Consider the following 52,338-nt stretch of genomic DNA (forward strand, 5'->3'; position numbering starts at 1 on the left):
TTCATGGCTCGTATCACGATGGGTTACCCGGCGCGATCGGCAGAGCTCGCTATGCTCGAACACCACAGCGCCGCATCACCTCTTGATGAGATCATGCCGGTGACCGACGCTCAGACAATCCGAGCCATCATCTCGACCGTACGTGGGGTACATGTTTCCACTGCGATTGCCGAGTACGTCCTCGATATCATCAGCGCCACTCGATCGCACCAGAGCATTCGGTTAGGTGCGTCTCCCCGCGCAACCCTCCACTTGGTTCGCGCTTGCCGGGCCCGCGCTGCCATGAGCGGACGCGATTACGTCATTCCCGATGACGTCCAAGCTCTGGCTGTCCCTATCCTGGCTCACCGACTGATCTTTTCGGGACGCAGTGGAGTCCCCAGTCACGAGACTGCTCACGCGGCTGAATCGGTCATCGAGTCGATTCTGCGCCAGACTCCCCTGCCTGAGCGGGGCCGATGAGCACCGCCGCAACGTCCAGCGTTACTGTCCGCCGGGGACTACTCACGTCACGAGGACGCGCGGTCGGGATCGTCGGGATCATGCTTGTGACCATCGGCCTCAGCATCGATCAGCGCAGCCTGGCGAGAATCGGGATTCTCCTCGTTTTATTGCCGTTACTAGCCATGGTTGTCGTGGCATGGCTACGACCACGCGTACACATCACTCGGGATCCCGTCGCCATCCGGATGCCGTTGGGCAGTCAGACCTGTGACGTGGTCACGGTGGAGCGTCGTGGCGGACTCCCGCTCGGAGCAGCCCAGTTCACCGACACCATCCCATCGTCGCTAGGCCAACCACAATGGTCGGCTGCCACTATCCAGACTCCACTCATACCTACGACCCGTGGTCGATTCGCCATCGGCCCAGTCGTCATGCGCACCGTCGACCCATTTGGTATGGCCTGTCGTCATTCCAATCTCGGTCATGTTGCCGAGGTGGTCGTCACGCCGCGAATCGTCGATCTTGGCGCATCCGACGAGCTCGGCAGCCCGGGATTCGACACCCGGCTCTCGGCCACCGACGCTGGACGACGTGGTGCCGACGACGCCATGGTGCGAGATTGGCACACCGGAGACTCGGTACGACGCATTCACTGGCGCTCCACCGCTCACCGCGGTGAACTCATGGTCCGACGCGAAGAACAGGCGTGGAATCCATCCGTCGTCATGGTGTTGGATTCTCGGGCTCAGCGTCATGCCGGTACTGGCCCCGACGCGTCCTTCGAGTGGGCAGTTAGCGCAGTGGCATCTATCGCGACACGTCTGACGTCCGCCGGGTATACCACCCAGGTGTGTGATTCCGCTGGCCTACTCGAGGGCGATCTTCTTGACTCCCTCATCGACGAGCCACTTCGCCCCGAGACCACGCTTACGAAAGCCGTGAAATCATGCCAAGGTATCGACGGCCCCGCTATCGCCATCCTCGGCCGGTTAGAGACGGCGGATATTGATCCGCTGATGGACTTACGACGAGATCGGGTCGCTGGTCTCGCCCTAGTCTTGGATCCCGACACGTTCACAGCTCGACGGTTTCGCGGCCCCCTTAAGCAGGCCGACGAGCACACGCATGCCGTCGCGCAACTAGCTGACGCTGGATGGACGGTTGTTCCCGTCAAATCCCATACCGCGATTGATTCGGCATGGCAAAACTTGCTACAGACCGCAAGGATGGCAACTCTATGACACGCCCTCATCGCGCCACTCAGTCGCCATCCCAACAGCCCGGTTCTCTCGACGTGGCTAAGGACTCATCTGCGCACGTCACGATTCACATCGCGGTAGCGCTGGCCATGATCTTGGCTGTCTTCTCGATCGCAAGGCTCACCACCGACCCGTTCTACTGGATCGGTCCGGCTGCCATCGCTGTGTTCCTTGAGACCATCGGCCTGGTGTGTCGGCGCCATCACTGGGATCACGCCGAGGTACAGGGCATACAAGCCATCCTCGTCGTCATTGTCGCTGCTGCAGCGGGAGGCGTCAGCGCATCGGGTTCCCCCGGCATGTTCCCCATAAATGTCTTGCATCTATACCGTGACACCATCACCGTGATCCAGACGACCACCGGGCCTCTACCCCCGTCAATCGGAGTGATCTGGCTGGCAACAACCGTTGTCGGCATTCTGACCGTCCTGACAGACCTACTGACCATTACCCTCGAGAGGCCCGGATGGTCTCTCGCTCCGCTGCTAGCTATCCATCTAGTCGCTGTGCTCGCCGCCACAGACGGCACCCCCTGGTGGAGCTTCGCCCTGATCGCGGCTGGCTGGCTCATCATCCTCACCGTCGATCATGCGCTTAGCGGAGGTGGCCCACTGGCGTGGTTAACGGCAGCCATACTCACCGTTATTGTCATCGCGCTGGCAACAATCCTGGCCACAATCGCGCCTGTCTGGGGCCATATTGATCTATCTCGCCCTGGGGCCAACCCATCGGCCCCAGTCCGGATGAGTGATCCCACGATTGATTTGCGTCGAAATCTCCACAACACGTCGACCGCATCCATCATCAGCTACACCACTAACGCCCCAGACGGTGAATACCTACGCACGACGTCTCTGCCGAAGATGACTGACCGAGGATGGGGCCTCATCCCAGTCGACCTGCAACGGACCGCCCCTGGGACGGTACCGGGATTATCCGGCCCGTCGCGCAGTCACACCGTCGACGTCAGCATCACCAAATTCTCTTCACAATATTTGCCTGCTCCGTATGGGCCAATTGCTGCCGACGTCGACCAAACCTGGGCGTGGGATCCGCAGAGTCTCACAATTGTCTCGACCTCCGCCGATCACAACCGTGCGACAACTGATATGCAGTACACCATCTCAGTTCAAGCGCCCGATCCTGATCCGGCCACCTTCGATAACGCCATAGTCGGCACCCCAGATAACGCGGTATACACCGAGGCACCTGCCACAATTCCATCTGACATTAGAGAATTAACTCACCGAATTACCGAAGGAAAATCGGCTCCGGTAGCCAAGGCCATCGCGATCCAGAATTGGCTTCGCGACAGTGCTCGATTCCGCTACGACATCAATGCCCCCGAAGGCGACGGCTACCAGGTGCTGGAAAACTTCCTGCTGCGCACCCGCCGTGGTTATTGCATCCACTTCGCGGCATCAATGGCACTTATGGCACGACTTGAGGGGATTCCATCACGAGTCTCTGTCGGCTTCCTTCCCGGCACCCGCGACGGAAACACCTGGAAAGTCAGCGCCCGCCAGATGCACGCTTGGCCCGAACTGTACTTCCAAGACTACGGCTGGGTCCGGTTTGAGCCGACAGCTGCAGTGGCACCAGCACCAGCCTGGACCACCAAAGGAACCGCCACTCATTCTACCTCCCCCACCCCCGAGTCATCGCCAACGTCTTCGGCACCGACCCCCGCGTCAGCTTCGCCTGAACCGTCACGTGCTCAAACCCCGACGCCCACCACTCGCCCAGTGCCTATTGACAACGCCAGTCATGACAACTCCATCTGGGCACCTCTCGTTGCAGTCCTCGCCATTCTCGTCGTTCTCACGCTGCCCATGCTCATTCGCATCCTCATCGCACGACGCCGAATGACTAGCGGCTCGATTGCCGGCATGTGGCGGGAAGTCCACGACCTGTGGATCGACCACGGTCTGGCCTGGCCCGATGGCACCCCGCGTCATCTGGCCGATGCCCTGGCCACCGACATGGATCCGACGACCGCCGCTGCCATTACGAAACTCGCCTTGGGCGAAGAGCGCGACCGCTGGTCAGGTAGGGATGGTTCCTACGACACCATGATCGACGACCTACATACAGTCAGGGAATGGCTGGCACACGCACATACCCCCCGACCGCACTGGTTAGCGAGGTGGATGCCAACATCGCTTATCAAGAGATGAGGCCTCATCGCGACTGACGTCGACGCCAACGCTCCTCCATCCGAGCCGTAAAAGACTCAGGATTGAGCTCGCGCTGCCTCACCCCGTTACGACGCAGCATCGCGCCCTCACCAGGCATCGACAGCAATACCCCCACCGCGACGACCATAATGGCGAACCCGACAACGCCAAGAACTCCGCTGTGAAGGACTGCCCCACCAATGACACCGGCCAGGCCCAGCAGCACCATCACCGATCCGATGAGAATCTGACGGCGCCGGGCCCGGCGATGACGCAGGCGCCGCTGCTCCAACGCGTTGTCACCGGTGTGAGAACGACGAGTCGCAGAAGCACGACGGGAGAAGGATCGGGCAAAGTCGGGATCGTCGGCAGACAGCGCCTCCTCAAGCTCGGCGAGCCGCCGCTGCTCCTCAGCTGACAAGGGCATCTCGAACTCCTACCTGACCTGCGTCGGAGTTCGCGACAATGAACTCCGTTGTACGTCAATAAGTCTACGTCCTCAGTTCTCGCTACAGGCAAGCAGACGGTCCCTCGTCATGCCATACTTCGAGGCATGACCACGCTTCGACGTACACCATTGGCGGCAGTACACGAAAGCCTCGGAGCATCGTTCACCGATTTCGCGGGCTGGAATATGCCCGTGCGGTACTCCTCCGATCTGGCTGAACACCACGCCGTCCGCAACAATGCCGGCATCTTCGACCTATCCCACATGGGCGAGATCAGGATCTCTGGCCCTGATGCTGGGGCTGCCCTCGATTACGCATTGGCCGGCAAACTTTCCGCTGTAGCGGAAGGTCGCGCGAAGTATTCCCTCCTACTTACCGACGAAGGAGGCGTCGTTGATGACCTCGTGACGTACCACCTGCCCGACGGTGATTACCTCGTCGTTGCCAATGCTGCCAATGCCGAGACTGATTTGGCGGAATTCACCAGGCGCTGCGCGCAGTTCGACGTCACCGTCACCGATGAATCCGCTCAGACCGCCCTCGTTGCTGTACAAGGCCCCAAAGCTGTCGAGATCGTGTTGGCAGCCCTCCACAAGGGCGATACCACCCTCGACATCGACGAGGTCCGCGACGTCAAGTACTACCGCTGCCTTACCGGAGAACTGAATGGTTTCCCCGTGCTCGTCGCTCGCACCGGATACACCGGCGAAGACGGCTACGAGCTGTATGTGCCGGCCGAGGCTGCCGAGGACCTGTGGCAGCTCCTCACGGTCGCAGGTGGCGACAACCTCACGCCGTGCGGCCTTGCCTGCCGCGACACCCTGCGTCTGGAAGCAGGAATGCCCCTGTACGGAAACGAGTTGGGAACCGACATCCATCCTTCTCAGGCTGGGCTTGGACGAGTTGTCAACTTCAAGAAAGAAGGCGACTTCGTCGGACGATCCGCCCTCGAGAATCGCGATGGCACCACCGATCGGGTGCTCGTCGGACTGGCCGGTCAGGGACGCCGGGCTGGACGTGCGGGGTATTCCGTCCTCAACAAGGGCACAACCGTCGGAGCTATCACCTCCGGCATCCTCTCCCCAACTCTGGGCCATCCCATCGCTATGGCCTTCGTTGATCCCGACGTCGCCGAGATTGGCACATCTCTTAGTGTTGATGTGCGAGGCAAAGCCCTCGACGTCACCGTGGTTGAATTGCCCTTCTACAAGCGAGCCTGACCCCAATCCCCACCCCAGACATCTAGGAGCAGACATGGAACTGTCCGATCTCAAGTACTCCACCGAACATGAGTGGGTCGCTATTGACGGCGACACCGTAACCGTAGGCATCACTGACTACGCCGCAGAAGCTCTGGGAGACGTCGTTTTCGTCGACGTCCCCGAAGCCGGCAGCGAAGTGTCCGCAGGATCGGCTATCGGCGAGGTGGAATCGACGAAGTCGGTCTCCGACCTTTTCAGCCCTGTAACGGGCACTGTATCTGAGGTCAACGAGGCGATTGGCGAGTCCCCCGAACTGGTCAACTCTGATCCGTTCGGACAAGGATGGTTGTTCAAAGTCTCCGGCGGTCAGCTGGCTGACGACCTCATGGACCGTGACGCCTATCTCAAGCTCACCGCTGAGTGATGACAATGACTGACCATACTGAGGATCGGCGCGGCCTCAAGGGGCCGCGCCCCTTTTCGAGCCGCCACGTCGGATCCATCGACAAGGACCTGCAATACATCGCCCACACCGTCGGGGTTACAGATTTTGAGCAGATCATTCACGATGCCATCCCGGCCTCTGTCCTTAACACCGATGGCTCCTCTGTTGGCACCCCGAGCCTACCGCCCGCCGTCGACGAGGCGACCGCCCGCGCTGAACTGGTTGAGATCGCTTCGGGTAACCGTGTTACCCGCGCCCTCATCGGTCGTGGCTATTACGGCACGCTGACCCCACCAGTGATTCGTCGCAACATCCTGGAAAACCCCTCCTGGTACACCGCATATACCCCGTACCAGCCTGAGATTTCCCAGGGTCGTCTGGAGATGCTGACGATCTACCAGCAACTCATTACTGACCTCACCGGCCTTGCCCTGGCGAACTCGTCCCTCCTCGACGAGGCCACCGCGGCGTCCGAGGGAATGCTGCTGGCCCGCCGTGCCACCCGGAAAGTGAAGTCCAACCGTTTCGTAGTGCACACTCACCTCTTTGACCAAGTACGCGATGTCGTACTGGGCCATGCTGAGGCGGCCGGCATCGAGGTAGTCGAGGCTGACCTTCGCGACCCGGCGTCGTGGCGCCCTGAGGTTGATGCGGGGTGCTTCGGCATCCTCGCTCCCTACCCGGACAGCACCGGGGCATTGTGGAACCCCTCTGAGGTGTTCGATGCGGTTCACGAAGCAGGCGGTATCGCCATCGCACAGTGCGACCTGTTGGCACTCACCTTGATGACGCCTCCCGGTGAACTCGGTGCCGACGTCGCCGTCGGCTCATCGCAACGCTTCGGAGTCCCCATGGGCAACGGCGGGCCGCACGCAGCGTACATGTCGGTTCGCAGCGGTTTAGAGCGCCAAATTCCGGGACGGCTCGTCGGCGTATCGACTGACGCCGATGGTAACCCCGCGTACCGACTGGCATTGCAGACCCGCGAGCAGCACATCCGCCGTGACAAGGCAACAAGCAATATCTGCACCGCTCAGGTTCTTCTCGCTGTGGTCGCCGCCGCCTATGCCGTGTGGCACGGACCTGAGGGGTTAACTCAGATCGCCACCCAGATCACCGATCGGGCCCATCAGCTTGCCGACGGTCTGCGCGCAGGGGGTCTTCACGTCACCGATCAGCCGTTCTTCGATACCATCCACATCAGTGCGCGTGGTGCAGCGAAAGAGTTGTGGAACCGAGCCCGGGAGGGCGGGTACACCCTCGATCTCGTTGACGACGATACTGTGCAAATATCGGTTGACGAAACCGTCACCGATGACGAGCTACACGAGCTCACCCAACTTTTGGGCGGAGATATCGACACGGTGGACGGCACGCCCGTTAACGCCTGGCCAGAGGATTTGCGGCGCACGTCATCTTTCATGACGCATCCAGTCTTCTCTAGCTACCACACTGAGACCGCCATGATGCGCTACCTGAAGCGCTTAGCAGACCGCGACTATGGCTTGGACCGCGGCATGATTCCGCTCGGTTCATGCACTATGAAGCTCAATGCTGCCGCCGAGATGGAAGCCATGACCTGGCCGGCATTTTCGCAGATGCATCCTTTCGCCCCCGTTGAGGATCAGGCCGGTAGTTTGCGCCTCATCCGTGACCTTGAGATCTGGCTAGCAGAGCTCACTGGCTACGACACTGTCTCCCTACAGCCCAATGCGGGCTCCCAAGGCGAGTACACGGGTCTAGCAGCCATCCGCAGCTACCATATTTCTCGCGGCGATACCGAACGCAATGTGTGCCTGGTACCGGCCTCCGCACATGGCACGAATGCCGCATCGGCCGCGTTGGCAGGGCTCAAGGTCGTCGTCGTCAAATCCAATGATGACGGCACAATCGACCGCGACGATCTGGCCGCCAAGATTGCTGCGAACGAGGGGCGTATAGCAGCGATCATGATTACGTACCCGTCAACTCACGGTGTCTATGAAGACGGCGTGCGACAGGTTTGTGACATGGTTCACGACGCAGGCGGACAGGTCTATATCGACGGAGCAAACTTCAATGCCCTTGTCGGATGGGGACAGTTCGGCCACATCGGCGGTGACGTTAGCCACCTCAACCTGCACAAGACTTTCGCCATCCCGCACGGAGGTGGAGGTCCTGGTGTCGGTCCCGTCGCGGCCAAAGCCCACCTAGCGCCATTCCTGCCTGGTCATCCGCTCAATCCGCGCAATGGTCATCCGCTCAATAACGGTGGGACTGTGACTCATGATGGACATGCCGTCTCCGCTGCGCCATTCGGGTCGGTGTCGGTGCTGCCGATCTCCTGGGCATACCTGCGTCTGATGGGTCTCGAGGGACTGCAATTCGCGACTGAGGTGGCTGTTCTCAACGCCAACTACATCGCTCATCGCCTGCACGACGCAATCCCGATCCTCTACACCGGACAGAATGGCTATGTGGCCCATGAGTGCATTCTCGATCTGCGGCCTCTGACTGCCCAGACGGGGATCACTGTCGATGACGTCGCTAAACGACTCATCGACTACGGGTTCCACGCACCGACCATGAGCTTCCCGGTAGCCGGAACCCTCATGGTCGAGCCCACGGAATCGGAAGACCTCGCTGAGCTAGACCGCTTCTGCGACGCCATGTTGGCGATCGTCGACGAGGCAAGGATGGTGCAGTCGGGCCATTGGCCGGCGGACGACAACCCGCTGGTTAATGCCCCGCATCCGGCAGCGCGTTTGGTAGCCGACGAGTGGAATCATCCGTATTCCCGCGAATTAGGCTGCTACCCCGGAATGCGTCTGGGTGTCCAGCGCGATCAGGAACGTGGTTTGGACGTCAATGTCGTCACCCGCATCCAAGCCAAGTACTGGCCGCCGGTGGGTCGCGTCGACAACACCTATGGCGATCGCCATCTGGTGTGCACGTGCCCTCCTCCGGAGGCATTTGAAGACTGATGCACAGCTGGCCGGGTCCAATTCAGATTGGACCCGGCCAGTTCGGTGTCGTACGCAGATCTACGCGTATGCGTGCCGCCCTGCTGTCGTGCTATGCCGCCCGAGCCCCAGAACAAGGGCTCGGGTGAACTGCTCAGCGGCGTCGGCATCATGCATAGTGATGGCGTCAAGGATGTCGCGGTGCTGCATAAGGTTTGTCCCATCATCACTCGTGAGAGTGCGGCCACCGTATTGCTCAGCGAGGTAACTCAGCAGCATTGGAACGTGGGCGACGTAGAGCGGATTGCGAGTGGCGGCCAACAGACTCCGGTGAAAAGCGTGGTCATGATTGGCGAAGCCTGCGGGGTCATTGTTTCGGATCGCCTCAGTCATACCGGAAACAGCATCCTGTAATCCTCTGAGATCTGCGCCGTCAGCCCGTTCAGCCGCCAGCCGAGCAGCGGTGGGCTCGATGGCTATCCGCAGTTCATTGGTCCAGCTCATCTCCTGTTCACGCTTGTTGCCAGACATGTGCCAATGCACCACCTTGGGCGACAACACATCCCACTCACCAGCAGGCAAGACTGTCACGCCGACGTGCCGCCGAGAACGCACCAGATTTAAAGATTCGAGGATCTTGACTGCTTCACGACACACTGAGCGGGACGCCGCAGATTCCTGCTCAATGTCTTCTAGACGCAATACGTCACCGGCTTGCAGGTCACCATCAACAATGCGGGCACCAAGACGACTGGCCACCGATGAAGCGAGGAATTCCTGAGGCATGAGAGGAACGATAACGCATAACAACGGATACGACCCGGCATTGTTAGGGAATACTCACTAAAGTGCATCGTCAGTACCGGGTAACAGTACTTTTATCAGCACTAATAGCCACCCACCGGCACTAAGTGATGTGCGTCACACTGGCTCACTTGACGCCATTTTGGTTGGATGAGGAACTCATAGCCTGATGCGCCTCAGTGACGATTTGTCTCATGGCGGCAGCCGCAGCGTCAGCATCGTGACCAGCCACCGCATCGGCAACACTGCGATGGAATCCGATTGCCTCCTGTTTAGGTTCAAAGGGCATGAGGTGGGTACGCCCCTCCAGGACAGCAGAAACGATCTTGACATGGGATGCCACCAACGGGTTATGGGAGGCATGGAGCAGGACGGTATGAAAGTTGATGTCCCAGCGTAGATACTCATCAAGGTCACGGTCAGCAGCAGCCGCGATCATTCCGGTCACGGCAAGGGCCAGCGTGGTCGTCTGATGCCGAGTTGCTCGCTGAGCTGCGAGTTCAGCGGCCAACGGCTCAACCGCTGACCTCAGCTCACTAATCCAAGCGATCACTTCATCACGTCTGGGCCCAGACAAGAACCATTCAATGACTGCCGGGGAGCTGACATCCCACTCTGATTCCTCAGTAACGACAATGCCGATTCGACGCCGTGCCCTGACGATGTGGAGAGCTTCCAGAAGCTTGACAGCCTCCCTCGTGACCGACCGGGAGACGCCAAACTCTGAATCAAGTTCCTCAAGCCTCATAACGGTTCCAGGGGGAAGGGCGCCGCTCACGATTCGCGCACCGAGAACGTGGGAGACCGTGGTGGCCATAGAGGCATCCAACATGCCCTCAGCCTAGCGAGAGCGTCGCCTCGAACCTTGTGAAGGCCTCCGTGGCACGACACCACCCCTGAAGATATGAGTTCAAGCGTTCACTTTCTGTACAAGTCTGATTCCAACAGGTACGCTGAGGCACGTCAGCGAAGACCGCGATTCTGGGAGACCACCATGAGCGTGACCCATCCACCCCGCCGCGTGCCACCGATCGTCGTCATGGGGGTAGCGGGCGCTGGGAAGACGGATATCGGCTCCATGCTTGCCGATCACCTCAGCGTGGACTTCATCGACGGAGACGACCTTCACCCGCACGCAAATATCGTCAAGATGGCGTCCGGTCATCCCCTCGACGACGAGGACCGCCAACCGTGGCTCGCTAATATCGGCACGTGGCTCGCCGATCGTGCTGATAGCGGAGCCGTCGTCGCGTGTTCTGCTCTCAAGCGCATCTATCGCGATCAGCTGCGCATGGCCTGCCCAAATCTTGCCTTCGTCCACCTCGCCGGTAACCGCACGATTGTCACACAACGCATCAAGGCTCGTACCGGTCACTTCATGCCGGCCAGCCTCATCGACTCCCAATACGCCACTCTCGAACCGCTGACCGCTGACGAAGTCGGCATCACCCTCAACTTCGACGCCTCTCGCGAGGAACTCGTCACCATGGCAGCTGCCTGGTTGGCCGACATCAACTGAACACTGGACTCAAGGAGGAGTCAATGCCCGTCGTCCTCGAAACGCCTGCCGGTACTGGCCAGTTGATCGTCGCTGCCATTATCGGTTTCGCCACCATTGTCACCCTGATCACCAGGGCCAAACTCCACCCTTTCCTCTCCTTGACGATCGGGGCCTTGGTCGTCGGGGCGATCTCGACGATGTCACTGTCCGAGATACTGACGGCCTACTCTCAGGGAGTCGGGTCGACAGTCGCCTCCGTCGGGGTCCTCATCGCCCTGGGCGCCATCATCGGCAAGTTGCTAGCAGATTCCGGTGGCGCCGACGAAATCGTCGACACCCTGGTCTCCAAGGCTTCCCCCGCCACTTTGCCATGGGCGATGGCCCTTATCGGTGCCGTCATCGGGTTACCAATGTTTTTCGAGATTGGTCTCGTCCTGCTCGTGCCGGTCATCCTACTGGTGACCCGCCGTTCCAAGCTGCCTCTCATGAGGGTTGCCATCCCGGCATTGGCCGGCCTATCCGCGATGCACGCCCTCGTTCCACCGCATCCGGGCCCACTAGCCGCTATCGGGCTCCTCAAGGCCGACCTGGGCATCACCTTAGGGCTCGGTGTCCTCATCGCCATACCAACCGTCGTCGTTGCTGGTCCACTGTTCTCACGGTTTGCAGCCCGATGGGTGCCTGTCGATGCCCCTGACCTTTTCCTCAACTCCGACGAGAATGGCCGTTCTGGTATCGCGCCTAGCCACCCAAAGTTTTCCGTGGCGTTGTTGACTGTCTTGCTGCCCGTCGTTCTCATGATGGGAAAAGCTCTAGCCGATATCTTCGCCGCCAAGGGCACAGCCGTCCGCAACTTCGTAGATTTCCTCGGCGAGCCGATGTTCGCCCTGCTTCTGACGACCCTGATAGCAATCTTCACACTGGGTCGCACATCCGGAATGGATACAAACGCCATAAGCGACAGCGTGGGTGCATCACTGCCCCCAATCGCCGGGATCCTGCTCATCGTCGCCGCTGGCGGCGGATTTAAACAGATCCTCGTCGACACTGGTATTGCCAAGCTACTTGCCAGCGGTATTACCCAGTCTTCGATTTCCCCGCTGCTCATGGCCTGGCTAGTCGCTGTCGTCATCCGATTGGCGACCGGCTCAGCGACGGTAGCAACTGTGACCGCGGCAGGAATCTTAGAGCCAGTAGCAACGACCTTGCCACCCACCCATGCTGCGCTGCTGGTACTGGCGATCGGTTGTGGTTCGGTGTTCTTCTCGCATGTCAATGACGCCGGTTTCTGGCTCATCAAGGAGTATTTCGGCATATCAGTAGGAGACAACATCAAGAGCTGGTCTCTCATGGAGACAGTACTGTCGGTGTGCGGATTGCTCCTGGTACTGCTGGTCTCCGTAATCGTCTAACGTCACAGCTTTCGCGGCGATGGCCGATTCCCTCGATAGGGAACCGGCCATCGCATCAGCGTTAAGACCTCACTGTTCGTGGTGCTCGCCCGAATCAACCTGAGCCTGGTCGGCCACCGCGTCAATCGTGGTCGAACCGTGGCGGACTTCGACCTTGCGGGGCTTAGCCGTCTCAGCAACGGGGATCGTCAGGGTCAGCACACCGTCGGTGTACTCAGCGCTGATGCGATCTGTCGCCAGACCATGGCCGAGGGTGAGCTGACGGGCAAACGTACCTACAGCGCGCTCGCGGGACAGCCACTGCACCTCGTTAGCGATCTTGGCGGCACGCTCGGCGCGAATCGTCAAGGTGCGATCGTCAACGTCGATATCGATTGATGCTGGATCAACACCGGGCAGATCCACCGCGACGATGTAGTCGTCACCATCACGGTAAAGATCCATGGGCACCGCCACAGCCGCTGGCGTCCTGGTGACGTCTGACAGCAACCGGTCCATTTCACGGAAGGGATCAAAAGTACGAGCCATGTCAACACTCCTACAGGTTCAGCACGCGTCGACTCTGTTTGAGTCGGTATGACTCAAGTTTAACCATGAGTGACCCAGACTCAACAACAGAGTTGAGCGTATTTCGCTCAAGGCTCACATATCCTGGACTCCGTTGTGCCGACGGTTCACGTACTTCCCATTCGTGAGAAAGGGCACAGCAATATCGCAGAACTCGTCGCCCCTGGTGATATGAAGGCGATGTCCGCCATCGATCGTGACCATCCGGGCATCAGGCAGGTCATGTACCACGTCACGCAGCCGGTCTTGACGCAGGTACGACGACTTCCCACCTCCGATAACAAGGACAGGCATGGTTATTCGAGACAGCCCGTCCCACCACTGGGGGTTGGGTCTCAATAATTCGCGGCTGACCTTCCACACCATGTTCGGGTCAAACTTGCGTCGTCCAGCAAGCGCCGCAACCTCCATAAAGATGACGTCGGCATATCTCCTCATCGGCGGCGGATCTCGACGCGCTCGACGCGGTACAGGCATGTCCTCTAGGAGGAGGCGCTCACAGCGATCTGGCTGACGCTGCGCCACAATCGACGAGACGAGGGCACCAAGGGAGTGACCTACTAGGGCGCACGTGTCAATCTTCAAAGCATCCATTTGCTTAAGAACATCCGTCGCAAAGGCTTCCAGTGAATAGTCGGTCCCAACTCCTCTGCGGGTGCTCATCGGCCCGTGCCCAAGCAAAGAGAGCTGATGGACGACGACGCCTTCAACATTGAATGCCAAGACCAATCCGCCCCATGTCGTTGGCGAGCTGGTAATTCCGTGGACAGCGACAACAGGAAGATCCGTGTTCACCTCTGGCACGATACCGTCGGTCGTTGATTCGATCGGATCATCGCAGCAGACATCACGAGGAGGCACAGATGGGAGTTGTTCACATCGTCGGAGACGAACTCGTCGCTCTCGCAGCCGCGTTACGGTTGGCACGGGTGGGGCATAAGGTCACCATCATCTCCTCGTCTCCACGGTGGCACAAGAACGCCGACCATCCCCTCGCCGCCGAGCTCGGCGCTACCCTCGAACTCCCGTCCGCATGGCGTGACCTTTTCGCTAAGTCAGGCCGTGCGATGGACGCCGAGTTGGCAGGTCTGGGACTCAATCTTGTGACCGAGCCGGACCGCCACATCAGTTCAGGCACGACAGCTATCTCCTTGCCTACAGAACGAGGCGCACAAATCCGCACCGTTCGGAACTGCTACGGAGATGACACCGCGCAAAAGTGGCGCAACGTCCTCAACCATGCTGACGATGTGTGGCAAGCCCGTCGCCGTCACGGAGTCGAACATGAAGTCACCTCACGACCCAACCCGCTCCCTACACCGATTCACCTCGATCTTCCTTCCCCGTTGGCCGAGCTATCCGGCAACGAAACGAGACTGGCCGTTACCCGGGTCTTTGGCTGCTGGAACCTCGTCGGCCCTGACGGCCCCACCGATCTCCAACCCCTACTGACCCTTCTAGATCAGCGACTGTCCCGACGCGGCGTCATCGTCGATCCCTCACCAGACGATTGCCCGGACGCCATCATCGACACAACCGCACCGGCTCCCCGACGCACCCGGTGGCATCGCCCAGCTCGACCATGGAATTCGCCGACTATCACTGTCAGCACCTCAGCCGAGCCGCCCGCGCATCATGGTATGGACCACCGGCTGGACTGGACGCCCGAGGGACTTGTCGAAACGTGGACCTGGTGGGATGGCACCTGGACCCACCACATCTGTCACAACCACACTCGCCCGGTCCCGAACCCGAACCTAGGCACTGAGTGGTCGAGCTGGCGGGACCGTCCCCCTATGGTCTGGCACCGAAACGGATCGACGCCAGTGCTGGTGGCCTCGCCGGCATCGCACGGTGGCCCAGAGCCCTGGGCTCGGCTACTAACCGGGGCATTGGCTACGTACCTGACCCACGAAAAGCTCACCGGTGACAACATCCGCCCAAGCAATAAAGCTATCGGTGCAGCGGGCCGTCCCAGAAGACGTCACAGTTCCACTGATGGGGTCTCGGCGCGTAGACTTGAGCGCTAGTCGCGAGGCACCGCGCCTGGAGACAGACATCTTGTGAAGGACGATTTTGACCGCACACGATAGTTCGACAACCGCCGACCCGCGCGTTGTGGAATCCGAGATTGCCAAGGAGCAGGCCCACGTTGACAGGGTTCGCGCGCAGCTAGAGATCGACGAGAGCAAGGCCCGCATGCTGGCCAAGGCGGGTCAAGACATGTACCGCTCCGACCGCACCAGCTGGGTTCGCGAAGAAGACGGCACCGCAATGTTTGAGCGCGACGCCTTCTCCTATAACGCGGCAAAAAGATTAGCGATACTCGATGCTGAACATGAGGGTCTCGTCTTCGGCCGACTCGATCTCACCGACGCCGAGGTGCGCCACATTGGACGCATCGGGGTGCGCGATGCCGACTACGAGCCCCTCGTCATCGACTGGCGCGCCCGTGCAGCCGAGCCGTTTTACCGAGCCACGCCGTCAGATCCCATGGGGGTCGTTCGTCGTCGCGTCTTACGCTGCCGTGATGACAAGGTCCTCGGCATTGAGGACGACCTGTTAGATTCCACATCGCACGCGGATTTGCCGATCATCGGTGAGGGAGCTCTCATGGCGGCACTCTCCCGAGCCCGCGACACTCGCATGCACTCCATCGTCTCAACAATCCAGGCTGAGCAGGATGAGGCTATCCGCGCTCCCTACCAGGGCGTGACGACGATTATGGGCGGCCCCGGCACCGGCAAGACGGTCGTTGCCCTACACCGAGCAGCGTTCCTGCTCTACTCTCATCGAACTCGACTCGAAAATGGTGGTGTGCTCGTCATCGGACCGTCATCGGTCTTCATGAACTACATCGAGCGGGTGCTACCCAGCCTCGGCGAGGACTCCGTAACGCTACGGTCTGTCGGCCAGGTACCCTCCGATATTCTGCACTTCTCTTCTGACCGCCTCGATGAACCACGCACTGCCAACATTAAAGGCAGCCTCGAGATGGTTAATGTTCTCGCCCGGTTGGTTAATCTGCCGCTGTCAGCAGACCCGCACTCCATGCAGCTACGAGTGACGGTCAAGGGCGAAGTCCTTACCCTCGATGCCTCGGCTCTCGCGGCTACGCGTCAGCGCATCCTCAAGCGCAATCGCTACAACGACGGTCGCGAAGCTGTCGAAAGCTCGCTACGCGATCAGTTGTGGGCAAAAGTTCCCGCAGACATCCTCGCTGCTCACGACCTCAGCAGGAGCGACTTCGATGAGTTGGTGTCGTCCCAGGCTTCCTGGCGGATGCTCCTCAACGCATGGTGGCCCACGTTATCGGCTCCCGACGTCTTAGCTCGGTTGGCCGATCCTGCCGTCGCCGAAGCGGTGGCCCCTGAGTTGGACGAGCAGACGCGTCAACTCCTCGTCAGTTCTATCCCAACCGAGGCGGATCGGCGCGGGCGTCGCAATTGGTCGATAGCCGATATGGCTTTGCTCGACGAGTTAGCCGCTTTGCTCGGCCCGGTTCCCCCTGAGCCCGACGCTGAGGCCCCAGTCTTCCTTGAGGGAGGTGACGCTGAAGAACTCGTCAGCCTTGGCGATCGTCTCCACGATTCACGCCAGATCGACGAGGATGAGCCCCGCGACACCTTCGCTCACGTTCTCGTCGACGAAGCCCAGGACATCTCCCCTATGCAGTGGCGGATGATTGGACGGCGGGGCCGACAGGCGTCCTGGACGATCGTCGGAGATCCTGCGCAGTCAGCCTTCCCTCACCCCGATCAAACCAGGGCGGCCTTGGACGAACTGGTCGGTCATTCCCCGTCGCGCACATTCACCTTGACCAAGAATTACCGCTCCCCTGCCGAGGTTTTCGACCTCGCCGCCGATGTCGTCGTCACCGTCCAACCCGACGCCGACCTCCCGCAGGCGGTGCGCTCAGTTGGGGTGCATCCCACCGCCATCCGCACTGACGACCTGTGGGCACAAGTACGCACGCAGCTGGACGAGATGCTCGAATCCGTAGACGGCACCATCGGTCTCATCTGCCCAGCTGGCCTGGTCGAGAAGGCGCGCGAGCTTGCTGACGATCCGCGCATCATCACAGTGACGACAATGCAGGCTAAGGGCCTGGAATATGACGGCGCAGTAGTCGTCGATCCCGAGCAAATCGTGTCCGAAACCGGGAATCCTGCCGGGGGCGTCCGAGTGCTCTACGTTGCTCTGACTCGCCCAACCCAGCGGCTAGCAGTCGTCGGCCTCAGGCAGCAGAACTTGCCTGGGCCCCGTGGGGCAAACCAGCCAGGTCGGGACGCCGCTGCGCCAGCATGGTCCGAAGCTCTGTGGTCGCACGAGACCTATTGAGGGTGAAGTAGTGCAGGCCAGGAGCGCCGGCGTCAAGGAGTTCACAGCACATGTCGACAGCGGCCGCCAAACCAATACGCCGGACCGCAGCCTTGTCGTCCTTAACCTCCTCGATCTGAGCTACCAGCTCAGCGGGGACATCAGTCCCGGATAGCTCGGCAAACCGACGGATCTGTCCATAGGACGTGATCGGCATAATTCCCGGAATAATGGGAATGTCACAACCCATGTCGCGCACCTTCGCCACCAGACGCTGGTAGTGGGAGGGGAAGAAGAATAACTGTGTGATCGCGAAAGAGGCTCCGGCTTCGGCCTTATTCACCAAGATGCGAGCGTCAACGTCAATGTCGCGAGCCTCAGGGTGGCCGTCTGGGAAAGCCCCCACGCCGACACACGCGTCTGGATGAATCCGCTTGACGAGGCGGACAAGCTCTGTCGCATTGGGCAACCCATCGGGATGCGGCTCCCAGGGCTGCCTTGCGCCGCCGGGCATGTCACCGCGGATAGCCAGTATGTGGTCGACCCCAGACTCGGCGTAATCAGCGACCATCTGTTCCAGATCGGCCACCGATTGCGAAACGCAGGTGAGGTGACCAACAGTGCGCAAACCAGTCGACACCATGTGCTGCGTACACCTCAAGGTACGATCGCGCCGCGAACCGTTGGCTCCATATGTCACTGAGATAAAGTCCGGCGCCATCGGTACGAGGGCATCCGTGGCGCTCCACAGCCGATACACATCGTCCTCGCTGCGTGGTGGCATGAACTCAAAGGAGTGCAAGGGGCGCTCCCCCGAGGCCAACAGGTCGGCAATGGTCGGCTTCTGGGACTGCATATGCGACAGGCTAGGCGGCACGCCCAGTAGCTGGGCGACATGTCCAGGGTGCGGACTCGTTTCTGGTCGTCACGCGCCTCTATGCTGGCGCTATGTATCCCTTTGACCCGTCCTCTCCAGTCAACGCTGACTTTCGTGATGCCGTGAGTGCGAGGATCTCTTCGTTCCTCGACGACGAGCAACGGGTCATTGACACGATCGGCGCTGAGCTGTCCCCCATTGTCGACGCTGCTCGCGACTACACCGGCGGTGGCAAGCGGTTGCGCCCCGCGTTCTGCTATTGGGGTTATGTCGCTGCAACGGATCAACCCGCTGAGCCCACTGGCCTATTACAGGCGGCAGCCAGCCTCGAGTTTCTTCACGTCTCCGCATTGATCCACGACGACCTCATGGACCATTCTGACACTCGGCGTGGGCTTGCCTCCGCACATCGTCGTTTCGAAGCGGCCCACGCCGCCGCTCACGGAGACGGATCTGCTGAGCAATTCGGATTCGACATTGCGATCCTGCTCGGCGATCTGCTTCTCATGTGGTCATCGCAGATGTTCACGTCAGCCCCGCTAGCGGCTAGCGCATTAACGGCGGCCACTCCCCTGCTCGACGCCGTGCGCACCGAAGTCACCTGTGGCCAGGTCCTCGACGTCACCTCGCAGTCAGGGATGGCGGGGTCCGATTCCGAATCCGCTCTCGACCTTGCCGGCCGGGTCGTGGAGTACAAGTGCGCCTCCTATACGGTTGTGCGTCCCTGCCAGATTGGCGTGGCCTTGGCTGGCGGATCTAGCAGTCTGCAGCAGACGATGGCGAGCTTCGGGTCACCTATCGGGCGGGCCTTCCAGTACCGCGACGATCTTCTGGGGGTCTTCGGTGACGCCGAGCTGACTGGCAAGCCTGCTGGCGACGATTTGAGGGAAGGTAAGCAAACTGTGCTCGTCGCTCATGCCCTCAAGCGAGCCGATCCACGCGACGCTGCCCGCTTGAGATCTCTGCTGGGACGCCCCGACCTTGACGACGACGACGTCGCCACCGCCCGCCACATCATCGAGATAAGCGGGGCTCGAGAAGCTGTCGAGTCGACAATTGAGCACTGCCATGATCGCGCCGTCGCAGCCCTCGATGACGCCGAGATGACCGATGCCGGTCGGGTTGCCTTGCGGGAGCTGGCTCGCCAATGCGTCGAGCGTCATTTTTGATACCAGCACCCAGAAGGCAGCGCATACGATGAGCCACAATCCTGGGTTCTGGCAGCGGCAACTGTGTGCTCGTGATACCTCGCGGTATTACTGGGCACAGAACACCTCATGATTACGATAGATAGCAATTCAGACCGACCATTAAAGCGAAGCAGAGCTGCAACGGGTTAGCATAAGGACTCGCCGGTTCATCTTCCGATGCCTTCTCAACGACTACGCATACACTTCGAAGTGGGCCGCACATCCCCTCTTCCCCGACCGTGCGTAAGGCGTAATCGTGAGCATGACCATGAGTACTGATCCGCTAGTGGGTCACATCCTCGAGGGTCGTTACGAAATCGTCTCGAAGATCGCTCGTGGCGGGATGGCGACCGTCTACCGAGCCCAAGATCTATGCCTTCCTCGCATCGTCGCGGTCAAAGTGATGCACGAAGGGCTCGACGCAGAGCTTGCTGAGCGATTCGATTCTGAAGCGAAAGCGGCTGCACGGCTCATCAATCCCCATGTGGTGTCGGTTTTCGATCAGGGAATGGACGGGGACCGTCCCTTCATCGTGATGGAGTACGTGCCAGGGTGCACGCTGCGTCACATCATCACCCAGGAGGCGCCGCTGACCCCGGTTCGCGCCTTAGATCTCCTCGAGCCAGTCGTCTCCGCTCTAGCCAGCGCCCACGAAGACGGCCTGGTGCATCGTGACGTCAAACCCGAAAACGTCCTCATTTCTGACCGCGGCCACATCAAGGTAGCTGATTTTGGCCTAGCCCGGGCGGTTGGCAATCACACGATGTCAGCAACGTCGGGCCAGCTCATTGGAACGGTGTCTTACATTCCGCCTGAACGGGTAACGCGCGGTAGCTCCGACGAGCGTTCAGACATCTACTCGGCCGGCATCGTGCTTTTTGAGATGCTCACCGGGCATAAGCCACATACTGGCGACTCCCCTATCCAGGTGGCGTGGGCACACGTCAACAAAGATGTCCCGGCACCATCGCACTACCTGGCCCATGGCACCCGGGCTGAACGCGATATCGCATGGCTCATCCCGGGATACCTCGACGGCTTGGTACGTGCCTGCACCTCCCGGGACCCTGCAAAGCGCCCAGAAAATGGGAGGGCTCTCCTCGATCTCCTTCGCCGTGTCCGCCACGCGCTCACCACTGGCCAGATGGATGATCCAGCTCTGAGAGCCCTTCAGACCACAGCGCCCCAGCCTGACGTTGTCATCACCAACCCGGTAACCTCTGCGCCAGGAGGCTCGACTGACCGGTCGACCCGTAGACGCAGCGAGCCGGTACGACCTGGTACAGCATCAATACCGCCGTGGTCTCGCACGCCAGTATCACCACATACGCCGGTCTCAAGCCCGGACGCTCCACTGTCTCCTATGGACCGCCAGCGCATACCGGCGCGGCCTACCAGCCATTCTCGGCCACGTTCTCAGTCCGCAACCAGCCGTACCCCACGAGCAATATCGCGTTCCAGGCTGGCCCAAGACGCCGTTCATCGTCGTCGCCGTGGTGTTATCGCAGCTTTATTCATCGTGGTGGTAGCCGTGTTATGCGCCTACCTCGTCTTCCACTTCACCTCGTCCCGGTACTCCGCGAGCGAGCTGCACAGCACAAATGTCGTCACGACGCGTGCCGTCCAGATGCATCCTGGTGACACAGGATTAGCCGAACGGCCATCCGTTCACGGTGAATCATCCGGCATGCACACTGTCTCACAACATATTTGACGCTCATCGGGGTTGCAAAGCGAAGATTCTCCCGCGTAACATCTGATTCGTGGTTGGTTTTCGTTCTTCGCGTCTTGCTGTGCCTGCTCTTCTTCTCATGGCTGCTTTGTGGGGATCGACCCTCGTCGTCATGAAGGGGACCTATGCCCACATGAGTCCCGAAAACTTGCTGGCCTGCCGCTTCGCCATGGCAGCCGCCGCATTTGGAATCCTCTTCCCGAAAGCCTGGCGCACCGATATGCGCACGATGGTCAAGGGAATGATCCTCGGCGTACTCTTCGCCGCTGGTCAGATCCTCCAAGCCGTTGGGCTGGGAACAACTCAGGCCGCCATGAATGGGTTTATCGCCAGCCTGTATGTCGTTTTCACCCCGTTGTTGGCCGCAGTGATCTTTCGCAAGAAAGTCTCCAACGCCGTCTGGGGAGCAGTGGCGCTAGCGACTGTTGGAATGGGTGTGCTCGCTCTTGATCCCTCGACCCTCGGTAGCGGATTCGGTATTGGTCAGCTCCTGACTCTGGCCTCCGCCCTTGCCTACGCTGGCCACATCGTTGCCACTGGACGCTTCGCCAACCCGTCCAACGTCGCATCCCTCGGGCTGTACCAGACCATCACCGTCGCCATTGTCTGCACCGTTGCAGCTCTACCTGGTGGCCTGAGCGCCCCAACCCATATGGAAGATTGGCTTGCTCTAGCCTACTTGGCCATCATCTGCGGCACCTTAACGACTTTCATGCAAAGCTGGGGTCAAGCTCGGGTGGAATCGACCCGGGCCGCCGTCATCATGTGCACTGAACCGCTGTGGGGTGCCATCTTCGCAATTGGCTTCGGTGGTGAGACCCTCACTGGGCGTATCACTATCGGCGGTCTCGCCATCCTAGCGGCGATGGCCTTAGTCGTCCGCCCGCCTCGCCGCCGCCGCGGTACACCGCAGCACCATGCCGAGCCCCCTATAACCCAGGTTGATCCGGCCTGGGCTCCAAGGTTCGGCATGGATCGCATGCTCTGATCCCCGTCAGTCCTGCGGCACTTGCCACGGCTGGCCGTCACGCAAGTCATGGAACGTCGTCGGCACCATCTCCTGATGCCGATCAAAGGACAGTTGCCAGCCTCGTTCGTTAACAAGCCCCTCATGGATGAGAAAGCCATGACGGGCCCCCACTGACCTCGCGAAGTCGATGGTTTCCTTCATGGCAGCCCAAGGAGCGTGAGCAGGGCATGCCAGCACGTCGACGCCGCGCGGGGCCTCATCTATCTCGTCACCGGGGTGGTACAGAATCGTCCCAAGCCCCTCCCCGATGAGGAACCCGACATTGCCGATCGATTCCAGGTCCCGGTGAATGACGGCATGACGTCCTCCCACCGCCTCAATTCTCACCTCACCGATCTGCAGCACATCGCCCGGAGCAATGGGGTCGGCGTCGAGACTCGGAACGCTACGGCACGCCCCCTCTTCAGCTCGCACCACCGCGCCCGAATTCGCGTCAACCAAGGCACCGATGTGCTCCGGGTCGACGTGATCGGGATGGCGATGGGTAACAAGGATTGCGTCCAGATCGGTCAGTCCGTGCCAGGATTGGCTGAAATTACCGGGATCGACGAGGACCCGCTGGCCGGCTGCTTCAACAAGGATGCAGGAGTGTCCTAGATGCGTAATTCTCATACCCTCAGTCTCGCGTCGCTATGACATGGCGGCAACCAGTTCGTCACATTCTCACATGAACTCGTCGCTGACTGACAAGGGCGTTGGAGGGGACGTCCGATCACAGGTCGATACCGCGGAATTTCTCAAGTGGACTGACGGCGTTGCGCTTGATGCGACCATCGGCCAACCTCTCAGCGATCATGAAGGCCAATTCCAAGGACTGGTTGCGGTTCAGCCGTGGATCGCACGCGGTTTCATAGCGGTGTGCCAGGTCTGCCTCAGCTAGCTGGTCGATACCGCCCAAGCACTCGGTGACGTCATCGCCGGTCAATTCGATGTGTACACCACCAGGCCAGGTGCCCAATTCCTCATGAACGTCGAAAAACCCGTTGACCTCGTCACATATATCAGCAAATGACCGCGTCTTGTAGCCATTTTCTGCCTCGAAGGTGTTGCCATGCATGGGATCGCAGCTCCACACCACCTTACGTCCGGTGGCCTCTACTGCCTCGATGACTCTCGGTAAGTTGGTGCGCACAGCTTTACTGCCCATCCGGGTAATGAAGGTCAGGCGACCAGGCTCGTGATCGGGATCCAAGACATCAGCAATAGCGACAGCATCCTCCCCGGTTGTCGTCGGGCCGAGTTTCACTCCTAACGGATTGCGCACGTGCCGCAGAAACTCGACATGGGCACCATTGATTTGACGGGTCCGCTCACCAATCCATAGCAAGTGTCCCGAGCAGTCGTAGGGCAGCTGGGAGCGGGAGTCGATCCGCGTCATAGCGTGCTCGTAGTCGAGTAGCAGAGCTTCATGGCTAGCGTAAAAATCGACTGTGGAGAGCTGATCGTCGTCGATTCCGCAGGCCATCATGAACGCCAGTGCCCGCTCGATCTCCGACGCTAGTGCCTCGTAGCGAGCCTCCACGTTGGAGTTACGCACAAAGTCAGCATTCCATGCGTGTATGCCGCGCAGATCTGCGAAACCGCCCGTAGCAAATGCTCGCACCAAGTTGAGGGTCGCTGCCGAAGCGTTGTACACCCCGACCAAACGCTGGGGATCGTGCTCCCGGGCTTGCGCAGTGAACTCGAATCCGTTGACGGCGTCGCCTCGATAACTGGGCAACGTGATGCCGTGACGGGTTTCGGTATCGTTGGACCTCGGTTTACCGTACTGGCCCGCGATTCGGCCCACCTTAACCACCGGAAGCTGACCCGCGTACGTCATAACGACGGCCATCGACAGCAAGACACGCAATTTGCCTTTAATGTTGGCCGCATTTACTCCCGCGAAGGTCTCGGCACAATCACCACCCTGCAACAAAAACGCCTTGCGATGAGCCACTGCCGCAAGATGGTTACGAAGATCGTCGCATTCTCCGGCGAAGACCAGCGGGGGCAACGAACGCAGGTGGCTGATGACCGCAGCGGTAGCCTGAGGATCGGGGTAGGTCGGCTGTTGGACCCGTGGCAGGGCGTTGAGGACCTCAAGACTGGGAACGCTCTGGGACATGGCCGGCAGTCTACTTCCCGTTGCAACGTTCACCACGCCCGTTTCATCCTGTGACGAAACTAACCTTCCCCAGCACGACCGTCGTGCGGGCTCACTCACCTGGGTGGAGATCGCGCTCGGCAAGCCGATCAGCCAGGGACGCTCGCCGAGCCTGAAGTTGAGCGGCACGACGGGCACGCTCTTCTTCCCGAGCGAACTCCTCGGCGTCGCGAGCGTTCTCTTGCTGCGAACGCGTCTGGGCAACCTGACGACGCATCTTGCGTTCGTGACGCCGTTTTCGCATCCGCGACAGCCACGCGATAGGACGAAGGCGGCGATCTACCTGCGCCACCGGATAATCCTGATACGGCAGACCGGTGAGCGCGCATAAGGCCAGTGCCACATCATCAGCTGCAGCCCGCAGAACAGCGTGGGAGTGAGGCGTCGATTCATGACGCGACACGTCAACTGGTGCTCCCATGTGGAGCTGTCCAGCAACGACGTGACCGGGCACCACGAGAACATGCCCATCGAGAGCGAGTCTCGCCACCTCAACGTCGAGCCGATGTACCTGACTCGCCCAACTGTGCGCCCCTTCTGGAGCCATAAGGACCACGGCGCCGCGAGATAGGTGACGTAAAGCCTCCGAGTGCACCTGCGTTCTTTTGGCCTCGGGCATGACGAACACTTTCCTGACAAGTCCCGACAGGCAGTGTTGGGCAGTGGCGAGATCGCCGCGCCGATGCATATGGATAGCCACAATGACTGGCTGAGCAGGCAGAGGTGGACCCGTCACCTCGCCACGGGATCGACGCAACACAGTCACGACACTAAGCCTTCGTCACGCGAGGCGGTGGTACCGGCTTGCCGCCAGGCCTAGGTTTGACAAATGCCGAGACATCTTTGCCCTTGAGATTGCCATGCTTAACCCGGAATCCGTAAACGTCGACGTAGTTTTGGCCGGTGAGGTCGCTAATAGCGCCCATGACCTCATCAGTAACCCATCGTAAAACGGCCGTTTCCTCACTACGGTCTGCCAGCACATCGAAATGCATCGGCTTTCCGAAGACGAGGGTCGGATGATCAAGAAGCGGGATGCCCAGTACTTTGCGTCGCACCGTCGTGCCGCTGATACCGACTGGAACCACAGGCGCGCCAGACCCCAAAGCCAACCTGGCGACGCCGGTTTTGCCTTTATACAGACGGCCATCGTGGGAACGGGTGCCTTCGGGAAAGATTCCGACGAGCCCACCCTCGGCAAGTCGGCGTTCTACTGGGCCCATGGCATTGACGCTGGTGCGGCCACCAGAACGGTCCAGCGGCACCTGCTCGACTGCGCGCAAGAACCACGCGACGACCTTCGACAAAAAACCCTTATCTCCTGCAAAGAGCTCTTTCTTTGCCGGGTAGGTGAGCTTTCTGTCAATCATGGACGCCACGATGATGGGGTCCAGAGCCGAAATGTGGTTGCATGCCAGGATCACCCCGCCTTCGGCGGGAATGTTGTCTCCACCGATGACGCGGGGGTGCCACAGGGCTCGCACTCCTGGTCCGAAGAGCGCATACTTGAAGAACTCGTACCACATAGGGCCTCCTCGGCGACCAAGCCTAGCGGCACCTAGACGCTGACGGGCGGAGGGATGATGGAACACGACGGCAACGATGTTGATGCCGCCTTTGAAGCGCTCATCGCTCGTGAATTCGGAGAGGTCGTCACCGCCCCCGGTCGTCCCCGCCCCCACGATCAACCAGTCCGACGAGCACCTGCTCATATTCCGGACGAATCGCCCAGTAACGTCGATGAGGTGGACGAGCCGCTATCGGCAGAACCAACAACCCCTCCCAGCCCGGCGACGAGAGTGGGATTAGTCCTGATGACGATCTGCATCGTAACCGTTCTGCTGTCCATGGGCGGAATCAATGTGCCCCAGACCGCACTCATACTGGCCATCACGTCTGGAGGAGCAGGGCTGAGCCTGCTCATCTGGCGGGCCGCCACTCGGCGCGACCGCGACGATGAGGGCCCGTGGGGAAACCACTCACGCTTGTAGCGAGTCACTTATCGCGAACAACGGGGCCAGCGAGCGTTTCGCTAAGGCTTTGGCGCAGGGTACGGCGCTGTCTGCGGATCGCGGTACGACGGCGTGGCCAGAATCCGCGAGCCATGCCCGGCGGTTCATTGATAGAGTGACGCGCTAAATCCGCAGCACCGATGAGACCGGCGTCGTTACCGAAATGCGCCTTCTGAATATCGGCCATCGGACGGAAGCCTCGACCGGTGAGCGTACGAGCATAGACAGTGCGTGCGGGCTCGAGTAGAAGGTCGCCGGCTGCGCTCACTCCCCCACCAATGACAAAAAGGTCCGGGTCCAAGGCGGCTGCGAGGTTCGCCATTCCGCGGCCAAGCCACATGCCAATATCTGCGATGAGTTCAATAGCGAGACGGTCACCGTCAACTGCTGCACGTGTAACGTCAGGACCAACGAGGTTATTAGGATCACGATCAGCGATATAGGCCAACAGGTCCTGAGCGCCAGGAGCTTCCTCGGCAAGCAAGGCGCGGGCGTCTCTGACAAGGGAGTTGCCGGAGGCGTACTGTTCCCAACAACCACGATTACCACACGGGCACCAATGACCGTCGGGGACCACCGTCATGTGTCCAAATTCGCCAGCCATGCCGTATCGGCCCCGGAACATCCGCCCATTGATGACTAACGCACCACCAATACCGGTGCCCAGGGTAAGACACACCATGACCCGTGACCCTTGCCCGGCCCCAAACCGGAATTCAGCCCACGCAGCCGCATTAGCGTCATTATCGACGAGCACTGGCACAGTAATCCGCTCAGAGAGACGATCACGCAGTGGCTCATTGCGCCACGCCAGGTGGGGCGAAAAGCGCACCAGGGCTTGTTCGGTGTCAATCCAACCAGCAGCCCCAATACCGACAGCACAGATGGGGAGGTTATGGGCCAGTTCCCGGACCGACTCCACGATAGCGTCCTCCACAGCCTCGGGGCTGCGTGAGGGAGTTCGACGCTGAATACGCCGAAGAATCTGGCCACTTTCATCGACGACGCCGGCGGCAACCTTTGTACCGCCGATGTCTATACCAACGCTAAGCAAGGAAGATCAGCCGAACCGACGAGCACCCTGGAACGCGCCATGCTGCGAGAGCACGGAGATCTTGATGCCAGTACGCGGATTGGACGCATGAACGTACTTGCCGCCACCGATGTACATACCAACATGGGTAATGCCCGGGTAGAAGAAGACCAGATCGCCTGGCTGCAAGTCGGACACCGACACGGGGGTACCGGCGGCATACTGGGCAGCCGCAGTGCGTGGAAGACTGACCCCAGCCTTACCCCACGCGACCATCATGAGACCCGAGCAATCGTAACCGTTCGGGCCGGTACCGCCCCATACGTAGGACTTACCAACTTGCGCGAGCGCAAAACTGAGAGCGCTCTGTGCGCGTGAAGACCCCCCCTGGGAAGAGGGGGAAGGAATCAATGCTTGACCTTGTCCCGCATTCGGCTGACCAGCAGAGCGTCCGCCAGATCGCGACACAGTGTCTCCAGCGCTAGCCAAGGCTTCAGCAGCTTGCCGACGCTCGAGTTCAGCCTTTTGCTGAGCGGTCAAACGGTCGAGGACACTCTTCGCTTCCTGTTCCTTCTTCTTAGCGTCGGCCAGAAGTTTGGCCTTGTGATCGCGCTGGGCCTGGATCGTCGCGTGATCCGCCTCGATCTGGGACTTCGTGGATTTCAGGCGCGCCTGTTCGGCCTGGAAATCCTGGAGCTGTGACGTGGTGCGCTCGCTGACGTTCTGGACGGTCGCCAGCCCAGATAGCAGTCGTCCAGGGTCTCCGCTGGTGACGAGCCGCGTGGTCGTCGAGACGCCACCACCACTCTGGTAGTCACTCAGCGCAACGCGACCAAGGGCCTTGCGCATAGCGGAAACCTTTTCCGACTGGGCTTTGAGGTCCTTTTGGGAACGCTCAAGATCCTTCTGAGCCTTGTCGAGAACGTCTTGAGCTTCGGTGTAACTCTCCTGCATCTTCGCAGTCTGTTCATCGAGTTGAGCCAAACGAGCCTTCGCCTGGTTAATTGGATCAGGAGCCGCCTGAGCTCCAGGGTCAACCGACGCGACCGTCCCAAGGAGGATCGCCCCGGTGATGGCAGCAACTGCGACGCTACGTCCGCGTCGAGAAGCCCTACCGCTCACCTGAGAACCTCCATACCTGTGCTCCACTGTCTACCCTTCACCATCACCTGACTGCGCCTCGCCGCGCCATCACGCGGTGTGGGCCAAGTCATACATCCAGCTGTGATTTGGCCGTCGGGCCAGGATTATCCCTACCGACTGAGAGAATCTTATGTGGTCCTCAGGAGCGGAGCAACTTGTTTCACAAAACTGCTCATACTGACGCTCATCTGATTTCCGCATCCGCCGTAAACATTGCCTTGACTAGGTTGTTCTCAGTGTTCCGTGATGATCCATCATGACGCTGTCGTCACATCAATCTACCGTGTCAGATATGAGTGCTGCGCCCCTTCAACCGTCGTTCGACGATGTGGGCACTGCACTATCTGACGTCACATTTTGCGTCGTCGATCTTGAAACCACTGGCACTGGCAAGGATGCCGAGATCACCGAGATCGGCGCTGTGAAGGTGCGCGGAGGCTGTGTTGACGGCGAGTTTCACACCCTCGTGTGCCCAACCGAGCCCATCCCAGCGTCAGTGCAAGTTCTCACAGGCATCACGAACGCGATGGTGCGCCCAGCCCCACCGTTACGCGCCGTTTTGCCCAGCTGGTCAGAGTTTTCCCGCAGCACGGTACTCGTGGCGCACAATGCTCGTTTCGATGTTGGTTTCCTCCAGCGAGCGTATGCCCAGCATGGCTATCCCTGGCAAAACCCATTCGTCGTCGACACCCTCGCGCTCGCTCGGTCAGTGCTGTCTCGAGGAGAAGTACGAAACTACAAGCTGAGCACTCTGTCTCAGCTCTTCCGCACTACGACGACGCCTTCCCACCGCGCCCTTGACGACGCAAGGGCCACTGTCGACGTCCTCCACGGACTGATCGAAAGAGTCGGAAACCTCGACGTGACCACCCTGGAAGACCTTATGGACATAACCCATCGGGTACCCGAATCCCGGCGCCGCCGACGGGTGTGGGCGAAGAATCTTCCAGAGGGCCCCGGAGTCTATTGGTTCTGCTTGGACAAGCCAGCTCCCGCGCAACCGGAGGTCCTTTATGTGGGCAAGTCCGTCAATATCCGACGCCGGGTATCCCAATACTTCACCGCGTCAGAGACGCGACGTCGCATGGATGAGATGGTGCGGATAGCAACTGGCGTCAAAGCTCGCGAGTGCTCAACCCAGCTCGAAGCAGGGGTACGAGAACTACGCCTCATTGACGCCCACCAACCGCGTTACAACCGCAGGTCCCGTCGGCAGGGATCGGTATGGTGGGTCGCCCTGACGCCTGAGGCACATCCACGACCCTCCGTCGTGCGGCGAGCCGACCGGGATTCCCAACCGCCGTGGGGACCTTTCACCAGCCGCCGGGCAGCGACTCGCGCGGCCATCGTGATGGCTGAAGCGTTCGGTCTGCGGCAGTGCAGTGGGCCGGTCTCACAACACCCAGACGGGTGTCCGTTAGCAGAGATGGGCCACTGCTCAGCCCCATGCGTGAACCCCCACGTGGACTACTCCGCCATCGTCGACCGTGCCCGGCTCGCTATGACGACAGACGTTCGCGACCTCACTGATCGGCTGGCCCACCGCATCGCACACTTGTCCGCCGCAGAGCGCTTTGAAGATGCGGCAGAGTTCACTGACGACGCCAAGGAGGTGCTGCGCGCCACCCGGCGTCGTTCCCGCCTCATCTCGCTGGCATCGTGTCCTCAGATCGTCGCAGCGCGGCGAAATGGCGCTTTTTGGGAGATCCACGTCATCCGTCATGGACGCCTTGCTGGTGCTGGACGATGCCGTGTGAACACAGATCCGATGCCCGTCATCGACGCGGTGTGCGCCACCGCGGAATCTGTCTGCCGCCCACCGTCTGGAATACCGGCCTGTACCATCGAAGAAGCCGAATTAGTGGCGTCTTGGTTTGAAGAACCCGGAGTGCGTCTGGTTGACATCGTCGGGGAATGGTCCTGGCCCGCCCACAGCTGGATGGACACTCACGATCTTGCCGCCCGGGTGGCCGCGTTACATCACCCAGGCCACGACGAGAGCAGCAAGGCAGACAGCCAAAATTGCCAGCCCAGCTCCCACCTGGCGCCGATATGACGACCACCGAGTCTGCAACCACGCCCAGCCGGAAACGGCGCCCACAACGACCGCGCCGATGTCAGCAATCCACGTTGTTGAGCCAACGATGATCGCCCAGATAATGAAAATCGTGAGTAACACGATGTCGGCACGAATGTCCTGCTGCTGAACATATTTGACAACGGTCGATGCCGCCATCAAGCCGAAAAGACCGCACATCGAGCCCTCAAAAGAGAACGGCACCCCGGCCAGGGTAATGGCCGTCGATCCACCCACACCGCATATCAGATATAAGACGGCAAACTGTACTGAGCCGATCATGGGTTCAATCTGGTGACCGATGAGGACCAGGAGCAGGCCAGTCAGCACCGCACTCATAATCGAGGAGGTCGTCAGGGCAAAGACGAGTGGTCGCCAAACCTGGAAATCAAAATCTGGAGCCGCCCCTGAGGCTAACAGCGAGGCCAACGGCGTTGCCCGCGCGGCGAGCGCAATGAGCACGGTGACGACGGCAATAGCTACCGACGCCGGACACCTCATAGGGGCCGGACGGACGGGGTGCTCACTCCAGCGGTCGGGCATGTATCTCCTCTGGCTCGATGGCCATTGATGATGAGGGAATCAGGATACGGGCAGCCCCGAGGCGCAACGGCCTCGGGGAGCATTCCCGTCAGGCTGACTCTCAGGCCAGTTCGACACTCTCGATGACGACCGGCTCGACTGGACGGTCCATTCGCCCGGTGCGAACGTGAGCAATCTCGTCGACGACCTTTCGGGACTCTTCGTCGGCAACTTCACCAAAAATGGTGTGACGGCGGTTGAGGTGTGGGGTCGGGGCAACGGTGATGAAGAACTGGGACCCGTTAGTGCCCGGACCGGCATTGGCCATAGCCAGCAGGTACGGCTTGGAGAACGTGAGTTCCGGATGGAACTCGTCAGCGAATTGGTATCCAGGTCCTCCAGTGCCGGTCCCAAGTGGGCAGCCGCCTTGAATCATGAACCCGTCAATGACCCGATGGAAGGTCAAACCATCGTAGAACTTACCGGTAGTTGGCTTGCCGGTGTGCGGATCGATGTACTCCTTCGTGCCACCGGCCAAACCGACAAAGTTGTCGACGGTCTTGGGGGCCTGATCGGCAAAGAGACGAAGAACGATGTCGCCGTGATTGGTGCGCAGAGTCGCGGTAGAGGCCACCTGCTTGCCTTCCTATGAGAAACGATGTGGTCTATCCCAGAGTACTGACTCTCCCATCACGCCGATCGGAATTACTCGCCGTCACGGACAACCGTGAAACTCTGGTCTATGGGTGATTTGGTCGATACCGTGGGATGTGCTCGATCACGAGCCATATCCCATACGAATTGGAGGAACCGTGTCCTGCAAGAAGAAAGCTTCCCGCAAGACCGCCGCCGCAAGCAGCCCCAGCACGCTCAAGGAGCAGCGTGCCCAGGCGCTGGAGACCGCCGCCGCATACCTCGCCGCCGCCCAGGACAAGGCTGCTCCGTTGGCCGCGCAAGTCAACGACAAGATCAGTCCCCTAACTGATCAGATCTCCGACAAGATCGGCCCGCTCTCTGAAAAGCTCGGACCGCTTTCCGATCAGGCTGTCGAAGTCGGCAAGAAGGCCCTCGACGCTTCGAAGGGCTACACCCAGGAGAAGGTTGTCCCGGCTCTTCATCAAGCCTATGACACCTTCCAGAAGGACGTCCTACCCGAGCTTGAGGAGCGTGCCGGAAAGGTCGCTTCCCATCCTGCTGTTGAGGAAGCCGCCCGTCGTGGACAGGCCGCGTTCTCAGCCCTCAAGGGCGAGTCAACCGAGTTGGCGGCCAAGGCGGGCATTGAAACAAAGTCAGTAAAGAAGGCCAAGCGTCGCGGCAAGGCCGGCAAAGTGTTCTGCACCCTGGCCATCCTCGGCGGCATTGGCGCTGCCGCAATTGTCGCCGGGCGTCGCCTCCTGAGCTCGTCTGATGACGGTTGGACGGCCCACGAGCCTAAGGTCACCTACTCGTGGACTCCTGGCGATCAAGACGCAGCCGACAAGCCCAGCCCGAAGACTGACGAGAAGCCGGCCCCCCAACCCGAGACCAGCCATGGCTCGAAGTCTGTTGCCAAGCCAGCCAAGGATGACGCCTCGGTTCCAGCCGATCCGGTTGCTACCATGGCCGACGAGGGCGGACCTGCTGCCGCTGCGTCGGAAACCACCGCCGAGACGGCTGCCTTCGTTGACGAAGGTGCCCGTTCCAAGACCACGACAAAGGATGGTGCCGTCAAGGCCCCCGACAACGACACAACGGGCGAGGCCGCAACGGCGACTTCATACGTCGGGGACAACCCGCCCGAGGGTTTCATCATTAAGGGCAACGATCGCTCGATGAAGTACCACGTTCCGGGCTCGGGCGGCTACGACCGCACTATTGCTGATGTGTGGTTCGCCACGGAAGAGGCTGCCCAAGCTGCCGGGTTTACCAAAGCCCAGCGCTAATCATCGCCCATAACGGCGGGGCTTACCACTGCGGTGGTGAGCCCCGCCGTCGCTGTGCGCCAGCGCCGGCATGGCCCGACCCTGAGGCGGCCAGCACGGGGAGTTCGAAACGCCGTAAACATATCCGCCATGCCATGTGAGAAATATCACATTTCATGACATGGTGTGTAACGGTTCGATAACAACGCCCCGCCGATGTCACAATCCGCGTCCGTAATGGCACTTATTCCGGTTAGAAGAGTGTTCACCTCGTGCGAGCACAAACCACCGACAGAAAGGCCTGTCACATGGTCGCTATAGATCTCGAGTCCTCGAAGACATCAACTGCATGGGTCGACGCCCGCTTTTTCTCCCTCCACGTCCGTTCTCTCGTTCACGAATGCCGCGTCCCGTGGCGTGTCATCGCCCTGCTCGCGCATGTCCCTAGCCGCGTCGTGCAGCGCCTCGCTGGCCAGGGAGATCGTCCTATTCACCGTATTCGCGTCATCGACGCTGTACGTATCCTCCGCATCAGCGCCGACGATATCGATGCAGCCCGCGAACGCGTCGTGCCAGCAGGAAGCACGCGTACCCGCCTTCTCGCCCTCCAGAAAGCCGGCTGCGATATTAATGAGCTCGCCGTCATGCTTGGCGTGACAATAACCCACACCGCGGACCTGCTCAGTGGGAAAGAAGAGCTCTGCACGGAGATGACGCGGCTGCGCGGTCGGGCCGCATGCCAGGCTCGCGGTCTACTCGCCACTGCCGAATCCATGACAACTCTGTGACCCGAAACAATGTGGATTATCCTCGGCTGTGCGGTGGCTTGTGTCCTAGCAATATGGCATCTGCACGTGACGGTCCCGCACCTCGTCGAGCCATCTGTCGAGGAGGTTGGTGACGCGGTGCTTGCGGTCAAGCCCCGGTACGACTCTCTTGCCACGTCACGGCGGACTGTCATTGTCGCCATGACGGCGATCGCATGCGGGGCCGCATCAACTCTCGCGCCGCCGTGGGCGTGGGGCATGTGGTGGGTCTGGTCGGGATCGGTGACAACCCTCGTCGCCGTCGATCATGCGACGACCTTCCTACCGCTGCCGCTATGGCGTCGCTGCATCGTCGAGGCTGGATTGGCCCTCGTCGCTGGGCTTGTCGCGACGCGCCCACCTCCCGGACGCTGGCTCGTTACGTGTGCTGTGATGTCAGCAGCATCAACAGGGTTTTTCTGGCTCATGTGGCGGCTCAGCTCATCCCTGGGGTATGGCGACGTCAGGCTTGCAGCGGGCACCGGTTTCCTGGCGGCAACGACGGCAGTGCCCGATTCACATCCCGACTTCATCGGCACCGGTATGACGGCTCTGCTGTGCGTTACCGTCCTGGGAGCTGTCATAGCCATGACCGTCACTGTCATCCGCAAATATCGCCCCTCACCGTGGGGGTCCGTATTCGCCTATGGCCCAGCTCTATGGGCGGGGCCATGGATGACATTAGCAATCAGTCTTGGGTAACGGCGATCCAGCGATCGAGACAGTCTTCTGCCGCGCCCGAGTCAATCGCTTGCGCGACACGCTCCAGCCTCTCGGCGAGCCGTGGAGCGATGTCGTCATCAACATGCAGCCCGTCATAGGCCAGCAGAGCTGCAGCTGCGTTGAGCAGCACGATGTCACGCACCGGACCACGCTCCCCCGCCAGCACCTTGCGCACGACACGAGCGTTGAACGTGGGGTCCCCACCGACAAGGTCGGTAGCGATGGCCGGCGCCAGCCCGAGCGCAGCCGGATCAATCTCGGTCTCAACAACTTTGCCGTCTGCAAGGACCCATACCTGGGACACCGTGGTCGTCGTCAACTCGTCAAGACCGTCTTCGCCATGGAAGACGAAGCCGCGCGTGCCTCGCGCTGCTAGCGCTTCCGCAACAAGAGGGGCCATGGAATCATCAGCAATCCCAATTGCTGCAGCATATGGACGAGCTGGATTTGTTAATGGTCCAAGAAGGTTGAAGGTGGTCTGAATGCCAAGTTCCTTGCGGGCAGGAGCAGCATGGCGCAAAGACGCATGGTAGAGCGGTGCAAACAGGAACGCTATGCCGACCTCATCAAGGACGGCAGCCTGACGCTGCGGATCAATATCAACTCTGACGCCGAGGGCTTCCAAGCAATCTGCGGCACCACAGGCTGAACTAGCAGACCGGTTGCCGTGCTTGACGACTTTTGCGCCTGCGGCGGCAGCAACGATAGCTGCCATCGTGGAGATATTGACGGTGTTAGCTCGATCCCCGCCTGTGCCGACGATGTCGACCGCATCGCGATCCAACGTTACCGGGGTAGCCTGATCGATCATGCCGTCAGCCATGCCGGCAATCTCGTCGGCCGTCTCTCCCTTAGCCCGAAGTGCCACCGCAAAACCAGCGACCTGGACCGGGGTCAACTGCCCTGACAAAACACGTTCCATAGCTGCACTCGCAGTAGCGCGATCCATGTCGCGTCTGGCCACGAGATCGGCTAGAAGATCAGCCCAGGTAAATTCGTCGACGCGGTCTTCGGACATAGAACTCCTTCGAGTTTCATAGTTGGTACAACGAGCGCGTAAAAACTTCAGGCGTCAGTGGTGCGTCGCAGGTTCACGCTGCTCAGGTCGCAGGTTCACGCTGCTCAGCGTGCCTGGCATCGCTACGGGCACCGCGAATAACTGACGCCACCGTCTGCGGCAAGGCCACTGGATCAACAGGATGCGTAGCGATGGCATCTGCATGGGACCACGACGCCAACCACGCATCGGCGATGCGGGCCACCAATAAGACGACAGGTGGGCAATCCTCGACCTCGTCCTTGAGCTGGTGGCACACGCCCATCCCACCATAAGGAGCAGATTCGCCATCAGCGATCAAAACGTCATAATGGCCGCTGGCCACCGCGTCAACAACAGATGCCTGGGTAGCTGTCTCCACGACTTCAGCACGCGGAAGGTCGGGGGCAAACATCCCAGTCAACGCGAGCTTCACCTGCTCGCGGACAGTATGATCGTCGGAATAGACGAGAACCTTGAGAGCGTCCGACGGCTCCCCGTGCTTGTCGCCCATGAGCGGCCCTTTCCCTCGACGGCGTGGGACTAACTGACATCCCGGACACAACCAGTACGTGCCACCGCAGATGTTACAACCTGAGCCCTCCTTTACGGACAATTTCGTCCTGCCTACTGAGACAGGCACGCCACGAGAGCCGACGCATCGACGCATTGTGCCATCTGGATCGGCGAATCCAACCCCGAATTGACCTGAACAACATGACCAATGACACATTTCCGGCCATAATGAGGCCGTGGCCACTTCAGCGCGAACATCACAACGACCGACGGGCGCCATACATCCGATCGCGCCGACGCGACTCAACGCGCCGGCAGGTCGTCCCGACGCCTTACCACTAGGCGTCTGGGTATGGCTAGCAAGCGAACTCATGTTCTTCGCCGCACTCTTCGCGGCCTATTTCATGATTCGCCAGACGACCAGCGACATGGCCGCAGCGGGCCAGCAGACCCTCTGGCAAAGCGAGTCCTCTCACCTCGCAGTGGGGGCTGCCGCCGTTAACACTCTGATCCTGGTGTTGTCCTCGGTCACGTGCCAGATGGGTGTTCACGCCGCCGAGCATGGCCAGGTCAAGCGCACGAAAGGCCTCGGCGCAGTCACCTCATGGGGTATGCGCGAGTGGTACACCCTGACCTTCATCATGGGCGCGGTGTTCATCGCTGGGCAGGTCGCGGAGTACGTCACCCTCATCGGTGAAGGCCACACCATCTCCTCGAGCGTCTATTTCTCTGCCTTCTTCCTCGCTACTGGTTTCCACGGCTTGCACGTTACTGGTGGCTTGATTCTGTTCTTATTTACCCTTGCCCGCACCTACATGGCTCGACGGTTCACCCACGAGCAAGCAGTCACGGCAATGGTCGTTTCCTACTACTGGCACTTCGTTGACGTGGTGTGGATCATCCTGTTCTCGGTGATCTACATCGTGCGCTGATACCCCTACTCCGAGAAAGGTGACTGTGGTGATGAGATTCCTCTCCACAAAACGGCACAGCCGGGCAGCCAAACCTGTGCTGTTGCTGCTGGCCTTGGTTCTGGTGGGGTGTGTGTACGCCTTCGTCAGTCCTTCAGCCTCGAGTCAGGCGGATACGAATGCGTCGACCCAGGTGGCTCAAGGCAAGGAAATCTTCCAACAGAACTGCTCCTCGTGCCACGGGCTCAACGGCGAGGGTACAACTCAAGGCCCGTCTTTGGCTGGTGTGGGCGCGGCTGCGGTTGACTTCCAAATGGGTACTGGTCGCATGCCGATGGCACGTCCCGAGGCTCAGGCACCGTCGAAGAGGACGAAATTCACTGACGAAGAGACTGCGGCAGTCGGCGCATACGTCGCTTCTCTCGCCCCGGGGCCGGACGTGCCCTCCTCTGAGAGCCTCAAAACCTCTAATTTGACGGCTGAGGAACTAGCCAGAGGTGCTGAACTGTTCAAGACCAACTGCTCGGCTTGCCACAACGTTGAGGGCCGTGGCGGTGCACTCCCTGAAGGTGCTTATGCCCCCTCCCTCATGAAGACTTCCGACAAGCACATTTACGAGGCCATGCGTACTGGTCCACAGCAAATGCCGGTGTTCTCCAAGTCCGTCATTACCGACCAGGATGCCCGCGAAATCATCGGCTACCTGCAGACTGCTCACGCTGAACCCAACAATGGCGGCTTCGCCCTTGGCGGTATCGGCCCGGTAACCGAGGGCCTGTTTGGCTGGATCATTGGTATCGGCGGCCTGGTCTTGATTGCTGGATGGCTGGCAAGGAAGGGGGCTCGCGCGAAGTGAGCGATAAATACACCGAACGCAACGACTTACCGGTCGAAAACCCGGGGGTCGAACCCCACGTTGAGCGTTATACCGACGCCGACCCGAAAGCTGGGAACCGGGCGTACCGACAGATCCTGACCCTCCTCGGTCTAGTTCCAGTTCTCGCTATTGCCTTCGTCGTCATGTACTTCGCTGTGCCCCGCGAGGCGACCGTCGAAATTGGCCCGCTATACATGAATGCTTCCACCTTCGCACTCGGGTTGTGCGCGGGCCTCGCGGTGCTATTCATCGGCATTGCGTGCATCCATTGGGCTAAGCAAATCATGGGTGATGAAGAGATCATCCAAGAGCGGCACCCGGTCAATTCCGATGCCGCTGATCGCGAAGAGTTCGCCAAGCAGTGGCGTATCAACGCCGAACAGTCTGGACTATCCCGACGCAAACTCATCGGTGGAGCTCTTGGCGGTGCCATCGGCATCATGGCCCTACCGGCTATCGTCACGCTTGCTGATCTGGGCCCCAAACCTGGACCGGGCACCCGTCGGGCGACAATCGAACGGACTATTTGGGCTGAAGGTGTGCGGCTCGTCAACGACATCACCTTCCAGCCCATCAAGGCCTCTGACCTTGAGATCGGCCAACTCGTCAATGCTGAACCGGAAAACCTCAAGAATCTTGAGGGGGTTGAGTTCCAGCGCGCGAAAGCCAAAGCCGCCATCCTCATCGTCCGGATGGATCCTGACTCCATCAAGATCCCCGAGTCTCGGAAAGATTGGCAGGTCGGCGGTATTTTGTCGTATTCCAAGATCTGCACCCACGTCGGCTGCCCCGTCAACCTCTGGGAACAACAGACCCACCATCTGCTGTGCCCCTGCCATCAGTCGACCTTCGACCTAGGTGACTCCGGTGCTGTCGTCTTTGGCCCTGCCGGACGCTCATTACCCCAGCTACCCATCACTGTCGACGACAAGGGCTACCTGGTCGCTCGAAGCGACTTCACCGTTCCGGTGGGCCCGTCCTACTTTGAACGAGATTCTCGTCACGACTACAAGAAGGGTGACAACTGATGGCCCGGCCAACTGGCATCGCCGAGGAATCACCTACCCTGCGCACTGCGACTGCTGATGATAAACCCTCGGGTCGCGGGATGCGGATCGTCAACTGGCACGACGACCGTCTTGGGCTGGCCAAGCTAGGCAAGGAGAACCTACGCAAGGTCTTCCCTGACCACTGGTCGTTCCTATTGGGCGAGATTGCTCTGTACTCCTTCGTCGTTCTACTGCTCACTGGCGTCTTCCTGACCATCTGGTTCAAGCCGTCCATGGCTGAGGTCGATTACAACGGCCCGTACCAGTTACTCAAGGGAACGCCTATGTCGGAGGCCTTCGCCTCCACGCTAGATCTCTCCTTTGAGGTCCGTGGCGGCCTGTTGATCCGTCAGATCCACCACTGGGCAGCCATTCTGTTCGTCGCAGCGGCCACCGTGCACATGCTGCGTATCTTTTTCACTGGTGCCTTCCGCAAGCCACGTGAGATCAACTGGCTCATCGGCCTAGGCCTGTTCATGTTGGCCATGGTCGAAGGCTTCGCCGGTTACTCACTGCCCGATGATCTGCTATCGGGCACGGGCCTGCGTTTCGCCGATGGCCTCATGCGCGCTATCCCGCTGGTTGGTACCTGGGTTGAGTTCTTCGTCTTTAACGGCGAGTTCCCCGGCACCGCAATCGTCCCCCGTCTGTACATGGTGCACATCCTGCTTATCCCGGCGCTGCTGCTAGGTCTGGTGGCCGCCCACCTCGCGCTGGTCGTCTACCACAAGCACACCCAGTACCCAGGCCCCGGACGCACCGAGAAGAATGTCGTCGGTTACCCGCTGTTCCCGGTCTACGCGGCTAAGGCCGGTGGCTTTTTCTTCGTGGTCTTCGGCGTGCTGACCCTCATGGGCACCTTCCTTCAAATCAACCCGGTCTGGAAGTTCGGCCCCTATAACCCTGGCGAGGTCACGGCCGGATCCCAGCCTGACTGGTACATGGGCTGGCTTGAGGGCGCTGTCCGTATCACACCGAACTGGGAATGGCACATTGGTCACACCACCTGGAGCTGGAACATCTTCCTTCCAGGCGTGTGCCTCATGGGCGTGTTGTTCACTTTGCTGGTGGCGTGGCCATTCGTCGAAAAGTGGATCACCGGCGACGAATCCGAACACCACCTGCTCGACCGTCCGCGCAATGTGCCAACCCGTACCGCGCTCGGCGTCGCCGCTATGAGTTGCTACGCCATGTTCTGGCTTTCGGGAGCCAACGACATTATCGCGACCCACTTCCACCCCTCGCTGAACTCGATCACGTACTTCATGCGTGGTGCGATCTTCGTCGTCCCAATCATCGCCTACCAGATCACCAAGCGCATCTGTGTAGCCCTACAGCGGGCTGACCGTCAGCGTCTCCTCCACGGGTCGCCATCAGGTGAGATTATTCGCGAACCTAGTGGCGAGTTCTCTGAGGCCCACGTACCTATCAGCGATGACGAGGCCTGGACTCTCACCCAGCACAAGACTTATCCCGTGCTCACCGCCGGGTCGATCGATGATCGTGGTCGCAAAGTCAGCAAGAGACGTGCTCGCTGGATGAAGTGGTTCCTTGGTGACAATGTTCCCAAAGTAACCCGCGAGGAATTGGAGGCAGCTCGCCATCACGCCGAGATCGACTCCGATCACTCGGCCACCCGGGCAGAGATTACCGACTGATCCAGCCCAGACGGAACACGGGCGAAGGCCCCCTCAGTATGAGGGGGCCTTCGTCATACTCGGAGACGTAATAGTTGCCAGGTATTCTCCCACTCGATGGGATCCGGGGCGTGGTCACGAAGCATTGCTACTCCCCCGCCTAGCCCTTCCTCGTCCCAGTGCTGTCGAGCACGAGCCATGAGAGCCGCAGGTAGAGTCCCACGCACACTCGTCACCCGCCACCAATCCACTTCCTGACCCGCACGCGCCATGATTGTGCCGACCCGGCGCGGCGACGTACCCACCAGCTCAGCGACATCGGAGTAGGACACGACGGTACCGGCAGGTAACGCTTCTACTGCGGCGAGGACGTCATCCACGATCGAGGGCATAGTTTCAGTGTGCCGTGTTTTCGGTGGGCTGTGTTTCGGTGTGCCGCGCCCAGCAGAGACATGACCACGACCACGTGGAACAATAGGCCCGTGCGTTTTCTCCACGAGCAGCCAAACTACGATCTGACGTATAACGACGTCTTCATGGCACCGAACCGTTCCTCGGTGGGGTCCCGCATGAACGTTGATCTCACGTCGACAGATGGGCTTAGCACTCCTTTACCCCTCGTCGTGGCCAATATGACTGCGATTTCCGGACGCCGCATGGCAGAGACCATCGCCAGGCGCGGAGGCATCGCGATCTTGCCTCAAGACATCCCGGCGGACTTCGTCTCCCGATCTATCCGACGCGTCAAGAATGCTCATACTCGGTTCGACACCCCGGTCACCGTCACTCCGACGACGACTGTCGGTGAGGCGATGAGCTTGCTCACCAAGCGCGCCCACGGCGTCGTCCTTGTCGTTGAGGATCATCATCCAGTGGGTCTCGTCTCCCCCGCAGAAGCTGAAGGCGTAGACCGATTCGCTCAGTGCCACGAGGTCATGACAACCGACCTCACCCTGGTTAGTCCTCAGACGAGCCCAGATGATGTGTTTCAGACCCTTGCCGAGCGGCACCAAAAGGTTGCGGTAGCCATCGCTGACGACGGCATCCTCGTCGGAATAATGACATCACGTGGCGCCCTGCGTACCGAGATTTATCGTCCTGCTGTCGATCCGAACGGACACCTGATGATCGGCACCGCGATTGGCATTAATGGTGACGTCGCCGGACGGGCCCGCAACGCCTTGGACTCTGGTTCAGACGTACTCGTGATGGATACTGCCCATGGCCATCAGGACCAGATGATCCGCGCTATCGGGATCGCCGACGAGGTCCGCACCGAATTTCATACCAAGACAGGCCGCAGGGTCCCCATCGTGGCCGGCAATATCGTTACCCGCGGCGGCACGCTCGATCTGTTGGAGGCCGGCGCTGACGTCATTAAGGTCGGCGTCGGGCCAGGCGCAATGTGCACCACTCGCATGCAGACCGGTGTAGGACGCCCACAGTTTTCAGCGGTACTAGAGTGCGCCGAGGCTGCTGCCGAGGTTAATGGCGCCATATGGGCTGACGGTGGCGTGCGTCACCCCCGCGATGTTGCTCTTGCCCTTGCTGCTGGTGCCGGATCGGTCATGATTGGCTCGTGGTTCGCAGGCACCCACGAATCGACCGGGGCCATGCTTATCGACCACGACGGTCGGATGTATAAAGAGTCCTTCGGCATGGCGTCGGCTCGCGCCGTGCGTCACCGCACCCGTGAACGCCGCGCCTTCGAGCGAGCCCGCGCCGCCCTCTTTGAGGAGGGCATCTCTCAGTCCAAGATGTACCTGGACCCGCAGCGCCCTGGCGTCGAGGACCTTGTCGATTTCATCACCTCCGGGGTACGTTCCTCATGCACCTACGCCGGGGCAGCTAATCTCAAGGAATTTCATGAAAAAGCTGTGATTGGCGTGCAATCCCCCTCTGGGTACGAGGAGGGTCGCCCGCTGCAGCGCAGCTGGACATGAGCTCGTGGCGAACGCGTCCATACATCACCCTTAGTGCAGGCCAATCGAGTCCTATGGTGGCTTTCATGACATCGCATAGGATTCTCGTGATTGGAGGCCACGGACACGTGGCCAAACACTTGACTCAGCTTGCATCCTCGCAGGGGCGTGAAGTTGACTCGGTCATCCGCCGCGACGACCAGGCAGCTGACGTCACATCGTGGGGAGGCCACCCGGTTATCGCGGACGTCACGACCTTAGGCGCGGCACAATGGGACGACCTCATTCAAGGCCACGACGCCGTGGTGTGGTCAGCGGGAGCCGGCGGTAAAGGCGGACCAGAAGATACCTACGCTGTCGACCGCGACGCATGTAATGCCCTCGTTGACGCTATTGGACGGTCGTCTCATCACCCGCGTTTTGTGCTTGTGTCCTGGTGTGGCAGCCCGGATCACGGCGTGCCAGCCGACGACTCCTTCTTCCCCTATGCCGACGCCAAAGCGGATGCTGACCGTCACACCATGGACTCCTCGATTCGCTGGACTATCCTTGGGCCGGTAACGCTAAGCCATGATCCGGCATCAGGTGTACGCATCCTCGGCGATAATGACGATTACAGCGGCACCACGGTTTCGCGCGAAACCGTGGCACAGGCTGCTCTGGCAAGCCTTGATGATGACGCCACAGTGGGCAAGTTCATTCGTTTCAGTGACGGATCTGTGCCCATTGCTGAAGCGTTCTGACCCCCGGTACGTGCCGTCCTGGCGGGCAGACCCGGAGATGACGACCTGGTCCTGAGCCTGGCACAAGGGTACGAAGGTACGCACCGTGCCGAAAAAAGACTACTCGCCGCCGCAGATCAGAATGCGGCGGCGAGTACTCGTCAGTGAGCGTAATCCCCGCGGTAATACTCAAATGCCCAGCCCGACGCAGCCCAGATGCCGATGCCGATGCCCAGCAGCGAGATCCACCACCCGAAGATCGGGCCGAGGCAGATGATGGCGACCACGAGTGCGCACCAGAACGGCCAGATACTTTGCGGCGGAAAGAATCCGATCGGCCCGGCACCGTCGATAACCTCGGCGTCCTTCTCGTCAGAAGGACGCGGGTTGATCTTCTTGGAGACGACCTGAACGTAGAAGAACACCATGAGAGCCATCGCTCCGGACAGCCCCAACGCCCACGTTCCGGCAACCTCATGGGCGGAGAACCAGTACACCGGGGTCATGATGATGTAGAACAGGCCGAGCCCGCCAAATACCCAACGTTCCGGTTTCATCAGGCATCCTCCTTGCCGGAGTGGACGAGTTCACGCGGATTCGCATCCTCGACGTCGGGGGCCAAAGCAGCCTCCGGATGGTTGATGTCGAAGGCCGGGGATGTCGACCGCACGCGGATCATCTTCGTGAAGTTATGGGCAGGCGGCGGGCACGAGGTAGCCCATTCGAGGGTACGGCCCCAGCCCCATGGGTCATCGACCTCAATATCGGGGTCGTGACGGGTGATCCATACGTTCCATGCGAATGGCAGCATCGAAATAGCGAGCAGGAAAGCACCAAAGGTCGACACCTGGTTGAGCAGCGTAAAGCCTTCCCAAGCACCGTAGTCAGCGATCCGCCGTTGCATACCTTCGACGCCAAGCCAGTGCTGGACGAGGAAGGTGGTGTGGAAGCCGACGAACAGAGTCCAGAAGTGGATCTTGCCCCACGTCTCATTGAGCATGTGCCCAGTGATCTTGGGCCACCAGTAATAGAACCCGGCGAACATCGCGAAGACCACGGTGCCAAAGAGCACGTAGTGGAAATGTGCCACCACAAAATACGTATCGGAGACGTTAAAATCCATCGGCGGGCTCGCGAGCATGACGCCAGTAAGACCACCGAAGAGGAAGGTCGTCAGGAAGCCAATAGCAAAAAGCATCGGCGTGTCGAAGCTCAATGACCCGCCCCACATCGTGCCGATCCAGTTGAAGAACTTCACGCCGGTGGGAACGGCAATCGTGAACGTCATGAACGAGAAGAACGGCAGCGAGACCGCGCCAGTCACGAACATGTGGTGAGCCCACACAGATACCGAAAGACCACCGATAGCCAGGGTTGCGAACACCAACCCGACGTAGCCGAACACCGGCTTACGACTGAAGACCGGCAGCACCTCGGTAATAATGCCGAAAAATGGCAGCGCGATGACGTACACCTCTGGGTGACCAAAGAACCAGAACAGGTGCTGCCACAAGATCGGGCCACCGTTCGCGGGATCGAAGATATGGGCACCTAGGGCTCGATCAGCCTCGAGGACAAGCAGCCCTGCGGACAGGACTGGGAAGACGACCAGAACCATAATCGAGGTGATGAGGATATTCCACGAGAAAATCGGCATCCGGAACATCGTCATACCGGGGGTACGCATAAGAATGATCGTCGTCACAAAGTTGACGGCACCGAGGATGGACGACAGACCGAGGAGGTATAAGCCCATCACCCACAGATCCCCGCCAACTCCAGGAGAGTTGATGGCGTCCGACAGCGGTGCGTAAGCAAACCAACCAAAGCTGGCGGCGCCACCGGGGGTAAGGAAGCCGCTACATGCCATCAGGGAACCAAACAGGTACAGCCAGTACGCAAACTGATTGATGCGCGGGAAAGCGACGTCGGGGGCGCCGATCTGTAGTGGCATAAAGTAGTTAGCGAACCCCGAAAACAACGGGGTAGCGAACATCAGCAGCATGATGGTGCCGTGCATCGTGAAGAGCTGGTTGAAGGTCTCCTGGTGCATGAACTGCATGCCGGGATACGCCAACTCGGCTCGAATGAGCAGGGCGAGAATGCCGCCAAAAGCGAAGAAGAATAGCGACGTACCGAAGTAAAGTCGACCAATCTTCTTATGGTCGGTGGTCGTCATGTAGTCCCAGACGAGAGCACCGAAGCTAGTCTTGCGGCGCTCCTGGCGAGTAACCGCAGGAGCTGTGGCAGTCCGTTGAGCAATGGACGCGCTGGTCACTTCTTCTCCCCCTCCTTCGATTCGGCGGTAGTGAGGGCAGCAACCGAGTTGGCAGGCTTGATCTCACCGGTGTCACCTTGAGCTTTCAGCTTCTGGAGGTGCTTGTTGTAGTCCTCAACCGACACGACATGCACTTTAAAGATCATGTTCGCGTGGTAGGTGCCACACAATTCAGCGCACTTACCGTCGTAGACACCGATCTTCGTCGGGGTGAGGTCGAACTGGTTCGGATGTCCTGGGATGACGTCCATCTTGAAGTAGAACGCCGGCACCCAGAATGAGTGAATGACGTCGGCGGAGTTGAGGTGGAAGCGCACTGACTGGTTCACGGGAAGATACAAATCCGGAATCTTCTCAATGGTTCCGACCTCGTGAGTGACGACACCACCAGCATCGGGATTCTTGGCCTCCATGTAGTTGAAGGTCCACGACCACTTCTGGCCGACAACGTTGACGACGTGCTGAGGTTGAGGATCCTTATCGAGCACCTTGTTCTCGGTACGGACGGTGTAGAAGAACAGCACGCCGATGACGAGGAAAGGAACAACGGTGTAGAGCACCTCGAGTGGCAAGTGGTACCGAGACTGACGCGGAATCGCCGGATCGCCGTCCTTACGGCGGAATTTGAAGGCGGCAAATCCTATGAGCCCCCATACGAAAACGCCAATGACAAGCGCTGCAACCCAAGCACCGATCCACATATTACCCATGTGGACGGCGCGGTCAGACGCTGGATCAACGAGACCGAGACGAGCTGCACGTCCGGGTCCAGTACTGCCGCAGCCGCTGAGGACCATCACCGCAATCGCTACGGCACAGCCACCACCGACTTTCCGAACACCACGGCTGCGACGTTGGGGCACGCCCCGGCCACGGTCGTGTCGCCAGCTGAGTCTGCGTTCCACGGCTCACCCTTCCCCACTGCACGCCCGCCCCGACGGTGGGGACAGGTGACTGTTATGTCTGTCACATCGAACAATAGCGAAAATAAGGCGCTTCGTCCGCCCAGTAGGACTGACGAAACGCCTCAATAACTCCAACGAGCCTGCCCGGACCGATGACCGGCCCTCATACCCAGCTCAGTGGAAGGAATCTCCACACGCACAGGTGCTAGTCGCGTTGGGATTGTCGATAGTGAACCCCTGCTTCTCGATGGTGTCCATGAAATCAATCGTGGCGCCTGCCAGGTACGGAGCGCTCATGTGGTCGGTCACGACGTTGACGCCGCCGTAGGTCTTAACGATGTCGCCTTCAAGATGACGCTCGTCGAAGAACAGCTGGTACCGCAGCCCCGAACAACCACCAGGCTGCACAGCCAGGCGCAACGCAAGATCGTCGCGACCCTCCTGATCAAGCAGGGACTTGACCTTTGCGGCAGCGGCATCGGTCAGAATGATTCCGTCAGTAGTGGGGACGGTAGCAGTATCGGTCATGTGGACTCCAAGAACATTTGGTGGACGGTCCCGGGAGGTGACCCGGGCGGTCGATCCTCACGGATCGGGCGGGTGTGTCGTCCCGTCGCGTGGCCCACTGTATCCACAGCATGCCCTCCACACCGAACGGTTGCGGTTCAGCGTGCAGCGGAATATGGGCCGCTCGGGCGACATCAGCCAGGGATAAGGCCATCCCCGGCTGGGTTTTCCGATAACCAGACGGAGACTTCTTCGATCGTCGCGGACACGTCGGGAACGATGAGATCTGAATCGACGATGGTGTCGTCAGCAACTGGAGTACCGACGGCCCGTACGGACGACACCAGCTCGGTCAGCGCTTCGGTGAGCTCATTCTGTGACCCCGTCTCAATGGCATGCTCAACGCAAGCGTCAATGCGATTGAGATGATCAATTTCGGTGTCTGGCACCTGCCACTGGCCCTCCCCAACGATACGAATGATCATGACTGATCCCCCTGACGTCGCACTGACCGGGATCCTGACGGCGGGTTTGTTGCATTGTCAGCGCCGGGCTCAAGTTCCGGGGTGGACTCACTACGCCCCATCCCCAACTGGGCCTTCATAGCCGACAGCTCAGCGTCAATGGCATGGTCGTTAGCCAAGTTGTCGAGCTCCCGAGTGATGTCGTCGCCGTAGCTGCGGGTGGGGTCCTCGATGGCCCCGGTTTCCATGAGCTCATCCATAGCTCCTGCTCGCGCCTGAAGCTCCATAGTCTTGTCTTCAGCCCGCGTGATTGCCATCCCGATGTCGCCCATCTCCTCATTGAGGCCGGTAAAGGCCTCGTTGATGCGAGTCTGAGCTTCCGCAGCGGAGTAGCTGGCTTTGATGGTCTCCTTCTTCGTGCGGAAGGCGTCAACTCTCGCCTGCAAGCGCTGGGAGCCGCGAATGAGCTTCTCCTCCTCGGCCTGCAGAGTGGCGTACTGGGTCTGTAGGTCATTGAGCTGGGCTTGGAGAGTCGCCTTCCGGGTCAAAGCCTCGCGGGCAAGATCTTCGCGGCCCTGCTGAAGGGCGCGACCGGCAGCGTTCTGCATCTTGTCGACGTCGCCCTGCAATTGGTTCATCTGCAGCTCGACGCGTTTACGGCTCGTGGCGACGTCGGCGACGCCCCTGCGCACCTTCTGCAACATGTCGAGCTGACGCTGGTAGGAATAATCGAGGGTCTCACGCGGATCCTCGACCTTGTCGAGGGCCTTATTCGCCTTGGAGCGAAAGACCGTCGAGAGTCGTGCAAATATGCCAGCCATAGGTGGAATCGAATCCTTCCCCTTCGATGCTTGAGGACTCTAGGAAGTCGTCAGCGTTGCGGTTGCCTGACCATTAGCGTACGGGACTGCGCAACATCAACAACAGCAATACCCGTACAATCTTCTCAGCCCAGATAGGGTCGCGCCGCCTGGAGCAAGCCAGCGAGCGCGCGAGGACGACATACAAAAGGATGGATCGTGGGACTGTTCCGACCCTACGAGCAGGGAGCCAGTAAGAAGGCCGTACCGACGGAGGAGACCGTCGAGGTAGAGTCGGGGTCCAGTAGCGAGTCCTCCCCTTCCTCGGCCACCACGCGCACTACGAAGGATGCGCCGACCGCCACGCCGCAGGGATCGGCAGGTAAGCAGGGATCGGCAGGTAAAGAGCGCCACACCGCTGCCAGCGGATCACCCAGTGCGCAACAGAAGACCCAGTCCCGACACACCGCGAAGAAAGCGCCGACGCCAACCCGCGCTGAAGCCGAGGCTGCCCGTCGTCAACGACTCAACCCGACGCTAAGTAAGAAAGAGGCTCGTAAGCGCGAACGCCTAGCCAAGCGTGAACGCCAGGCAGCTGCGATGGAAGCAGCCGAGCGACGCCCAGAGCGCGGATACCTACGCGACTACGTTGACTCCCGTTGGACTTTTAGCGAATTCATCATGCCGATCTTCCTAGCCGTCATGGTGATCTGGTTGGCCATGCTCTTCATCGCCCCAACCGCTGTCGGGGCCATCAATGCCATGTCGCTGGGCATGTTGATTGTGATGGTCCTTTGGCTCATTGATTCTTGGCGCCTGTGGCATGGCGCGAAGAGGGGTATCCGAGCCCGGTACCCCAACGCTCCCCTCCGTGGTCTTTGGGCTTACCTCAACAACCGAGCTATGACAGTGCGTCGCTGGCGCAACCCGGCTCCGCGCGTCGAGCGTGGGGAAAAGATCAAGTAATCTCATTGCCAAGATCGACACAAGATCTACACACAAAGAAAGACCGACTGATAGCTCTGCAGGGCACAGACGTGGTTGTCTTATAGACATGAGTTACTCGTGGGTTTTTAAACAGTCGCACGTCACCGTCACAGGCGCCGAACACCTTGGCCAACTCGGAGCTGGCCAGCAATTTGCCTCCCAGGAGGAGGCCGAAGCGTGGCTGTCCGAAACCTGGCCTGACCTGCAAGATGCCGGAATCGATGAAGTCACACTTATGGACGATGACGATGTCGTCTACGGTCCGATGGGACTGTCAGAGGAGTGATCGCGGGCCCTCACGGTCTGCCAACTCAGGACCGCGCCGAAGACCGTCAACGCGGCTCCCAGTCCGATAACGGTGGGACGGGACTGGGCGACGGAACGACGACGTTGCTCATACGTCTGCACGGTGTCCGTATGCGTCGCAGTGTACGTGGCTTTGTGGCAGGTATCTCCAGGGTGCATTTCGACGCCTCGGCACGAGATTGTGGGCGAAGCCATCACAACGATTCCCCATACCAACAGAGCAACCCCGGCTATGACGACGATGACGTCGAGAACCAAGCGGAGCTTAGGATGGCTCGCGCCACCCGGCGGCGCGCCGTGCTGTACCGAGGTTGTAGAGCTCACAAACTCACCATACTGACGACTCATCGTGACCGCACTGCCGCACGCGTGACGTCCCTCGACTAGGCTGCACGACAAGGTACCGCCCCGCCATAAGACGGGACCAACCGAATGATCTACTAAATGGAACCGTCCACAGAATGAGAGGAATCCTCGTGGCCAACAGCACCCAGCTGCCCATCCGTCCGCGTCCCGACCTGAAGGTCTCGCGCAATGCCAACGGCGCCGACGTCGTGATTGCCGGCCTGGTCGAGGGTTCCCAAGGTCCCGTCGTCCAGGGCTTGGCACCTCGCGCTGTCAAGGAAGCGGAAGAGACCTTCGGCGCCCCGCTCGCCGAGGTGGCCGTTCGCGCCGGCGGATCAACCAAGGTTGGTTCCACCGTGGTGCTGCCGTGGTCGGGCCATAGCCTCGTTCTGGTCGGTTGCGGAGCCGAAGGATTCGACAGTGAGACCCTACGCAGGGCAGCTGGTTCCGGCGCGCGGGCCGCCGCTGATCTGTCGCACGGCGCCAGCCTCAAGATCGCTGTCGACATGGGGACTGGCTCAGCTGAAGAGGTCCGAATCGCCGCTGAGGGGGCCTTGCTCGGTAGCTACAAGGTGCCGACCATTACCGCTACCTCTCATGCGCCCGAGGTCTCGACCGTCACCGTCGTGTCCAATGCCCGTGGTGCTAAACCCGAACTCGACAAAGCCCGCATCCTTGCTGACGCCGTCTACACCGCTCGCGACTGGGTGGATACCCCAGCCAATCTGCTCTACCCGAAGACTTTCGCCGCCTCAGTGCAGTCCTGGTGCAAGAACCTCCCGGACGTCACCGTCGATGTGCTCGACGAGAAAGCCCTGGCACGAGGCGGTTTCGGTGGAATCCTCGCGGTAGGCGCAGGCTCAGCCCATTCCCCGCGTCTCGTGCGGGTGGAATACGCCCCAGAAGGGGCCGCCACCACCCTCGCTCTAGTGGGAAAGGGGATCACCTTCGACTCCGGCGGCCTCGATATCAAGACTGCCGCCGGGATGTACACCATGAAGTGCGATATGGGCGGCGCTGCTGCAGTGCTTGCTGCCGTTGGCGCAATTGCCCGCCTCGGTCTCAATGTTCGCGTCATTGCTTACGGCTGTATGGCCGAGAACATGCCGTCTGGGTCGGCATGGCACCCCTCCGACGTCGTCACCATGTACGGCGGGACAACGGTCGAAAATGGCAACTCCGACGCCGAAGGACGCATCGTGTTGGCCGACGGTCTGACTCGCGCCTGCGAGGATGACCCTGACTTCGTCGTCGACATTTCTACCCTGACCGGCGCCTGTATGGTCGCCCTTGGTAATCACACCGCAGGTGTCATGACATCAGGACCTGAGGCAGCCGACACCTTGCTCGACGCTTCCGAGGCGGCTGGCGAGGACTTCTGGGAGCTCCCCATCACCGAGGAGGTGCGCGAGGGCCTGCATTCCGACATCGCCGATATCAAATCCTCTGGCGCCCGCGAGGGCGGAGCAATGCTCGCCGCAGCCTTCCTGCAACATTTCGTAACTCCGGGCATTGATTGGGCCCACCTCGACATTGCCGGCCCGGCGTATAACGAGGCCTCAGCCCATGACTACACCCCGATTCAAGGAACTGGATTCGGGGTGCGCACCCTAGTCCAGCTTGCGGAGCACTTGGCTGATTGATAGCTCATACCGTCGCTGGGGGCAGGGGTTTCGACTCCTGCCCTCAGCTACATTCAGACGACACTTTCTAAACCCAAGAATGGGACCGACTGCACATTTGGCCACAGTCAAGCTAGGCTTGCCACGAATCCGTCGCGGCTTGCAAAGGAGCTCCAACACATGTCGACCGAAGTCACTCTTCCCGCACTGGGCGAGTCCGTCACCGAAGGCACCGTGTCCCGCTGGCTCAAGGCTGTCGGAGACACCGTCGAAGCCGACGAACCCCTACTTGAGGTGTCCACCGACAAGGTCGATACCGAAGTCCCCTCCCCCGCCTCCGGCACTCTGCTAGAGATCAAAGTTCCCGAAGACGAGGACGCCGAAGTCGGTGCCGTCCTAGCCATCATCGGCGACCCCTCCGAGTCGGGCTCTACCCCCACGCAGGCCCCCAGCAGCACTCATGAAGCTGCCGCGCCGCAGCCTGAGCCCGAGCCACAGCCTGAACCCGAGCCACCTGCCTCTTCCGCTGGTGCTGCGCAGGGCGTTGAAGTCACTCTTCCCGCACTGGGCGAGTCCGTCACCGAAGGCACCGTGTCCCGCTGGCTCAAGGCTGTCGGAGACACCGTCGAAGCCGACGAACCCCTACTTGAGGTGTCCACCGACAAGGTCGATACCGAAGTCCCCTCCCCCGCCTCCGGCACTCTGCTAGAGATCAAAGTTCCCGAAGACGAGGACGCCGA

The 52,338-nt window shown here is 60.2% G+C and carries 52 protein-coding genes (1 of these 52 only partly in view); 28 read left to right on the forward strand and 24 right to left on the reverse strand.

Annotated features, from left to right (window positions below; genetic code table 11):
- The 3 genes in view from FYJ43_RS07130 to FYJ43_RS07140 are tightly spaced (each overlapping or abutting the next) and all read left to right on the forward strand, a layout consistent with a single transcriptional unit that may run on beyond the window.
- Positions 1-462 carry the 3' end of an AAA family ATPase gene (locus FYJ43_RS07130; RefSeq protein WP_154563572.1) on the forward strand. The gene continues 546 nt to the left of window position 1, outside the view, so 462 of the gene's 1,008 nt are visible here — the last part of the coding sequence; the start codon falls outside the window, past its left edge; its stop codon occupies positions 460-462.
- A complete protein-coding gene (locus tag FYJ43_RS07135; protein WP_154563201.1) occupies positions 459-1,685 on the forward strand; it encodes a DUF58 domain-containing protein in 1,227 nt (408 codons plus the stop codon). Before FYJ43_RS07130 ends, FYJ43_RS07135 begins: the two co-directional genes overlap by 4 nt.
- A complete protein-coding gene (locus FYJ43_RS07140) occupies positions 1,682-3,880 on the forward strand; it encodes a transglutaminase family protein (protein ID WP_154563203.1) in 2,199 nt (732 codons plus the stop codon). Before FYJ43_RS07135 ends, FYJ43_RS07140 begins: the two co-directional genes overlap by 4 nt.
- 4 nt (positions 3,881-3,884) lie before the next feature.
- Here FYJ43_RS07140 and FYJ43_RS07145 read toward each other — a convergent pair whose 3' ends face one another.
- Positions 3,885-4,307, reverse strand: coding sequence for a DUF3040 domain-containing protein (locus FYJ43_RS07145; protein WP_154563205.1), 423 nt, complete (start codon positions 4,305-4,307; stop codon positions 3,885-3,887).
- A 126-nt stretch (positions 4,308-4,433) separates the two neighbouring features.
- On the opposite strand from FYJ43_RS07145, the gene gcvT reads away from it, so the two are divergent.
- Genes gcvT through gcvP form a run of 3 tightly spaced genes read left to right on the forward strand, consistent with a single transcriptional unit; the run spans position 4,434 to position 8,939 of the window.
- Positions 4,434-5,549, forward strand: coding sequence for a glycine cleavage system aminomethyltransferase GcvT (gcvT, locus tag FYJ43_RS07150; protein WP_154563207.1), 1,116 nt, complete (start codon positions 4,434-4,436; stop codon positions 5,547-5,549).
- A gap of 34 nt (positions 5,550-5,583) precedes the next feature.
- The gene (gene gcvH, locus FYJ43_RS07155) at positions 5,584-5,955 is read left to right on the forward strand and encodes a glycine cleavage system protein GcvH (RefSeq protein WP_154563209.1); all 372 of its coding nucleotides are present in this window, start codon (positions 5,584-5,586) and stop codon (positions 5,953-5,955) included.
- Positions 5,955-8,939 carry an aminomethyl-transferring glycine dehydrogenase gene (gcvP, locus tag FYJ43_RS07160; protein WP_154563211.1) on the forward strand — a complete coding sequence of 995 codons (2,985 nt, stop codon included), beginning with the start codon at positions 5,955-5,957 and terminating at the stop codon, positions 8,937-8,939. The genes gcvH and gcvP overlap by 1 nt, the downstream gene beginning before the upstream one ends.
- Positions 8,940-8,999: 60 nt before the next feature.
- Here the strand turns inward: gcvP and FYJ43_RS07165 are convergent, their stop codons facing one another.
- The gene (locus tag FYJ43_RS07165; RefSeq protein WP_154563213.1) at positions 9,000-9,704 is read right to left on the reverse strand and encodes a FadR/GntR family transcriptional regulator; all 705 of its coding nucleotides are present in this window, start codon (positions 9,702-9,704) and stop codon (positions 9,000-9,002) included.
- A 145-nt stretch (positions 9,705-9,849) separates the two neighbouring features.
- On the reverse strand, positions 9,850-10,554 hold the full coding sequence (locus tag FYJ43_RS07170; RefSeq protein ID WP_154563215.1) for a FadR/GntR family transcriptional regulator: 705 nt from the start codon (positions 10,552-10,554) through the stop codon (positions 9,850-9,852).
- A 207-nt stretch (positions 10,555-10,761) separates the two neighbouring features.
- Between FYJ43_RS07170 and FYJ43_RS07175 the strand changes: the two genes are divergently transcribed.
- Both FYJ43_RS07175 and FYJ43_RS07180 read left to right on the forward strand, forming a co-directional pair.
- Positions 10,762-11,241 carry a gluconokinase gene (locus FYJ43_RS07175; RefSeq protein WP_154563574.1) on the forward strand — a complete coding sequence of 160 codons (480 nt, stop codon included), beginning with the start codon at positions 10,762-10,764 and terminating at the stop codon, positions 11,239-11,241.
- Positions 11,242-11,264: 23 nt separating this feature from the next.
- Positions 11,265-12,635, forward strand: a complete 1,371-nt coding sequence (locus FYJ43_RS07180; RefSeq protein ID WP_154563217.1) for a GntT/GntP/DsdX family permease — start codon at positions 11,265-11,267, stop codon at positions 12,633-12,635.
- 69 nt (positions 12,636-12,704) lie between these two features.
- Here the strand turns inward: FYJ43_RS07180 and FYJ43_RS07185 are convergent, their stop codons facing one another.
- Both FYJ43_RS07185 and FYJ43_RS07190 read right to left on the reverse strand, forming a co-directional pair.
- On the reverse strand, positions 12,705-13,163 hold the full coding sequence (locus FYJ43_RS07185; protein WP_154563219.1) for an Hsp20/alpha crystallin family protein: 459 nt from the start codon (positions 13,161-13,163) through the stop codon (positions 12,705-12,707).
- 114 nt (positions 13,164-13,277) lie between these two features.
- Positions 13,278-14,006, reverse strand: a complete 729-nt coding sequence (locus FYJ43_RS07190) for an alpha/beta fold hydrolase (RefSeq protein ID WP_326833424.1) — start codon at positions 14,004-14,006, stop codon at positions 13,278-13,280.
- Between the two features lie 59 nt (positions 14,007-14,065).
- Here FYJ43_RS07190 and FYJ43_RS07195 point away from each other — a divergent pair, with 59 nt between their 5' ends.
- Positions 14,066-15,232 (forward strand): carotenoid dehydrogenase, encoded by a 1,167-nt coding sequence (locus tag FYJ43_RS07195; protein ID WP_154563221.1) that lies wholly within the window; start codon positions 14,066-14,068, stop codon positions 15,230-15,232.
- Positions 15,233-15,320: 88 nt separating this feature from the next.
- Positions 15,321-17,543 carry a HelD family protein gene (locus FYJ43_RS07200; RefSeq protein ID WP_326833459.1) on the forward strand — a complete coding sequence of 741 codons (2,223 nt, stop codon included), beginning with the start codon at positions 15,321-15,323 and terminating at the stop codon, positions 17,541-17,543.
- Here FYJ43_RS07200 and metF read toward each other — a convergent pair.
- Positions 17,440-18,378, reverse strand: coding sequence for a methylenetetrahydrofolate reductase [NAD(P)H] (gene metF, locus FYJ43_RS07205; protein ID WP_154563225.1), 939 nt, complete (start codon positions 18,376-18,378; stop codon positions 17,440-17,442). The two genes, FYJ43_RS07200 and metF, sit on opposite strands and share 104 nt — an antisense overlap.
- 92 nt (positions 18,379-18,470) lie before the next feature.
- On the opposite strand from metF, the gene FYJ43_RS07210 reads away from it, so the two are divergent.
- From FYJ43_RS07210 to FYJ43_RS07220, 3 genes are all read left to right on the forward strand, one after another.
- A complete protein-coding gene (locus FYJ43_RS07210; RefSeq protein WP_154563227.1) occupies positions 18,471-19,568 on the forward strand; it encodes a polyprenyl synthetase family protein in 1,098 nt (365 codons plus the stop codon).
- Between the two features lie 283 nt (positions 19,569-19,851).
- A complete protein-coding gene (locus tag FYJ43_RS07215) occupies positions 19,852-21,303 on the forward strand; it encodes a protein kinase domain-containing protein (RefSeq protein WP_154563578.1) in 1,452 nt (483 codons plus the stop codon).
- 49 nt (positions 21,304-21,352) lie between these two features.
- Complete coding sequence (locus FYJ43_RS07220; protein ID WP_326833425.1) at positions 21,353-22,309, forward strand: DMT family transporter; 957 nt, start codon at positions 21,353-21,355, stop codon at positions 22,307-22,309.
- Positions 22,310-22,315: 6 nt separating this feature from the next.
- Here the strand turns inward: FYJ43_RS07220 and FYJ43_RS07225 are convergent, their stop codons facing one another.
- The 4 genes from FYJ43_RS07225 to FYJ43_RS07240 all read right to left on the reverse strand — a co-directional run bounded on the left by FYJ43_RS07225 (position 22,316) and on the right by FYJ43_RS07240 (position 26,023).
- The gene (locus tag FYJ43_RS07225) at positions 22,316-22,963 is read right to left on the reverse strand and encodes an MBL fold metallo-hydrolase (protein ID WP_154563229.1); all 648 of its coding nucleotides are present in this window, start codon (positions 22,961-22,963) and stop codon (positions 22,316-22,318) included.
- 100 nt (positions 22,964-23,063) lie between these two features.
- Complete coding sequence (locus tag FYJ43_RS07230) at positions 23,064-24,458, reverse strand: class II 3-deoxy-7-phosphoheptulonate synthase (RefSeq protein WP_154563231.1); 1,395 nt, start codon at positions 24,456-24,458, stop codon at positions 23,064-23,066.
- Positions 24,459-24,549: 91 nt separating this feature from the next.
- Positions 24,550-25,116 (reverse strand): lysophospholipid acyltransferase family protein, encoded by a 567-nt coding sequence (locus FYJ43_RS07235; RefSeq protein WP_154563582.1) that lies wholly within the window; start codon positions 25,114-25,116, stop codon positions 24,550-24,552.
- Between the two features lie 151 nt (positions 25,117-25,267).
- A complete protein-coding gene (locus FYJ43_RS07240) occupies positions 25,268-26,023 on the reverse strand; it encodes a lysophospholipid acyltransferase family protein (protein ID WP_154563233.1) in 756 nt (251 codons plus the stop codon).
- A gap of 57 nt (positions 26,024-26,080) precedes the next feature.
- Here FYJ43_RS07240 and FYJ43_RS07245 point away from each other — a divergent pair, with 57 nt between their 5' ends.
- On the forward strand, positions 26,081-26,488 hold the full coding sequence (locus FYJ43_RS07245; protein ID WP_154563584.1) for a hypothetical protein: 408 nt from the start codon (positions 26,081-26,083) through the stop codon (positions 26,486-26,488).
- 4 nt (positions 26,489-26,492) lie between these two features.
- On the opposite strand, the gene FYJ43_RS07250 is transcribed toward FYJ43_RS07245, so the two are convergent.
- Both FYJ43_RS07250 and FYJ43_RS07255 read right to left on the reverse strand, forming a co-directional pair.
- Complete coding sequence (locus FYJ43_RS07250; RefSeq protein ID WP_154563235.1) at positions 26,493-27,563, reverse strand: ROK family glucokinase; 1,071 nt, start codon at positions 27,561-27,563, stop codon at positions 26,493-26,495.
- A gap of 6 nt (positions 27,564-27,569) precedes the next feature.
- Positions 27,570-28,664 carry a C40 family peptidase gene (locus FYJ43_RS07255; RefSeq protein WP_326833426.1) on the reverse strand — a complete coding sequence of 365 codons (1,095 nt, stop codon included), beginning with the start codon at positions 28,662-28,664 and terminating at the stop codon, positions 27,570-27,572.
- Between the two features lie 313 nt (positions 28,665-28,977).
- Between FYJ43_RS07255 and FYJ43_RS07260 the strand changes: the two genes are divergently transcribed.
- Positions 28,978-30,741: a DEDD exonuclease domain-containing protein gene (locus tag FYJ43_RS07260; protein ID WP_195839922.1), complete on the forward strand. Its 1,764-nt coding sequence runs from the start codon at positions 28,978-28,980 to the stop codon at positions 30,739-30,741.
- On the opposite strand, the gene FYJ43_RS07265 is transcribed toward FYJ43_RS07260, so the two are convergent.
- Both FYJ43_RS07265 and FYJ43_RS07270 read right to left on the reverse strand, forming a co-directional pair.
- Entirely contained in the window at positions 30,661-31,239 is a 579-nt protein-coding gene (locus FYJ43_RS07265; RefSeq protein ID WP_326833460.1) for a rhomboid family intramembrane serine protease, read from the reverse strand. The two genes, FYJ43_RS07260 and FYJ43_RS07265, sit on opposite strands and share 81 nt — an antisense overlap.
- Before the next feature lie 166 nt (positions 31,240-31,405).
- Positions 31,406-31,918, reverse strand: coding sequence for a peptidylprolyl isomerase (locus FYJ43_RS07270; protein WP_326833427.1), 513 nt, complete (start codon positions 31,916-31,918; stop codon positions 31,406-31,408).
- Positions 31,919-32,096: 178 nt separating this feature from the next.
- Here FYJ43_RS07270 and FYJ43_RS07275 point away from each other — a divergent pair, with 178 nt between their 5' ends.
- The 3 genes from FYJ43_RS07275 to FYJ43_RS07285 all read left to right on the forward strand — a co-directional run bounded on the left by FYJ43_RS07275 (position 32,097) and on the right by FYJ43_RS07285 (position 34,693).
- Complete coding sequence (locus FYJ43_RS07275) at positions 32,097-33,206, forward strand: sunset domain-containing protein (protein WP_326833428.1); 1,110 nt, start codon at positions 32,097-32,099, stop codon at positions 33,204-33,206.
- Positions 33,207-33,493: 287 nt separating this feature from the next.
- Positions 33,494-33,973: a hypothetical protein gene (locus tag FYJ43_RS07280; protein WP_154563241.1), complete on the forward strand. Its 480-nt coding sequence runs from the start codon at positions 33,494-33,496 to the stop codon at positions 33,971-33,973.
- A gap of 9 nt (positions 33,974-33,982) precedes the next feature.
- Positions 33,983-34,693, forward strand: coding sequence for an A24 family peptidase (locus FYJ43_RS07285; protein ID WP_154563243.1), 711 nt, complete (start codon positions 33,983-33,985; stop codon positions 34,691-34,693).
- Here the strand turns inward: FYJ43_RS07285 and trpD are convergent.
- Together trpD and FYJ43_RS07295 are read right to left on the reverse strand one after the other, a co-directional pair.
- A complete protein-coding gene (gene trpD / locus FYJ43_RS07290) occupies positions 34,680-35,732 on the reverse strand; it encodes an anthranilate phosphoribosyltransferase (protein ID WP_154563245.1) in 1,053 nt (350 codons plus the stop codon). The two genes, FYJ43_RS07285 and trpD, sit on opposite strands and share 14 nt — an antisense overlap.
- Positions 35,733-35,814: 82 nt before the next feature.
- Entirely contained in the window at positions 35,815-36,264 is a 450-nt protein-coding gene (locus tag FYJ43_RS07295) for a response regulator transcription factor (RefSeq protein WP_154563247.1), read from the reverse strand.
- Between the two features lie 238 nt (positions 36,265-36,502).
- On the opposite strand from FYJ43_RS07295, the gene ctaE reads away from it, so the two are divergent.
- From ctaE to qcrB, 4 genes are read left to right on the forward strand one after another with little or no spacing between them, the layout of a single operon-like run.
- The gene (gene ctaE / locus FYJ43_RS07300) at positions 36,503-37,198 is read left to right on the forward strand and encodes an aa3-type cytochrome oxidase subunit III (protein WP_456064351.1); all 696 of its coding nucleotides are present in this window, start codon (positions 36,503-36,505) and stop codon (positions 37,196-37,198) included.
- A 31-nt stretch (positions 37,199-37,229) separates the two neighbouring features.
- The gene (gene qcrC / locus FYJ43_RS07305; protein ID WP_154563590.1) at positions 37,230-38,033 is read left to right on the forward strand and encodes a cytochrome bc1 complex diheme cytochrome c subunit; all 804 of its coding nucleotides are present in this window, start codon (positions 37,230-37,232) and stop codon (positions 38,031-38,033) included.
- A complete protein-coding gene (gene qcrA, locus FYJ43_RS07310; RefSeq protein WP_154563249.1) occupies positions 38,000-39,082 on the forward strand; it encodes a cytochrome bc1 complex Rieske iron-sulfur subunit in 1,083 nt (360 codons plus the stop codon). The genes qcrC and qcrA overlap by 34 nt, the downstream gene beginning before the upstream one ends.
- On the forward strand, positions 39,082-40,761 hold the full coding sequence (qcrB, locus tag FYJ43_RS07315) for a cytochrome bc1 complex cytochrome b subunit (protein ID WP_154563251.1): 1,680 nt from the start codon (positions 39,082-39,084) through the stop codon (positions 40,759-40,761). Before qcrA ends, qcrB begins: the two co-directional genes overlap by 1 nt.
- Before the next feature lie 53 nt (positions 40,762-40,814).
- Here qcrB and FYJ43_RS07320 read toward each other — a convergent pair whose 3' ends face one another.
- Positions 40,815-41,132 (reverse strand): MGMT family protein, encoded by a 318-nt coding sequence (locus tag FYJ43_RS07320; RefSeq protein ID WP_154563253.1) that lies wholly within the window; start codon positions 41,130-41,132, stop codon positions 40,815-40,817.
- A 60-nt stretch (positions 41,133-41,192) separates the two neighbouring features.
- Between FYJ43_RS07320 and FYJ43_RS07325 the strand changes: the two genes are divergently transcribed.
- Together FYJ43_RS07325 and FYJ43_RS07330 are read left to right on the forward strand one after the other, a co-directional pair.
- Positions 41,193-42,683, forward strand: coding sequence for a GuaB1 family IMP dehydrogenase-related protein (locus tag FYJ43_RS07325; RefSeq protein ID WP_154563255.1), 1,491 nt, complete (start codon positions 41,193-41,195; stop codon positions 42,681-42,683).
- Positions 42,684-42,748: 65 nt separating this feature from the next.
- Entirely contained in the window at positions 42,749-43,405 is a 657-nt protein-coding gene (locus FYJ43_RS07330) for an NAD(P)H-binding protein (RefSeq protein ID WP_154563257.1), read from the forward strand.
- A 140-nt stretch (positions 43,406-43,545) separates the two neighbouring features.
- Here FYJ43_RS07330 and FYJ43_RS07335 read toward each other — a convergent pair whose 3' ends face one another.
- From FYJ43_RS07335 to FYJ43_RS07360, 6 genes are all read right to left on the reverse strand, one after another.
- Positions 43,546-43,941: a cytochrome c oxidase subunit 4 gene (locus FYJ43_RS07335; protein ID WP_154563259.1), complete on the reverse strand. Its 396-nt coding sequence runs from the start codon at positions 43,939-43,941 to the stop codon at positions 43,546-43,548.
- On the reverse strand, positions 43,941-45,662 hold the full coding sequence (ctaD, locus tag FYJ43_RS07340) for an aa3-type cytochrome oxidase subunit I (RefSeq protein WP_326833429.1): 1,722 nt from the start codon (positions 45,660-45,662) through the stop codon (positions 43,941-43,943). Before ctaD ends, FYJ43_RS07335 begins: the two co-directional genes overlap by 1 nt.
- Positions 45,659-46,567: an aa3-type cytochrome oxidase subunit II gene (gene ctaC, locus FYJ43_RS07345; protein ID WP_456064352.1), complete on the reverse strand. Its 909-nt coding sequence runs from the start codon at positions 46,565-46,567 to the stop codon at positions 45,659-45,661. The genes ctaD and ctaC overlap by 4 nt, the downstream gene beginning before the upstream one ends.
- A gap of 174 nt (positions 46,568-46,741) precedes the next feature.
- Positions 46,742-47,095 (reverse strand): iron-sulfur cluster insertion protein ErpA, encoded by a 354-nt coding sequence (erpA, locus tag FYJ43_RS07350; RefSeq protein ID WP_154563261.1) that lies wholly within the window; start codon positions 47,093-47,095, stop codon positions 46,742-46,744.
- Between the two features lie 173 nt (positions 47,096-47,268).
- Positions 47,269-47,559 carry a PspA-associated protein PspAA gene (pspAA, locus tag FYJ43_RS07355; protein ID WP_154563263.1) on the reverse strand — a complete coding sequence of 97 codons (291 nt, stop codon included), beginning with the start codon at positions 47,557-47,559 and terminating at the stop codon, positions 47,269-47,271.
- A complete protein-coding gene (locus tag FYJ43_RS07360) occupies positions 47,556-48,359 on the reverse strand; it encodes a PspA/IM30 family protein (RefSeq protein ID WP_154563265.1) in 804 nt (267 codons plus the stop codon). The genes pspAA and FYJ43_RS07360 overlap by 4 nt, the downstream gene beginning before the upstream one ends.
- Positions 48,360-48,557: 198 nt before the next feature.
- On the opposite strand from FYJ43_RS07360, the gene FYJ43_RS07365 reads away from it, so the two are divergent.
- Both FYJ43_RS07365 and FYJ43_RS07370 read left to right on the forward strand, forming a co-directional pair.
- Complete coding sequence (locus FYJ43_RS07365) at positions 48,558-49,304, forward strand: DUF3043 domain-containing protein (protein WP_326833430.1); 747 nt, start codon at positions 48,558-48,560, stop codon at positions 49,302-49,304.
- An 88-nt stretch (positions 49,305-49,392) separates the two neighbouring features.
- The gene (locus FYJ43_RS07370; RefSeq protein WP_154563267.1) at positions 49,393-49,611 is read left to right on the forward strand and encodes a hypothetical protein; all 219 of its coding nucleotides are present in this window, start codon (positions 49,393-49,395) and stop codon (positions 49,609-49,611) included.
- Here the strand turns inward: FYJ43_RS07370 and FYJ43_RS07375 are convergent.
- Complete coding sequence (locus FYJ43_RS07375; RefSeq protein ID WP_229771640.1) at positions 49,581-49,979, reverse strand: hypothetical protein; 399 nt, start codon at positions 49,977-49,979, stop codon at positions 49,581-49,583. The genes FYJ43_RS07370 and FYJ43_RS07375 overlap by 31 nt on opposite strands.
- 113 nt (positions 49,980-50,092) lie before the next feature.
- Here FYJ43_RS07375 and FYJ43_RS07380 point away from each other — a divergent pair, with 113 nt between their 5' ends.
- Entirely contained in the window at positions 50,093-51,619 is a 1,527-nt protein-coding gene (locus FYJ43_RS07380; protein WP_154563271.1) for a leucyl aminopeptidase, read from the forward strand.
- A 159-nt stretch (positions 51,620-51,778) separates the two neighbouring features.
- Positions 51,779-52,338: biotin/lipoyl-containing protein (locus tag FYJ43_RS07385; protein ID WP_326833431.1), on the forward strand; the 560-nt coding region annotated here is incomplete at its 3' end.

Source organism: Cutibacterium porci (genome assembly GCF_009696315.1).
Lineage (GTDB): Bacteria > Actinomycetota > Actinomycetes > Propionibacteriales > Propionibacteriaceae > Cutibacterium > Cutibacterium porci.

Bases quoted from the DNA above. Each gene is read 5' to 3' on its own strand.
- FYJ43_RS07165 (WP_154563213.1), bottom strand. From the start codon at position 9,704: ATGCCTCAGGAATTCCTCGCTTCATCGGTGGCCAGTCGTCTTGGTGCC.
- FYJ43_RS07230 (WP_154563231.1), bottom strand. From the start codon at position 24,458: ATGTCCCAGAGCGTTCCCAGTCTTGAGGTCCTCAACGCCCTGCCACGG.
- FYJ43_RS07185 (WP_154563219.1), bottom strand. From the start codon at position 13,163: ATGGCTCGTACTTTTGATCCCTTCCGTGAAATGGACCGGTTGCTGTCA.
- FYJ43_RS07135 (WP_154563201.1), top strand. From the start codon at position 459: ATGAGCACCGCCGCAACGTCCAGCGTTACTGTCCGCCGGGGACTACTC.
- FYJ43_RS07240 (WP_154563233.1), bottom strand. From the start codon at position 26,023: ATGTGGTACGAGTTCTTCAAGTATGCGCTCTTCGGACCAGGAGTGCGA.
- qcrC (WP_154563590.1), top strand. From the start codon at position 37,230: ATGAGATTCCTCTCCACAAAACGGCACAGCCGGGCAGCCAAACCTGTG.
- FYJ43_RS07170 (WP_154563215.1), bottom strand. From the start codon at position 10,554: ATGTTGGATGCCTCTATGGCCACCACGGTCTCCCACGTTCTCGGTGCG.
- gcvP (WP_154563211.1), top strand. From the start codon at position 5,955: ATGACAATGACTGACCATACTGAGGATCGGCGCGGCCTCAAGGGGCCG.
- FYJ43_RS07370 (WP_154563267.1), top strand. From the start codon at position 49,393: ATGAGTTACTCGTGGGTTTTTAAACAGTCGCACGTCACCGTCACAGGC.
- FYJ43_RS07325 (WP_154563255.1), top strand. From the start codon at position 41,193: ATGACCACGACCACGTGGAACAATAGGCCCGTGCGTTTTCTCCACGAG.
- FYJ43_RS07235 (WP_154563582.1), bottom strand. From the start codon at position 25,116: ATGCCCGAGGCCAAAAGAACGCAGGTGCACTCGGAGGCTTTACGTCAC.
- FYJ43_RS07210 (WP_154563227.1), top strand. From the start codon at position 18,471: ATGTATCCCTTTGACCCGTCCTCTCCAGTCAACGCTGACTTTCGTGAT.
- FYJ43_RS07330 (WP_154563257.1), top strand. From the start codon at position 42,749: ATGACATCGCATAGGATTCTCGTGATTGGAGGCCACGGACACGTGGCC.
- FYJ43_RS07175 (WP_154563574.1), top strand. From the start codon at position 10,762: ATGGGGGTAGCGGGCGCTGGGAAGACGGATATCGGCTCCATGCTTGCC.
- metF (WP_154563225.1), bottom strand. From the start codon at position 18,378: ATGCAGTCCCAGAAGCCGACCATTGCCGACCTGTTGGCCTCGGGGGAG.
- gcvT (WP_154563207.1), top strand. From the start codon at position 4,434: ATGACCACGCTTCGACGTACACCATTGGCGGCAGTACACGAAAGCCTC.
- FYJ43_RS07215 (WP_154563578.1), top strand. From the start codon at position 19,852: ATGACCATGAGTACTGATCCGCTAGTGGGTCACATCCTCGAGGGTCGT.
- FYJ43_RS07225 (WP_154563229.1), bottom strand. From the start codon at position 22,963: ATGAGAATTACGCATCTAGGACACTCCTGCATCCTTGTTGAAGCAGCC.
- FYJ43_RS07375 (WP_229771640.1), bottom strand. From the start codon at position 49,979: ATGAGTCGTCAGTATGGTGAGTTTGTGAGCTCTACAACCTCGGTACAG.
- FYJ43_RS07360 (WP_154563265.1), bottom strand. From the start codon at position 48,359: ATGGCTGGCATATTTGCACGACTCTCGACGGTCTTTCGCTCCAAGGCG.
- FYJ43_RS07180 (WP_154563217.1), top strand. From the start codon at position 11,265: ATGCCCGTCGTCCTCGAAACGCCTGCCGGTACTGGCCAGTTGATCGTC.
- FYJ43_RS07195 (WP_154563221.1), top strand. From the start codon at position 14,066: ATGGGAGTTGTTCACATCGTCGGAGACGAACTCGTCGCTCTCGCAGCC.
- erpA (WP_154563261.1), bottom strand. From the start codon at position 47,095: ATGACCGATACTGCTACCGTCCCCACTACTGACGGAATCATTCTGACC.
- FYJ43_RS07320 (WP_154563253.1), bottom strand. From the start codon at position 41,132: ATGCCCTCGATCGTGGATGACGTCCTCGCCGCAGTAGAAGCGTTACCT.
- qcrA (WP_154563249.1), top strand. From the start codon at position 38,000: ATGGCTGGCAAGGAAGGGGGCTCGCGCGAAGTGAGCGATAAATACACC.
- FYJ43_RS07145 (WP_154563205.1), bottom strand. From the start codon at position 4,307: ATGCCCTTGTCAGCTGAGGAGCAGCGGCGGCTCGCCGAGCTTGAGGAG.
- FYJ43_RS07380 (WP_154563271.1), top strand. From the start codon at position 50,093: ATGAGAGGAATCCTCGTGGCCAACAGCACCCAGCTGCCCATCCGTCCG.
- FYJ43_RS07140 (WP_154563203.1), top strand. From the start codon at position 1,682: ATGACACGCCCTCATCGCGCCACTCAGTCGCCATCCCAACAGCCCGGT.
- FYJ43_RS07285 (WP_154563243.1), top strand. From the start codon at position 33,983: ATGTGGATTATCCTCGGCTGTGCGGTGGCTTGTGTCCTAGCAATATGG.
- gcvH (WP_154563209.1), top strand. From the start codon at position 5,584: ATGGAACTGTCCGATCTCAAGTACTCCACCGAACATGAGTGGGTCGCT.
- pspAA (WP_154563263.1), bottom strand. From the start codon at position 47,559: ATGATCATTCGTATCGTTGGGGAGGGCCAGTGGCAGGTGCCAGACACC.
- FYJ43_RS07280 (WP_154563241.1), top strand. From the start codon at position 33,494: ATGGTCGCTATAGATCTCGAGTCCTCGAAGACATCAACTGCATGGGTC.
- FYJ43_RS07260 (WP_195839922.1), top strand. From the start codon at position 28,978: ATGAGTGCTGCGCCCCTTCAACCGTCGTTCGACGATGTGGGCACTGCA.
- qcrB (WP_154563251.1), top strand. From the start codon at position 39,082: ATGGCCCGGCCAACTGGCATCGCCGAGGAATCACCTACCCTGCGCACT.
- FYJ43_RS07295 (WP_154563247.1), bottom strand. From the start codon at position 36,264: ATGGGCGACAAGCACGGGGAGCCGTCGGACGCTCTCAAGGTTCTCGTC.
- FYJ43_RS07245 (WP_154563584.1), top strand. From the start codon at position 26,081: ATGGAACACGACGGCAACGATGTTGATGCCGCCTTTGAAGCGCTCATC.
- trpD (WP_154563245.1), bottom strand. From the start codon at position 35,732: ATGTCCGAAGACCGCGTCGACGAATTTACCTGGGCTGATCTTCTAGCC.
- FYJ43_RS07335 (WP_154563259.1), bottom strand. From the start codon at position 43,941: ATGAAACCGGAACGTTGGGTATTTGGCGGGCTCGGCCTGTTCTACATC.